Origin of the sequence: Janthinobacterium agaricidamnosum NBRC 102515 = DSM 9628, assembly GCF_000723165.1 — a bacterium.
Lineage (GTDB): Bacteria > Pseudomonadota > Gammaproteobacteria > Burkholderiales > Burkholderiaceae_D > Janthinobacterium > Janthinobacterium agaricidamnosum.
The window spans coordinates 5,168,616-5,223,936 of the sequence record NZ_HG322949.1; the positions used below are offsets into that span (position 1 = coordinate 5,168,616).

58 protein-coding genes (1 of these 58 running past the window's edge) are annotated in these 55,321 nt (G+C 61.8%); 11 read left to right on the plus strand and 47 right to left on the minus strand.

Annotated elements, in window-relative coordinates; translation table 11 throughout:
* Positions 1 to 81: 81 nt before the first annotated feature.
* From GJA_RS22270 to pdxR, 5 genes are all read right to left on the minus strand, one after another.
* A complete protein-coding gene (locus GJA_RS22270) occupies positions 82 to 306 on the minus strand; it encodes a helix-turn-helix domain-containing protein (protein WP_038496746.1) in 225 nt (74 codons plus the stop codon).
* Between the two features lie 10 nt (positions 307 to 316).
* The gene (epsC, locus tag GJA_RS22275) at positions 317 to 1,270 is read right to left on the minus strand and encodes a serine O-acetyltransferase EpsC (protein WP_242404687.1); all 954 of its coding nucleotides are present in this window, start codon (positions 1,268 to 1,270) and stop codon (positions 317 to 319) included.
* Positions 1,271 to 1,442: 172 nt separating this feature from the next.
* Positions 1,443 to 3,128: an FAD-dependent 5-carboxymethylaminomethyl-2-thiouridine(34) oxidoreductase MnmC1 gene (mnmC1, locus tag GJA_RS22280; RefSeq protein ID WP_051781247.1), complete on the minus strand. Its 1,686-nt coding sequence runs from the start codon at positions 3,126 to 3,128 to the stop codon at positions 1,443 to 1,445.
* Positions 3,125 to 3,685, minus strand: coding sequence for a DNA-3-methyladenine glycosylase I (locus GJA_RS22285; protein ID WP_038496749.1), 561 nt, complete (start codon positions 3,683 to 3,685; stop codon positions 3,125 to 3,127). The genes mnmC1 and GJA_RS22285 overlap by 4 nt, the downstream gene beginning before the upstream one ends.
* Positions 3,686 to 3,751: 66 nt before the next feature.
* On the minus strand, positions 3,752 to 5,224 hold the full coding sequence (gene pdxR / locus GJA_RS22290; RefSeq protein ID WP_051781248.1) for a MocR-like pyridoxine biosynthesis transcription factor PdxR: 1,473 nt from the start codon (positions 5,222 to 5,224) through the stop codon (positions 3,752 to 3,754).
* Positions 5,225 to 5,330: 106 nt separating this feature from the next.
* Between pdxR and GJA_RS22295 the strand changes: the two genes are divergently transcribed.
* From GJA_RS22295 to GJA_RS22310, 4 genes are all read left to right on the plus strand, one after another.
* Positions 5,331 to 5,738: a GNAT family N-acetyltransferase gene (locus GJA_RS22295; protein WP_174525988.1), complete on the plus strand. Its 408-nt coding sequence runs from the start codon at positions 5,331 to 5,333 to the stop codon at positions 5,736 to 5,738.
* A 73-nt stretch (positions 5,739 to 5,811) separates the two neighbouring features.
* On the plus strand, positions 5,812 to 6,429 hold the full coding sequence (locus tag GJA_RS22300) for an FMN-binding negative transcriptional regulator (RefSeq protein ID WP_038496752.1): 618 nt from the start codon (positions 5,812 to 5,814) through the stop codon (positions 6,427 to 6,429).
* A 246-nt stretch (positions 6,430 to 6,675) separates the two neighbouring features.
* Positions 6,676 to 7,047, plus strand: a complete 372-nt coding sequence (locus GJA_RS22305; RefSeq protein ID WP_038496755.1) for a COG4315 family predicted lipoprotein — start codon at positions 6,676 to 6,678, stop codon at positions 7,045 to 7,047.
* Between the two features lie 96 nt (positions 7,048 to 7,143).
* Positions 7,144 to 7,512, plus strand: a complete 369-nt coding sequence (locus GJA_RS22310) for an anti-sigma factor family protein (protein WP_051781249.1) — start codon at positions 7,144 to 7,146, stop codon at positions 7,510 to 7,512.
* 18 nt (positions 7,513 to 7,530) lie between these two features.
* Here GJA_RS22310 and GJA_RS22315 read toward each other — a convergent pair whose 3' ends face one another.
* The 3 genes from GJA_RS22315 to GJA_RS22325 form a co-directional block, all read right to left on the minus strand.
* Positions 7,531 to 8,286 carry a DUF4142 domain-containing protein gene (locus tag GJA_RS22315; RefSeq protein ID WP_242404603.1) on the minus strand — a complete coding sequence of 252 codons (756 nt, stop codon included), beginning with the start codon at positions 8,284 to 8,286 and terminating at the stop codon, positions 7,531 to 7,533.
* 154 nt (positions 8,287 to 8,440) lie between these two features.
* Entirely contained in the window at positions 8,441 to 8,869 is a 429-nt protein-coding gene (locus tag GJA_RS27895; protein WP_167541142.1) for a CHRD domain-containing protein, read from the minus strand.
* 181 nt (positions 8,870 to 9,050) lie between these two features.
* Entirely contained in the window at positions 9,051 to 9,614 is a 564-nt protein-coding gene (locus GJA_RS22325; protein ID WP_038496757.1) for a winged helix-turn-helix transcriptional regulator, read from the minus strand.
* A gap of 476 nt (positions 9,615 to 10,090) precedes the next feature.
* Here GJA_RS22325 and GJA_RS22330 point away from each other — a divergent pair, with 476 nt between their 5' ends.
* Complete coding sequence (locus tag GJA_RS22330; protein WP_038496759.1) at positions 10,091 to 10,378, plus strand: Csu type fimbrial protein; 288 nt, start codon at positions 10,091 to 10,093, stop codon at positions 10,376 to 10,378.
* 12 nt (positions 10,379 to 10,390) lie between these two features.
* Here GJA_RS22330 and GJA_RS22335 read toward each other — a convergent pair whose 3' ends face one another.
* Genes GJA_RS22335 through GJA_RS22350 form a run of 4 tightly spaced genes read right to left on the minus strand, consistent with a single transcriptional unit; the run spans position 10,391 to position 15,012 of the window.
* Complete coding sequence (locus GJA_RS22335) at positions 10,391 to 11,404, minus strand: Csu type fimbrial protein (RefSeq protein ID WP_038496762.1); 1,014 nt, start codon at positions 11,402 to 11,404, stop codon at positions 10,391 to 10,393.
* On the minus strand, positions 11,401 to 13,764 hold the full coding sequence (locus GJA_RS22340) for a fimbria/pilus outer membrane usher protein (RefSeq protein ID WP_038496765.1): 2,364 nt from the start codon (positions 13,762 to 13,764) through the stop codon (positions 11,401 to 11,403). The genes GJA_RS22335 and GJA_RS22340 overlap by 4 nt, the downstream gene beginning before the upstream one ends.
* A 31-nt stretch (positions 13,765 to 13,795) precedes the next feature.
* The gene (locus GJA_RS22345) at positions 13,796 to 14,536 is read right to left on the minus strand and encodes a fimbrial biogenesis chaperone (RefSeq protein ID WP_081905534.1); all 741 of its coding nucleotides are present in this window, start codon (positions 14,534 to 14,536) and stop codon (positions 13,796 to 13,798) included.
* Between the two features lie 11 nt (positions 14,537 to 14,547).
* A complete protein-coding gene (locus tag GJA_RS22350) occupies positions 14,548 to 15,012 on the minus strand; it encodes a Csu type fimbrial protein (RefSeq protein ID WP_439951402.1) in 465 nt (154 codons plus the stop codon).
* A gap of 417 nt (positions 15,013 to 15,429) precedes the next feature.
* Here GJA_RS22350 and GJA_RS22355 point away from each other — a divergent pair, with 417 nt between their 5' ends.
* Positions 15,430 to 16,293, plus strand: a complete 864-nt coding sequence (locus GJA_RS22355; protein ID WP_081905535.1) for a response regulator transcription factor — start codon at positions 15,430 to 15,432, stop codon at positions 16,291 to 16,293.
* On the opposite strand, the gene GJA_RS22360 is transcribed toward GJA_RS22355, so the two are convergent.
* From GJA_RS22360 to GJA_RS22385, 6 genes are all read right to left on the minus strand, one after another.
* Positions 16,290 to 18,851: a TonB-dependent receptor plug domain-containing protein gene (locus tag GJA_RS22360; RefSeq protein WP_038496770.1), complete on the minus strand. Its 2,562-nt coding sequence runs from the start codon at positions 18,849 to 18,851 to the stop codon at positions 16,290 to 16,292. The two genes, GJA_RS22355 and GJA_RS22360, sit on opposite strands and share 4 nt — an antisense overlap.
* Before the next feature lie 320 nt (positions 18,852 to 19,171).
* A complete protein-coding gene (gene pnuC / locus GJA_RS22365) occupies positions 19,172 to 19,735 on the minus strand; it encodes a nicotinamide riboside transporter PnuC (protein WP_038496773.1) in 564 nt (187 codons plus the stop codon).
* An 86-nt stretch (positions 19,736 to 19,821) separates the two neighbouring features.
* Complete coding sequence (locus GJA_RS22370; protein ID WP_038496776.1) at positions 19,822 to 20,751, minus strand: SAM hydrolase/SAM-dependent halogenase family protein; 930 nt, start codon at positions 20,749 to 20,751, stop codon at positions 19,822 to 19,824.
* A 54-nt stretch (positions 20,752 to 20,805) separates the two neighbouring features.
* Entirely contained in the window at positions 20,806 to 23,274 is a 2,469-nt protein-coding gene (locus GJA_RS22375; RefSeq protein WP_242404604.1) for a TonB-dependent receptor plug domain-containing protein, read from the minus strand.
* A 157-nt stretch (positions 23,275 to 23,431) separates the two neighbouring features.
* Positions 23,432 to 23,719, minus strand: coding sequence for a HigA family addiction module antitoxin (locus GJA_RS22380; protein WP_038496778.1), 288 nt, complete (start codon positions 23,717 to 23,719; stop codon positions 23,432 to 23,434).
* A gap of 45 nt (positions 23,720 to 23,764) precedes the next feature.
* Positions 23,765 to 24,037: a type II toxin-antitoxin system RelE/ParE family toxin gene (locus GJA_RS22385; RefSeq protein ID WP_051781252.1), complete on the minus strand. Its 273-nt coding sequence runs from the start codon at positions 24,035 to 24,037 to the stop codon at positions 23,765 to 23,767.
* A gap of 11 nt (positions 24,038 to 24,048) precedes the next feature.
* On the opposite strand from GJA_RS22385, the gene GJA_RS22390 reads away from it, so the two are divergent.
* Positions 24,049 to 24,336 carry a metallophosphoesterase family protein gene (locus GJA_RS22390; RefSeq protein WP_051781253.1) on the plus strand — a complete coding sequence of 96 codons (288 nt, stop codon included), beginning with the start codon at positions 24,049 to 24,051 and terminating at the stop codon, positions 24,334 to 24,336.
* An 18-nt stretch (positions 24,337 to 24,354) separates the two neighbouring features.
* Positions 24,355 to 24,480 carry a hypothetical protein gene (locus GJA_RS28545; RefSeq protein WP_277914408.1) on the plus strand — a complete coding sequence of 42 codons (126 nt, stop codon included), beginning with the start codon at positions 24,355 to 24,357 and terminating at the stop codon, positions 24,478 to 24,480.
* A 20-nt stretch (positions 24,481 to 24,500) separates the two neighbouring features.
* Here GJA_RS28545 and GJA_RS22395 read toward each other — a convergent pair whose 3' ends face one another.
* From GJA_RS22395 to GJA_RS22420, 6 genes are all read right to left on the minus strand, one after another.
* The gene (locus GJA_RS22395; RefSeq protein ID WP_038496781.1) at positions 24,501 to 25,214 is read right to left on the minus strand and encodes an anti-sigma factor; all 714 of its coding nucleotides are present in this window, start codon (positions 25,212 to 25,214) and stop codon (positions 24,501 to 24,503) included.
* Positions 25,211 to 25,768: a sigma-70 family RNA polymerase sigma factor gene (locus tag GJA_RS22400; RefSeq protein ID WP_038500805.1), complete on the minus strand. Its 558-nt coding sequence runs from the start codon at positions 25,766 to 25,768 to the stop codon at positions 25,211 to 25,213. Before GJA_RS22400 ends, GJA_RS22395 begins: the two co-directional genes overlap by 4 nt.
* Before the next feature lie 92 nt (positions 25,769 to 25,860).
* Positions 25,861 to 26,412: a DUF3455 domain-containing protein gene (locus GJA_RS22405; protein ID WP_038496784.1), complete on the minus strand. Its 552-nt coding sequence runs from the start codon at positions 26,410 to 26,412 to the stop codon at positions 25,861 to 25,863.
* Positions 26,413 to 26,585: 173 nt separating this feature from the next.
* A complete protein-coding gene (locus GJA_RS22410; RefSeq protein ID WP_038496787.1) occupies positions 26,586 to 27,230 on the minus strand; it encodes a metallophosphoesterase family protein in 645 nt (214 codons plus the stop codon).
* A gap of 75 nt (positions 27,231 to 27,305) precedes the next feature.
* Positions 27,306 to 27,581 carry a hypothetical protein gene (locus tag GJA_RS22415; RefSeq protein WP_038496790.1) on the minus strand — a complete coding sequence of 92 codons (276 nt, stop codon included), beginning with the start codon at positions 27,579 to 27,581 and terminating at the stop codon, positions 27,306 to 27,308.
* A gap of 96 nt (positions 27,582 to 27,677) precedes the next feature.
* Positions 27,678 to 28,040 carry a translation initiation factor Sui1 gene (locus GJA_RS22420; RefSeq protein WP_038496793.1) on the minus strand — a complete coding sequence of 121 codons (363 nt, stop codon included), beginning with the start codon at positions 28,038 to 28,040 and terminating at the stop codon, positions 27,678 to 27,680.
* Positions 28,041 to 28,231: 191 nt separating this feature from the next.
* On the opposite strand from GJA_RS22420, the gene GJA_RS22425 reads away from it, so the two are divergent.
* Complete coding sequence (locus GJA_RS22425) at positions 28,232 to 28,561, plus strand: nuclear transport factor 2 family protein (protein ID WP_038496796.1); 330 nt, start codon at positions 28,232 to 28,234, stop codon at positions 28,559 to 28,561.
* On the plus strand, positions 28,558 to 29,358 hold the full coding sequence (locus GJA_RS22430) for an SDR family oxidoreductase (protein ID WP_038496799.1): 801 nt from the start codon (positions 28,558 to 28,560) through the stop codon (positions 29,356 to 29,358). Before GJA_RS22425 ends, GJA_RS22430 begins: the two co-directional genes overlap by 4 nt.
* A 43-nt stretch (positions 29,359 to 29,401) precedes the next feature.
* Here GJA_RS22430 and GJA_RS22435 read toward each other — a convergent pair whose 3' ends face one another.
* The 15 genes from GJA_RS22435 to GJA_RS22505 all read right to left on the minus strand — a co-directional run bounded on the left by GJA_RS22435 (position 29,402) and on the right by GJA_RS22505 (position 47,221).
* Complete coding sequence (locus GJA_RS22435) at positions 29,402 to 30,181, minus strand: enoyl-CoA hydratase (RefSeq protein ID WP_038496802.1); 780 nt, start codon at positions 30,179 to 30,181, stop codon at positions 29,402 to 29,404.
* A 79-nt stretch (positions 30,182 to 30,260) separates the two neighbouring features.
* Positions 30,261 to 31,457 carry an acetyl-CoA C-acyltransferase gene (locus GJA_RS22440; protein WP_038496805.1) on the minus strand — a complete coding sequence of 399 codons (1,197 nt, stop codon included), beginning with the start codon at positions 31,455 to 31,457 and terminating at the stop codon, positions 30,261 to 30,263.
* Between the two features lie 13 nt (positions 31,458 to 31,470).
* Entirely contained in the window at positions 31,471 to 33,870 is a 2,400-nt protein-coding gene (locus tag GJA_RS22445) for a 3-hydroxyacyl-CoA dehydrogenase/enoyl-CoA hydratase family protein (protein WP_038496808.1), read from the minus strand.
* Between the two features lie 14 nt (positions 33,871 to 33,884).
* Complete coding sequence (locus GJA_RS22450) at positions 33,885 to 35,687, minus strand: acyl-CoA dehydrogenase C-terminal domain-containing protein (protein ID WP_038496812.1); 1,803 nt, start codon at positions 35,685 to 35,687, stop codon at positions 33,885 to 33,887.
* A gap of 70 nt (positions 35,688 to 35,757) precedes the next feature.
* Complete coding sequence (locus GJA_RS22455) at positions 35,758 to 36,384, minus strand: TetR/AcrR family transcriptional regulator (RefSeq protein ID WP_038496815.1); 627 nt, start codon at positions 36,382 to 36,384, stop codon at positions 35,758 to 35,760.
* Between the two features lie 191 nt (positions 36,385 to 36,575).
* Positions 36,576 to 36,959: an RNA-binding S4 domain-containing protein gene (locus GJA_RS22460; protein ID WP_038496818.1), complete on the minus strand. Its 384-nt coding sequence runs from the start codon at positions 36,957 to 36,959 to the stop codon at positions 36,576 to 36,578.
* Positions 36,956 to 38,119 carry a phospholipase D-like domain-containing protein gene (locus tag GJA_RS22465; protein WP_038496821.1) on the minus strand — a complete coding sequence of 388 codons (1,164 nt, stop codon included), beginning with the start codon at positions 38,117 to 38,119 and terminating at the stop codon, positions 36,956 to 36,958. Before GJA_RS22465 ends, GJA_RS22460 begins: the two co-directional genes overlap by 4 nt.
* Positions 38,120 to 38,128: 9 nt before the next feature.
* Positions 38,129 to 38,953 (minus strand): endonuclease/exonuclease/phosphatase family protein, encoded by an 825-nt coding sequence (locus GJA_RS22470; protein ID WP_038496824.1) that lies wholly within the window; start codon positions 38,951 to 38,953, stop codon positions 38,129 to 38,131.
* Positions 38,954 to 39,017: 64 nt separating this feature from the next.
* Positions 39,018 to 40,397, minus strand: coding sequence for a M48 family metallopeptidase (locus tag GJA_RS26350; RefSeq protein WP_051781254.1), 1,380 nt, complete (start codon positions 40,395 to 40,397; stop codon positions 39,018 to 39,020).
* A gap of 107 nt (positions 40,398 to 40,504) precedes the next feature.
* Complete coding sequence (locus tag GJA_RS22480; RefSeq protein ID WP_051781255.1) at positions 40,505 to 41,365, minus strand: substrate-binding domain-containing protein; 861 nt, start codon at positions 41,363 to 41,365, stop codon at positions 40,505 to 40,507.
* 9 nt (positions 41,366 to 41,374) lie between these two features.
* Entirely contained in the window at positions 41,375 to 43,492 is a 2,118-nt protein-coding gene (locus tag GJA_RS22485; protein WP_038496827.1) for a TonB-dependent receptor, read from the minus strand.
* A 199-nt stretch (positions 43,493 to 43,691) separates the two neighbouring features.
* Positions 43,692 to 44,150, minus strand: coding sequence for a dihydroneopterin triphosphate diphosphatase (gene nudB / locus GJA_RS22490; RefSeq protein ID WP_038496830.1), 459 nt, complete (start codon positions 44,148 to 44,150; stop codon positions 43,692 to 43,694).
* Positions 44,151 to 44,391: 241 nt separating this feature from the next.
* Positions 44,392 to 46,188, minus strand: a complete 1,797-nt coding sequence (aspS, locus tag GJA_RS22495; protein ID WP_038496833.1) for an aspartate--tRNA ligase — start codon at positions 46,186 to 46,188, stop codon at positions 44,392 to 44,394.
* 82 nt (positions 46,189 to 46,270) lie between these two features.
* The gene (locus GJA_RS22500) at positions 46,271 to 46,879 is read right to left on the minus strand and encodes a DUF502 domain-containing protein (RefSeq protein WP_038496837.1); all 609 of its coding nucleotides are present in this window, start codon (positions 46,877 to 46,879) and stop codon (positions 46,271 to 46,273) included.
* Between the two features lie 42 nt (positions 46,880 to 46,921).
* On the minus strand, positions 46,922 to 47,221 hold the full coding sequence (locus tag GJA_RS22505) for an FmdB family zinc ribbon protein (RefSeq protein WP_038496839.1): 300 nt from the start codon (positions 47,219 to 47,221) through the stop codon (positions 46,922 to 46,924).
* 261 nt (positions 47,222 to 47,482) lie between these two features.
* Here GJA_RS22505 and GJA_RS28015 point away from each other — a divergent pair, with 261 nt between their 5' ends.
* Positions 47,483 to 48,097 carry a PEPxxWA-CTERM sorting domain-containing protein gene (locus tag GJA_RS28015; protein ID WP_038496842.1) on the plus strand — a complete coding sequence of 205 codons (615 nt, stop codon included), beginning with the start codon at positions 47,483 to 47,485 and terminating at the stop codon, positions 48,095 to 48,097.
* Here GJA_RS28015 and GJA_RS22515 read toward each other — a convergent pair.
* The 8 genes from GJA_RS22515 to GJA_RS22550 all read right to left on the minus strand — a co-directional run.
* Positions 48,063 to 48,701: a methyltransferase gene (locus GJA_RS22515; protein ID WP_051781256.1), complete on the minus strand. Its 639-nt coding sequence runs from the start codon at positions 48,699 to 48,701 to the stop codon at positions 48,063 to 48,065. The genes GJA_RS28015 and GJA_RS22515 overlap by 35 nt on opposite strands.
* Positions 48,702 to 48,716: 15 nt before the next feature.
* Positions 48,717 to 50,285 (minus strand): ubiquinone biosynthesis regulatory protein kinase UbiB, encoded by a 1,569-nt coding sequence (ubiB, locus tag GJA_RS22520; protein ID WP_038496844.1) that lies wholly within the window; start codon positions 50,283 to 50,285, stop codon positions 48,717 to 48,719.
* Positions 50,282 to 50,935 (minus strand): ubiquinone biosynthesis accessory factor UbiJ, encoded by a 654-nt coding sequence (locus GJA_RS22525; RefSeq protein ID WP_242404605.1) that lies wholly within the window; start codon positions 50,933 to 50,935, stop codon positions 50,282 to 50,284. Before GJA_RS22525 ends, ubiB begins: the two co-directional genes overlap by 4 nt.
* Before the next feature lie 143 nt (positions 50,936 to 51,078).
* Positions 51,079 to 52,041, minus strand: a complete 963-nt coding sequence (locus GJA_RS22530; protein WP_038496850.1) for a Tim44 domain-containing protein — start codon at positions 52,039 to 52,041, stop codon at positions 51,079 to 51,081.
* A gap of 8 nt (positions 52,042 to 52,049) precedes the next feature.
* Positions 52,050 to 52,784, minus strand: coding sequence for a bifunctional demethylmenaquinone methyltransferase/2-methoxy-6-polyprenyl-1,4-benzoquinol methylase UbiE (gene ubiE / locus GJA_RS22535; RefSeq protein ID WP_038496853.1), 735 nt, complete (start codon positions 52,782 to 52,784; stop codon positions 52,050 to 52,052).
* Positions 52,785 to 53,024: 240 nt separating this feature from the next.
* Positions 53,025 to 53,462, minus strand: coding sequence for a gamma-butyrobetaine hydroxylase family protein (locus GJA_RS22540; RefSeq protein ID WP_038496856.1), 438 nt, complete (start codon positions 53,460 to 53,462; stop codon positions 53,025 to 53,027).
* 12 nt (positions 53,463 to 53,474) lie between these two features.
* Positions 53,475 to 53,918, minus strand: a complete 444-nt coding sequence (locus GJA_RS22545) for an HIT family protein (protein ID WP_038496859.1) — start codon at positions 53,916 to 53,918, stop codon at positions 53,475 to 53,477.
* On the minus strand, positions 53,915 to 55,321 hold the 3' portion of the coding sequence (locus tag GJA_RS22550; protein ID WP_038496861.1) for a DUF3683 domain-containing protein. It continues 2,637 nt past the right edge of the window; the window shows 1,407 of its 4,044 coding nt (coding positions 2,638–4,044); the start codon falls outside the window, past its right edge; it ends in the stop codon at positions 53,915 to 53,917. Before GJA_RS22550 ends, GJA_RS22545 begins: the two co-directional genes overlap by 4 nt.

The window sequence follows — 55,321 nt, forward strand, 5'->3', positions numbered from 1 at the left end:
GCCTCGTACAACACTTCCTTGGCTGAGCCGTGATATTGGTGCCAACAGCGGCCGCGCCTCACTGCATGTGTCGCCGGCGCCCTATTCCGCCAGCGCCAGCTCGCAGCGCTCCATCAGCCCGGCCAGGCCGATGCCGAGCGCACCGGCCAGTTTCTCGATCGTCAGCAGCGACGGCGTGGCCACGCCGCGTTCGATCTCGCCGATGAAGGAGCGGTTCAGGTCGGCCGCCTCGGCCAGCCGCTCCTGCGACCAGCCCCGCCCCTCGCGCAACTGGCGCACGGCCAGTCCGAATTGTTTGATCAGCATGGGATCTTTCTCATTGTTGTACGGAGGCGGTGTCGAAGCCTTCGTTCTGGTTGTGGGCCTGGGTGACATTGGTATGCGGCGCAACGCTGCGGGTCAGCCAGACATTGCCGCCGATGACAGAACCCTGGCCTATCGTCACCCTTCCCAAAATCGTCGCGCCGGCATAAATCACCACGTCGTCCTGCACGATGGGATGACGGGCCCAGCCCTTTTTGAGCACCCCGTCCTGGTCGGCCGGAAAGCGCTTGGCGCCCAGCGTGACGGCCTGGTAAATCCGCACCCGCTCGCCGATGATGGCGGTTTCGCCGATCACCACGCCGGTGCCGTGATCGATGAAAAAACTGCTGCCGATGACCGCGCCGGGATGGATGTCGACCCCGGTTTCCGAATGCGCCACCTCGGCGACGATGCGCGCCACCAGCGGCGCGCCGAACTTGTGCAGCGTATGCGCCAGGCGGTAATGGATGATCGCCAGGATGCCCGGATAACACAGCAGCACCTCGTCCACGCTGAGCGCCGCCGGGTCGCCGTGATAGGCCGCCTCGACGTCGGTATCGAGCTGCGCGCGGATCCGCGGCAAGGTCAAGGCAAAGCGCTTGACGATGGCCAGCGCGCGCTGCTCGATGGCCGCCGGCGAATCCTCGGTGCCGTTTTGACTGGCGTAATAACTGAGTTCGCGGCGCACCTGTTCATGCAAGCCGGTCAAGGTAGTATCGAGCGTGTGGCCGACGAAAAAATCCTCGCTTTCCGGGTGCAGGTCGAGCGGTCCGAGACGCATCGGAAACAGCGCCGCGCACAGCAGGCCGACGATTTCGCGCAGCCGCTGGCGCGACGGGAATTCGCGCGCGCCGCATTCCTGGTGGCGCGGCAAACCGCCGCGCCAGCGCTGGCGCACCTGGCGCAATTCATCGACGATCAAATGCAAATCCCAATGCGGCGCGGGCGGAATGGCGGAGGCGGACAGCACTAGCTCCGTCTCGGAGGCGCGATGGTTCATGGCGGTTCCCGGGGTTGGTGTGGCGTGTGGTGGCGATGACGTCATTACGTCCGCAGTCAACCTACTGTAGCGAACTTATGTTGTTCGTAAAACAAATAAAAAAGAGAATGCAAAGCCGAAAAACGTATATGGGGACCATTCAGGGGCCGTGGCGGCGCCGTTCCTTCAATAAAAACCGGCCCGGATCGAGCGCGGCCGCCAGGCTGCTTTCCAGCGGCAGCGGCTCGCCTTCCAGTTGCGCGGCCAACAGTTCGGCCGCCAGCGGCGCCCAGATCAGGCCGCGCGAGGCGTAGCCCAGCAAGCCGAACAGACCGGGCCAGCGCGGCACGTCGCGCAAGCGCTCGCAGCGCCCTGCAATGGCCGGATTCGGCAGCGCGCCGGCCAGCGGCAAGCGGTCCGTCGCGACGCAGCGGAAACCGACGCGGCCGGCCAGCGGCGCATCGGGCGCCGCAATATCCAGTATCGCGGCGATCTTGTGCAGATTTTCTTGCTGGCTCGATGTCCGCAAAGCGCGCTCATGATCCAGGTCGTAGGTGGCGCCGGCGCAGACCACGCCGTGCGCGGCCGGCGTCAGGTACGCTTCGCGGCACACCACCAGCGGCGGCGCCGGCAAGCTGCCCTCGGCCAGGTGCGTCACCTGGCCGCGCACGGCCGATAGCGGCAAACTGCCGGCCTGTTGAATCCGCACCGCGCCATTGCCGTTGGCCAGGATCACGCTCGGCGCCTGGGCGATCAGGCGGCCATCCGCATCCAGCGCGCGCCACTCGCCGGCGCCGTATTCGAGCGCCGCCACGCCGCTGGCAAAGATGCGCGTCAGGCGCGGGCCGCAAGCGTCCAGCATCATGCGGCACACCGACGCCGGATAGGCCCAGCCGCCCTGCCCGAACAGCCAGCCGCCATGCGGCGCCGGCGCGCCCAGCAAGGCGCCCGCTTCAGCGGCATCCAGCCAGCGGGCGAAGTCGCGCGGATAAGCGCCGCTGGCGGCGATCTGGCGCTGCACCTCGGCGTGCCGCGCATCGCGCGCCAGTTGCAGCACGCCGCACTGCTGGCCTTCAAAACCGTTGCCCAGGTTGCGCCAGTGGCGCAGCGCGAACAGGTAGGCGGCGCGGCTCAGGCGGGTGGCCGGATTGTCGTCCTTCGACAGCACCGGCATGAAGATGCCGGCCAGGTTGCCGGACGCTTCCTGCGCCGGCTGGCCATGCCGTTCGATCAGCGTCACGTCCCAGCCGCGCGCGCACAGCCGTTCGCAAGCGGCCGCGCCCGACAGGCCGGCGCCGATGACGATGGCGCGGCGCTCGATGGCGCGGCGCTCCAGCGCCGGCCGCACGGCTGGCGGCCGGCGGCTGTGGAACACGGCCGATAGGCCATCCGCGCCGAACACAAAACCGGCCTTGATCAAGGCTAGCCGCTGCGCATCGTCCAATTGCGCTGCATGCAGGCTGGCGCCGGGAGACATCAGGCGCGCCAGCACGGTGCTGGAACGCAGCGGGGCCGGCAGCCATGCCGCATCCAGCGACGCATCGATCTGGACCAGGCTGGCTTCCGCATCGCCGATCAGCAAGTCCAGTATCACGCGGCCCTGCCGCAGCGCCATGCGGTGAAAACCCGGCACGAACGGCGGCCACTGCGCCCGCAATTCCTGCGGCAGCGCAGCGATGGCCACCGGCTGCGGCGACATGGCCAGGTAATGCAAAATCACAGGCCGGCGCGGATGGTCTTGCCACGCCTGCAGCGCCGATAAAAATCGCGCGCCATCGCCAAAGTCGCTGTCGAGTATCACGCAGCGCGGCTGGCCGTGCCAGCGCTGAAGCAAATCCTGGATCATCGGCTGCGGCAGAAACAGTGGGGCGCATGGTCGTCGATCACGCCGATGCCCTGCAAATAAGCGTAGACGATGGTCGAGCCGACAAACTTGAAACCGCGTTTCAGCAAGTCTTTCGAGATCCGGTCGGACAGTTCGGTCCTGGCCGGGAACTGCCCCGGCTGCCAATTATTGACGATCGGTTGGCCGCCTACATACGACCACAATAACTGGTCCAGGCTGCCGCCCTCGGCGCGCAGCCGCAAGTACGCCCGGGCGTTGCCGATGGCCGCCGCGACTTTCAATTTATTGCGCACGATGCCGGGATTGGCCAGCAATTCGGCGACCTTGTCCGGGCCGTAGGCGGCGATCTTTGCCGCGTCCCATTGGTCGAAGGCGGTCCGGTACGTATCGCGTTTATTGAGGATGGTTTCCCAGCTCAGTCCCGCTTGCGCGCCTTCCAGGTTCAGCATTTCGAACAAACGCAATTCGTCATGGCATGGCACGCCCCACTCGGTATCGTGGTACGCGATATAACGCGGGTTGGCCAGGTTGGCCCAGACGCAGCGGAGGGTGGTCATGGCAATATCCATTCAGGGCAGAGATTGTCAGTATAGAGGATCGGTTGCGAGTATCAGTGGCGAGGATCAGCGGCCGCGCAAGACGCTGGAGAGAACTGCCAGGCCATGGTTCATCTCGGCCTCGTCCAGCATCGCGAAACCGAGCAGCAAACCCGGCGCGGCGCGGCACTCGGCCGGTGCGCCGGGGCCGACGTAATTCGACAGCGGACGCAATTCGATGCCGCGCTCCAGTCCTTGTGCCGCGACGCGCTGTTCGTCACGGCCCTGGCGGAAAAAGACGCTCAATTCCAGGCCGCTGTCGGCCGGGCCGCAGCGCAATTGATCGTCCAGCTCGCGCGCGATGCCACGCAGCAGCAGGTCGCGCCGGCTGGCGTTGAGGTCGCGGGTGCGCTTGATGTGGCGGCCGAAATGGCCTTCGGCGATGAAGTCGGCCAGCGCCATTTGCGGCACGATGGCGGTATGCCGGTCGATCACCGCCTTGGCCTGCACCAGCGCGCCGGCCAGCGCCGGCGGCGCCACCATGTAGCCCAGCCGCAAACCGGGAAACAGCACCTTCGACAGCGTGCCGACATAGATCACGCAGCCGTTCCGGTCCAGGCTTTGCAGCGACGCCAGCGGCGCGCCGGTATAGCGGTATTCGCTGTCGTAATCGTCTTCGATCACCCACGCTTTCGCCTGCGCCGCCCAGGCCAGCAATTCCAGCCGGCGCTGCAAGCTCATCGTCACGCCCAGCGGCAACTGGTGCGACGGCGTCACGTAGGCCAGCTTGGCGTGCGGACAAAACGCCGCGCCATACGCCACGTTCAAGCCTTGTTCGTCGACCGGCACCGGGAACACGTGCGCGCCGCACGCGTGCAGCGGCGCGCTGGCGCCGCGGTAACCGGGCGACTCCATCCACGCCGCATCGCCCGGCCCGAGCAAGATCGTCGACAGCAAGAACAGCGCCTGTTGCGAACCGGAGGTGATGATGATTTGCTGCGCCGTGCAATCGACGCCGCGCGCCGCCTTCAGGTACACGCACAGCAGTTCGCGCAGCGGCAGATAACCGGCCGGATCGCTGTAACCCATCAGATGGGCCGGCGAACGGCGCCGCCGGCGCGTCTCCAGCCGGCTCCACACGTCGAACGGAAAATGCTCGATGGCCGGCATGCCGACGCGGAAGGCGCGCAGCTTGCTGCCGTGGTACGCCACTTGCGACATGGCCGCCGCGACCTCCTCGCCGCGCCGCGACAAGGGACGCAGCAAGCCCGGCGCGGCCGGCGTTTTTTCAGCCAGCGGCAAGTCGCCGCTGACAAACGTGCCCTTGCCGACGCTGCCCGTCAAATACCCCTCCGCCATCAATTGGGCATAGGCGTTCAGCACGGTCTGGCGCGAGATCGACAGCAGCCGGCAAAACTCGCGCGTCGGCGGCAATTGCATGCCGGGGCCGATGGCGCCGGCCAGGATCGCCTCCTTCAGCGCCGTGTACAACTGGCGAAACAGCGGCGCAGGATGATGGCGATCGATGGTGAGCGTGCTCAGGAATTGCTTGGCTTGCATGATGATGATCCATAAATTGGTATTCTTAAAATAGCAGTTATTGGCTATTTTAAAAAGCCAAATTGAATTTTAAGATGGCGTTACCTCCACCCATCCGGATTAAACCATGCAAGACATCGTGATACATACCGACCGCGCACTGAGCGGCCCGCAACTGGCGTCGATCTTCGCGCGCGCCGGCTTGAACCGGCGCACCCAGGACGCCGGACTGATGCAGAAAATGGCCGACACGGCCGACTTGCTCATCACCGCCTGGGACGGCGACAAGCTGGTCGGCGTGGCCCGCTCGCTGAGCGATTTCTGCGCGGTCTGCTACCTGGCCGACCTGGCGGTGGACCGCGATTATCAACAGCGCGGCATCGGCGCGGCGCTGACCGAACGCACCCGCGGCATGAACAGCCCGGCCACGCTGCTGCTGTTGCTGGCCGCGCCGAGCGCGATGAATTATTATCCGAAGATCGGTTTTGCGGCGGTCGACAACGGCTGGATCATCCGTCCGCCGCAGCCACAATAAAGGAGCACCGCATGCACTCTGACGCAGGTACTGCGGCGCCGCACCCTGCAATGCCGCACGGCTGATATCCGCTATGTACACGCCCTCCCATTTCAATGAAACCCGGCTCGATGTGCTGCATGCGCTGATCGCGGCGCATCCGCTCGGTGCGCTGGTCAGGCTCGACGGCGGCGAACTGTGCGCCGACCATGTCCCGTTCGACATCGCCGCGCCGACCCCGGATGCGCCGTTCGGCACGCTGCGCGCCCATGTGGCGCGGGCCAATCCGCTGTGGCGCGCGGCCGCACCGGCCATGGTGCTGTTCCAGGGGCCGCAAGCCTACATCAGCCCGGCCTGGTATGAAGAGAAGGCGCGCAGCGGCAAGGTCGTGCCGACCTTTAATTATGCGGTGGTGCATGCGCACGGCACGCTGCGCGCGATCCATGATCCGGAATGGCTGCTGGCCCTGCTGGAACGGCTGACCGACCGGCACGAAGCAAGGCAGGCGGCGCCGTGGCGGGTCGCCGACGCGCCGCCCGATTACATCGCCAGGATGCTGGCGGCGATCGTCGGCATCGAGATTCCACTGCGCCGCATCGACGGCAAATGGAAAGCCAGCCAAAACCGTTCGCAAGCGGACCGCAGCGGCATCGCGGCCGGCCTGGCGGCTGGCGAACCGCCGATGTCGGCGCTGATGCAAAAATATTTTTGAAAAAGGCGGATTTTTTTGCGGCTAACTTACGTATATGTCTAAGAGACTATCCCAGTAGTGAGCGTCTTGTTCTGGCCGCGCATCAAGAGCGCGGACCAGGCGTGAGGAGGACGCGTGGCGGGCCACGCGACGACGATCAACGCAGTCCCCGTTCCTGAGGAGCGCCAGAACAGGGCGTATTCATCTACTGGGATAGGCTCTAAGTATCCCCCATTTACCCTGTTCATATCACTCAAGGAAGCTCACATGAAACCAATCTTCGCCTGTCTGCCAGTGCTGTTCGCCTCCCTGCTGGGCGGTGCTTCCGCCATGGCCGCCGATGGACTCGTCAAGACCGACGGCATCCTCGTCAATAGCGCCGGCATGACCGTCTACACCTTCGACAAGGACGTCGCCAACAGCGGCAAGAGCGTCTGCAACGGCGCTTGCCTGACCGCCTGGCCGGCGGTCGCGGCGCCGCAAGATGTCAAGCCGCCGTACTCGGTGGTCACACGCGACGACGGCAGCAAGCAACTGGCCTACCACGGCAAGCCGCTGTATCTGTTCGTGCAAGACCAGAAAGCCGGCGACCGCAACGGCGACAATGCCAAACAGCTGTGGCACGTCGTTAGCGACTGATGCCGCCGCCAATCGACAAATCGACGATCATGGCGTCCGCCTGCCGCGGCCTGCATCTTGCGCCTGCGCCTGCGTCGCCATGATGAAGGAGAATGCATGACACCCATCATTGTCACCGAAACCGAGCTGCACGCCTATGTTGATGGCGTGCTGCCGCCGGCGCGGCATGCCGAAGTCGAGGCTTACCTCGCGCAACACCCGGACCAGGCGCGGCGCATGTCGGACTATGCCCGGCAAAACAGGAATTTGCGCATCTTCTTCAACCGGTTGCCCGATGAAACAGCGCCGCCAAGGCTGACAGCCCGTCCCGACCGCGCGCCGATACCATGGCAGCGCTACGGCGCGACCCTGCTGATCGCGCTGGCCGGCGCCGCCGGCGGCTGGATCGCCCATGGCCGGAGCGGCCCGCCCGTAGCTGCGTCTCCGGCCGGCGTCATGCAGAGCAATCGGCCTGCCACTAAATGACCGGACCAGGCACCCGGCTCATGTTCCCGGCTTGACCGGTGCGGCGGGCGGGAGGTTCGGTTGAACGCCAGGATACACACCAGGCTGGGTACCGGGTTGATTGCCGCGTGGCACTGGCGCCATGCCGGGCGCTCCCGGCGCGCTGGTGTCGGGATTGGCGGCAGGCGTGGCCGGATGAGCCGAGCCGCCAGTATTGCCGGCCGTGCCGGACGTGCCGCTGGCAGTGTTGCCCTTGATCGCCGCATTCAATTGCTGCACCGACGTCAGGTGCTGGTCGACGGCCGGCATCAGCCTGGCGGCCAGCGCCTTCAGGTCGGGATCCTTGGCGCGCGCCTGTACTCTTTGCAGCAAGGCATGGGCCTTTTGATGGTCGTCGACCCCGCTGTGCGCCGCATACTGGCGGTCGAAGGCGTCGCCCGACAGGCCGGCCAGCTTTTGCGCCATTTGCTTGTGCTTGCTGTCGGTTTCGGCCGGCAGCGCCACGCCCTTCGCTTGCGCCAGTTGCTGTACTTCCTGCAAGGCCCTGGTGTGGTCGTCGACCATTTGCTGCCCGAAGGCTTTTAGTTGCGGATTCTGCGCCTTGCTGGCGGCCAATTTACCGGCGTCGATTTCCGCCATATTCGCTTGCGCCAGCTCGACCACCAGTTTCTGGTCGGCCCGGCTCAACGTCGCCGTACCCTGGGCTTGCGCGACCAGCGCGCCGCACAACATCGTCATCAGCGATATGCCGAAAAACCGCCGCCAGATTCTTCTTGCTGCGAGCATCTTATGCATTTTATTTCCCTCGATCGGTGAATTTCACGCATGGGGGCAAGTGCCGCCACGCTCTGTTGCACAGAAGTTGGACACTACCGGCGAACACAAGTTCAGCGAGCGGTATGCCGGGCCGGATAAGGCATGCCCGCCACGCCGTTATCGGCAACGTCAGTTATCGGGGATGCAGCTGGGCGCGGATTTCGCCGTTCGGGAAGGCCGTGCTATGCAGGTTGACGTACAGCTTGCCGGCCAGGTAGGCGGCATATTGCGCATCGTTCAGCGTGATGCCGGGCGGCACCGCGAACGCGGTGTCCGAGATCCTGATCAGCGGCACGATCACCGGCCCGGCGACACCCGCCGGCGCTTGATGGATATGGGCGACGCTGGCAACCATGCCGGAAAACCTCACTTCGCCGTAGACCGACTTGTCGCTGCCGATCTTGATCATGCTGTTGCCGGTGGCCCGGCTGTCGTTGGGCGGCGCTTCCTGCGCCCCGCTCAGGATCACGCCGTCGGCATGGTGGTGGTTGCTGCAAGCGGCGCCGAACAGCAGCGCGCCGGTGATGGCTGCCAGGCTGGCAAGCCGGATACTTCGCATCATGGTTTTCATCGCACTATCTCCTGTGGCCATCAACCTGCGCCACCGGACACACGCGGACCGGCATGGCGCCTGCATGACATTTCTACCATGCCCGCAGCGCCAATATACCGCCGGGACACGTCCCCGCTCTGCTCTGCAGCAAACTTCAAGCGGGGCCGGCCCTTGACGGCGGCAATACCGGCTATGAAGGACGCCGCTCGGCCGGCCACACCATGCTCGAAAAACTGGATACCTTGGCTGGCGGCGGCGCATTATGGGTGCCTTTCTCGGCATCGGAAATAATCGTCCGCATGCTGTCGCTGGCTGCCGGTCCCGGCGCAAAACCGTAATACTCGTCGTTGATCGGCAAGCCGGTCATCGCATCGACCAGTACCGGATCGGCGGCCAAACCGGTATCGCGGCTGGCGATCACCAGGCTGGCGCCTTCCGGGGCAAAGTTTTCATTGCCCCAGGCGATGAACGCCAACAACACCGGCTTGAAGGCGCGGCCGGACTTGGTCAATACATAGTCGTAGCGGGGCGGTTTGGCGCAATACAGGCGGCGGGTCATCAAACCGCCCTCGACCAGGTCGGCAAGTCGCCGGGTCAGGATGGTCGGCGCGATCTTCAAGCTCTTTTCGAACTCGTCGAAGCGCGACTTGCCATAAAACGCCTCGCGCAAAATCAGGATGCTCCACCACTCGCCTACCTTGCCCAGGCTACGTGCGATAGGGCATGGCATGTTGTTGAAATTAGTATGTTTCATTATTACCTCCAAACATCAACGTATCGCCCCGAAGGGAAAAAATCGCTCAATCAGAATTTACTGTCTTGCCGATAAACTATTACCCAGCTTGGAATCGCTCCCGGCTACCCAGTGACTATCGAAATGAAATCCTGATATGCCCTTTTTTGCCGTTTTCACGGTTTATTCATCAAAAACCACCGAAAAAGTGCATTTTTCGGTCTGCTGCCCAGTGAGAATCAGTGATAATTACCATGAAGAAATATCACCAAAAATCACTCTTTTTGTTGTTTTGAACTGCCCAGCCTGACAAAAAAACTTATGAATGTTTACGCAGAGTAAAATTACATCTGTCCAAACGTTCATCACACGACGTTGTTGCCCCAACAAATAAGAGGAAGTCAGCAGCGATACCTGCGCTACATCAAAATGGCCACATGCCTTCCAGATACGCTTGCAATGCCGCACTTCTCACTACGTTCCAGACTGCATACGACATGACCTTTTTGAAGTTTTCCCTGCTGCCAGTAATGCTGTGCCTGTGCCAACTTGCCAACGCCGGCACCAGCGGCGCCACGTTCCAGGTCTCCTTCGTGGTGCGCGAAAGCTGCGCCATCGCCTCCGGCACCCCTCTGCCGGCGGGACCTGCCGTCAATTGCCAGTTCGCCAGTCCCTACCATGTGCAAGCGCCGCAGGCCGCCGCCAGCACCGATGCACCGCGCAAAGTCGAGGCCGAAGCCGCACCGCTTACTCGCCCGTCGCCCATCTGGACCATCACCTTCTAAAGCACCACCACGTCAGAAATACACCGTCGCCGTCACCGTATCCTTGTAATCGCCCGGAATCGGCGTGCCTTGCGCCGGTACCCGGCCATACACCGTGATCGGCAGCGCCACCCCGGTGCCGGTGCCGCTGACCATGCTGGTGCCGGCCGTGCCGTCGCCCCACAGCGGGCCGTCCAGCATGGCGGACAACTGGTAAGCCACGGTATCGGCGGTACTGACATTCTTCATTTGCCGGTTGGCCACGCTGGCCGTCACCAGGCCGCCATTGAGCGCGATCTGGTAAGCATTGTTATTAACGCAGCGCACCGACAAGGTCGCGGTACTGCGCACATTGCCGGTCAACACGCTGTTGGTGCCGAACGCCAGCGGCGTGGCGGTGATGGTGCAGTTATTCACCGCCGTCGCATTGACCTGGAACGCAAACGTATTGCTGCTGCCGGGGGTGCAGGCCGGCTTGATCAGGTTATAAAACGCGTAGGTGATAGTGGCCGCGCCAGTGAAGCTGGAGTTGTACACGGTGTCGCTGTTGGCCACCGTCGGCACCGCCGCCAGGGTAGTGCCGACTGGAATTTTTGCGTACACCGTGAACGCTTGCACCAGCGTGCCGCCGATCAGGATATTGGGCGATGTCATGCTGAACGAGATCGGCGTGGTCGCGCCGACTACGCCGGGGCCGCCCCAGATCGACGCCGCCGCGTAGCTGGCGTCGCGGTACAGGTTGTACTCCATGCGGTTGCTGCCATTGCCGAGCGTGCGTGGCGTCGCCGTCAGCGAATTGCTGCCGAGCCCTGCATTCAGGCACACCACCACATTCGGGAACAGCAGGATGAATGGAAAGGTCGGCGACAGCAGCGACCAGGTGCACGACACGCTGCCGGTGCCGGTGGCGGTATAGTCGGTGGCGCCGATCGGACTGACCTGGCCGAAATTAATGTCCGACATCGTGACGGTACAGACATCGGCGCGCGCCGCGCCGGCGCACAGCAGCAGCAGGGTCAGCAGCAGCAGACGGGCGCGACGGATCATTTGCCCTCCTTCGGTATCAACGGCAGGCAGGTCAGCGGACCGATCACCGGCAAGCCGCTGCTGTCGCTGCGCCGGTAGCTGAAACGCACTTCGCACAGATCGTCGCCGTCGCCGATGCGGACATGGTTATCGGCCTGCAAATCGTCGATGAAGATCATGCCGTCATAACCGAGCAAGGTGCGGTTGCCGCTTTCGACATGCAGCACCGGCAGGCCGGACGGCAAGTCCTTGCCGTCGCGGCCATGCACGATGATGGTCGCGGCGCTGTAGCGCTCGACGCGGAATTCAGCCAGCACGCCGGACAGCATTTTCGGCACCACGTTCATGCTCGAACTGCTGAGCCGCGCATCGACCGGCAAGTCATCCATGCTGACCGCGACCTGGTTATTACCATAGGGATTCAAATTCGGGATCAGCATGTAGCCGCTGCCGCCGGTCACGCCGATCTGGCGGTTTTCATTCAGCACCGGCACGCCGGCGATGCCGCCGGTGGACACCATCGCAAAACCGCTGCCGACCTGGCGCGCGGCAGCCAGGTGGCCATCCATCAACACCAGCGCGCCCGAAGCGCCCAGCGAAGAATCGTTATTGCCGCCGGCACTTTGCAGCATGCCCGACAGCCGCCCGTCGCTGCCCAGGTATTCGAGGCGCGCCTGGCGGTAGCGGGTATCGCCGGAAGTGCCCGATTGCAAGCCCCAGCCGAAACCGCCGCCGAAATCCGGCGTGCTGAGCAGGCTGAACGTACTGTTCGCCTGCCCCGACTGGCGGCCCAGGTTGGCGCTGGCCGACATGCGCTCGCCGAAAGCCATGCTGAGTCCGGCAAAAAAGCCCCGTTTCTCGCGTGCGTTCAAATCCTGGAAGGCACTCAGGCTGAGGAACAGGTCCTTGGCCAGCGTCACGGAATACGACAGCGAGGCGATGCGCGCGGACGGCGTTTGCGGCGCCCGGTAGCCTATATAACTGAAGCTCAGGCTCTGGCTGCCGGCCAGCGCCAGGTTCAGCGACAAGCGGTCGGCCGCCAGGATGGTCAGGCTGCCGTCGCGCGACGCCAGGTCGCCGAAACCGGGCGTGGCGCGCAGCGTTTGCGCATCGATGCTGAAACGCTGCCCCAGGTATTGATAACCGGCGCCCAGCTGTGCGCCGCGACGCGTGCCGCCGCTGGCCGACAGCGACGTATTGAACACGCCGGACTGGCCGGCGCGCCACAGCAGGCCGGCGCCGCCGTTATACACGCCGCTGGCCAGCTCGGCGTGCCCTTCGACGGTCAGCGCATCGCTGACGCCATGGCGGCCGGACGCGCTGGCCACCGGCGATTTTTCATAACTGAACGACTTGCTGCCGTAATCGCGCCGCAGCGCGCCCAGCTCGACCGAATAATCGCTCAGGCCCTTGGCCAGCATGCGCGTATCGACATACAGCGGCAACGTGGTGCTGACGTCGCGGCCCAGCGCATCGCGGGTGATCACGGTGGCCTGGCCGGCGCCGTTGAGCCCGGCGACCTGGTTCAATACAAACGGCCCGCTCGGCACATTCGCGGAGTATTGCTGGATGCCATTGACATACAGGCTCAGCGACGATGGCACCAGCGCCGAGCCACCGACCGAGGCGACCGGGAAAGTCAGCAAGTCCGGCCGCAACTGGAAATTTTTGCGCCATTGCACGCCTCCCATGCGCACCGAACGGCTCCATGACAAGGACGAGGAAATCACGTCGCCGACCTGGAACGATTCCAGCGTCTCCGGATTGGAATGATTCCAGAAAGTGTCGAAACGCAGGTACTGATTGCCGAGCGGCGACCAGTTGGCGGTGCCGCTGTTGCTGAACACGCCCTCGGCATTGAAATAGCGCAGCTCGTTGAACAGCGCCAGCCGGCGCTGCCGGCCGAATTCGCCATAGGCTTCGTAATTGAGCACCGCGCCCGGCGTCACCGTGGCCGCCGGTGCGCGCTGGCTGCCGCGCGCGCTGACTTGATACGGCATGCGCAAGGCGTCGCTGACGCGCAGCGCCAGGCTCTGGCGGGCCGCGTCGTATTCATAGCTGAGGCCGGGGATCGCATCCAGCTCGACTTCTTCCGCTACGGACAGGCCGAAGCGCTGCGGGTCCAGCCCGAGCTGACGCAGATTGTCCACGCTGCTGCGCAAGCCTTTGCCGGCTGGCGTAAAGCGCATGATCAAGCCGGTTGCTTCAGCGTTCAACGTGACCTCCAGATATAAATCGTTTTGTGTTCCCGACGCTCCCGCTGCGGCGGACAAGGTGGCCAGCGCGGCATTCTGGGCCCGCGCCAGCGGCACCGCCGCCACCGCGCCCGCCACGGCGAAGCACACTACATAAGCATTTGCGTAGCGCCGTGCACCTGTCATCGAGCAGCCTCATCAAGAGCTACGCTCAAACTCATTCTTGCGTCGTATTTTTTGCAATCAGCGCCTTGGCATTCACATTCACCGTCAATGTCAGTGCGCCGTTCAGGTCGGCATCCCTGGCCACCGGCAAACGCCATTCGCGCATGCGGCCGGCCAGCACATAACCGAACAAACCCTCGCTGAGCACATATTTCTTGCCGGCCTGGTTGGCCACGCTGAAGGCGCCGATCTGGGCATGGTAGTTGCCGCTGTTTTGCAAGCGCAGCATCCAGTCGCCGTCCTTCCTGAAAAAAGTCCAGCTCAGGTTTTCCTTGCCCGGCCCGCCCGGCGCCGCGACAAACACCGGCACCGAATAACGCAGCCGGATATCGACCCCGCTTTTGCCGCTGCCATCCTCGCGCGCCAATTCATCGATCAGTACGCGGTAAGTGCGCTCCCCGCCACCGGCTTTCTGCGTGCGCACCAGGCGGATGGTTTGCCGGCTGCTCGGCGCGACCTCGACGATGGGCGGACTGGCCACCACTTCCTGGGTCGGCGTCAGCACGTCGTCGCCGTTTTGCTGTTCCCACAGGAATACCCGCACTTGCCCGACCATCGGCTCGACGCCGAGGTTCTGCAAATTGATGCCCGCCGAATTCTGTTCGGCGAGGAAATTGATCATCACCGGCGAAATCTGCAGGTTCGCCGCGCCGCCCGGCACCGGCCAGAGGCAGGCCAGCACCGCCAGCAGCGGCAGGCGCGGCAAATGAAAAAACGGCAGGCGCTCTTTCATGAACCGCGGGATCAAAAGTACACAGTCGCGGTGATGGTCGACTTGTACGAGTCCGGGATCGGCGTCGTCTGCACCGGCACCTGGCCATACACGGTGATCGGCTGGGCCAGTCCGGTACCGGTGCCGGAACGCGTATCGGTGCCCTGGGTATTGCCCCAGACGGTGGTGCCGGCGGCCTGGTACAGGTTGAACTGCACCGTCGCGGTATTGCCGCCGGTGCCGTTCATGAAGCGCGTGGTGCCGCTGGAACCGGTGCCGGTGCCGGCGTTCAAGCCGATGTTGTACGGCGTGGTGGCGGTGCACGTGACGTTCAGCGTCGTATTGACGTTAACGGCAGTAGTGAGTACACCCTGACTTTGGCCGAAGTCGAGCGGTGCGGCCGCGATGATGCAGTTGGCGATAATTTTCAACGTCACATCGAATGTCGCGGTACTCGTGCCGTTCGAATACACGGCGGCGCCGGTTACGCCGGGCATCAATCCGGCAACAGTGGAAATCAAAGCGATGGCAGACAATTTGGCGCGTAACATGGAACCTCCTGATGATGTAGCATCAATGGAACCCGATCCAGTCGGACCGGGCGGATAGTCACAGTATTGCCGGCGGTTTTTAGGGCACGCAAACCAGGACGAACGATAAAAAAACGTATCAGAATGACGCGGCCGGAGACGTGGATGCGGTAGTCCGGCGGCAAAATTTATTCAATTGCAAGACAGATTTTTTTGCAAGTGACATTGCTTTAGATCAATGCTTGAATGAATTATTATCGATCTAAAAAAAACCGGCTTTTGCTCACGGCGAAATTTCTTTTGAATTCAGAGAAAAGCAGAAAAAAATTTACAACCGAGGCATAATAAGCCACACACTTGCTTTTTGGCCAATGGCCCGCTGCTATGCATCTACCCAGCCAAGTCACCGAAAAAAGTATCCTGATCGTCGACGATTCGCCGTTCGAGCAGCGCTTACTGATGGAATTGCTGAGCGAGCAGCCGTACCGTTTCAGCGTCGCCTTTAATGGTTTCCAAGGCTACCAATTGGCGCTGGCCACCCATCCCGACCTGATCCTGCTCGATGTGCGCATGCCGCAAATGGATGGCTACACGGCGTGCCGGCTGTTGAAGGCGAATCCGGAAACCGACGATATCCCGGTGATCTTCCTCAGCGGCGCCGACGCCGTCGACGAACGCATCATGGGCTTGCAGGTCGGCGGCGTCGATTATGTGTCGAAACCGTTTACACCGGGCGAACTGGCGGCGCGCATCGAAGTGCACCTGAACCTGGTGCCGCGCGGCAGCGGCAAGGCGCATGCGCCGGACGCGGCCGGGACGGCGCCGGGCGCGCTGCCGCATCCCGACGCGGTGTTCGTCAACGCGGTCAAGCGCCTGATCCTGGATAACCTGGCGACGCTGCCGCAACTGTCCGAGATCGCCCGCAGCGTCGGCACCTACCGCGAAAAATTGACGCACATGTTTCGCGAGCAAACCGGCATGACGGTGTTTGCCTTCATCCGCGAAGCGCGCATCGCACGCGGCGTCGAACTGTTGAGCAATACCGACATCGACGTGCAGGATATCGCGCTGCTGATCGGCTTTCACAACGCCGGCAACTTCGCCACCGCGTTCCGCGAACGGATGGGCATCACGCCCAGCGCCTACCGCATCAGCCTGGCTGAAAACGGCACGGGGCGCATCGAGCGCCCCGTGGGTTTTACCATCTCTGGCGAACACGGCCAGGCCGTGCCGCACAAGTCACATTAAAACTTGTAATGCAGTTTTACCGCGGCAAAACGGCCGCGCGGATCGGCTTGGGTAAAGTCGAAGGAACTGGTCGACGAATAATCCCAGGACGCGCGCTTGTTGGCCAGGTTTTGCACGATGAAACTGACGCTGGCCGCCTGCGTCACCTTCCACGACGCGTTCAGGTCCAGCGTGCTGAATGCCGCCACGCTTTCATCCAGGTGGGTGCTCTGGGCGTAGCTGCCGACATAGGTCCAGGTCAGCGTGTTCGACCAGTGGCCGATATCCCACGTCGCCGAACTGACGCCGCGCCATTTCGGGATCGAGCCGAAATAATTGGTGCCAGCGCCATTGGTCAGCGGCGCGCCGTCCGACAGCGGTTCGGCAAAGCGGAATACCCGGCTCAACTGGCCATTCAAGGTCAGGTTGCCCCACTCCTTGCCGAGCAAGCGGTGACGCGCATCGATATCGATGCCGGACACTTCGCGGTCGCCCTGGTTGCGGTACTGGCGGAACAGCGTGGTGATGCGACCTTGCGCATCGCGCGCGACTTTCGCCGGGAACGCCGCTTCATTGGCGATGATGGTGTCGGCGCTTTCGGTGCCGATCACGCCCTTTTGCTTGATCCGGTAATAATCGACGCCCAGGCTGCTGTTACTGGTCGGCGCGATGACGAAGCCCAGGTTCAGGTTGTTCGAGCGCTCCGGCTGCAAAGCGGGATTGGCCACCGTGAGATAGGTCACGCCGCGCTTCTGGTTCGGCGTCACCGGATCGCGCGGGTCGATCACGTTGTCGTAGCTGACCGAGGTACTGTTGGTGATTTCCGGCAACGACGGCGCGCGGAAACCGCGCGACAATGTGCCGCGCAGCAACAGCCAATCGGCAGCCTGGTAACGCACGCTGGCCTTCGGCGAAAAAGCGCTGCCGAAATCGCTGTAGCGGTCGTTGCGGCCGGCCAGGTTCAGGTTCAAGTCCTTGATCACCGGAATATTGAATTCGGCGAACAGCGCCGACACATCGCGCGAACCGTCGATGATATTGATGGCCGGACGCAATTCAGTGCCGGACAAGACGGCGCTCGAGGTGTGCGAATTCATTTTCTCGCGGCGCCATTGCGCACCGGCCGCGAAGCCGACCGTGCCGGCCGGCAATTGCCATAATTCGCGGGCCGCCGAGAAGTCGACGGTGTCGAGCGTCGACTCGGCCGGACGCAGCGTCGACAGGCGCAAACGATTGCGCACCGCCTCACTATTTTTCGACTGGTCGACAAAGTTGTAGCTTCCTTCGGCCAGGACTTTCTCGAATTCGTAGCGGTTGACGAAATTCTGTACCGTTTCCTCCAGCTTGCTGGCCGAGTGGCCGTACGACGCATCCCAGTCCCAGCCCGCCAGCGTGCCCTTGGCGCCGGCCAGCGCGCGGTAAAACTCGACTTTGTCCGACTTCATGCGCGGTCCCAGGTCGAACAGCGTGGCGGTGAATGGCAGCGGCGTATTGCCCGGGTTGTTCGGATGACCGACCGGCAATACCACCGGGATGCTATCGAGGGCTTGCTTGCCATTGTTCCAGGCGCGTAAGTTGCTGCTGACGGTCAGCGGCGCGCTGAAGGTCTGGTCGGCGCGCGAATAGCTGTTCAGGATTTCAGCGTAGGCTTCAGTATCCTGGTTCAGGCGCACGGTGGCGCGCGCCGACGTATGCACCCGCTGGATGCCGGGAATCAAGGTGCGGTACGGCGCCGGATTATAGGCCAGCACATTGCCACTCTTGCCTGGCGTAATGCTGTTGTACGGCGTCAATTGCAGCGGTCCGCCCGCGCCGCCCAGTATATTGGTCGGATCGGTGCCGGCGTAGCTGGTCGGCACCCACGCCAGCGCGCCGCGCTGCTGGTTGCGGAAATCGGCGTCGCGCAGCCACGACACATCGCTTTGCTGCAATTTGTCGCGCTGTTGCGCATCGACCGACAACACCAGGCTGTAGCCATCTTTTTCCAGTTGGCCAAAGCCGGTCTGCAGCGCCGCGCTCTTCTCTTTCTGGCCGGTGCCTTCGGTCGAACCGCCCACCTGGGCCGTCAATTCGGTGCCGGTGAATTCCTTGTACAAAATGATGTTGACCACGCCGGCCACCGCATCGGAACCGTACACCGACGAGGCGCCATCCTTCAGCACTTCGATGCGCTGCACCGCCGCCATCGGCAAGCTGTTCAGGTCGACGAAGGTTTCGCGCAAATCCTGCGCCGTCGCATAGCTGCTGACGCGCTTGCCATTGACCAGGATCAGCGTATTTTTCTGGCCCAGGCCGCGCAGCGACAGGCCGGCGGTGCCGGCTGAAAAACTGCCGGTATATTGTTCGTTGTAGCTATTGCCGCTATTGGCGGAAATCGAGCGCAGCACGTCGGCGATGCTGGACTTGCCGCTGGCCTGCAGCTCCTTGGCAGTGATCACTTGCACCGCGCTGGCGCCCTCTTTTTGCGTGACGCGGATATTCGAACCGGTGACGACGACGCGTTCCAGTTCTTGCGCCGCGGCGAACGACGGGAAGGCGGCGGCGATCGCCAGGGTAATACTGAGTGGCTTGATCAACATGGGTTCCTCTTATTGGGATTGGGATGGATTGCTATCTTTTTCGGGGGAAAAAGGAGTTCTTACCGCGCCGTTGTTGACAACGGCGTGGTGGCAATGGGACGCGGACTAGCGGGAAAAACTAGGGAATCGACCGCGAACGCCGCGCCATGCATCGCATGGGCAGCATCGGGCTAATGACGTCGGACAGAGGGGTAGTGAAAGACAACATGACATGAACCGGTGAATCTTGAGAACTTGCACTATAACTGTGCAATTTCATTAGGCGAACGAATTTAAAATCGCTTGCATATGCATTTTATGTCTAAAGCGCGAAGATACATTCATGCTGTGCGGCGCATCTGCACCCGCCACCAGCCCCACGACACGACGGCGTTGATCCAGTAAGCGCCATACAGCACGGCAGTCAGATACAGTCCGCGGCTGGCGTACAGCGGCACGGCGACGGTATTGACCAGCAGCCAGAAAGCCCAGGTTTCCAGGCGCCGCCCCATCAGCAGCAATTGCGCGATGATGCTAAATACCAACACCGTGGAATCGATGAACGGCGCATACGCGCTGGTGAAGGTATGCAACAGCAAGCCGTAGACCACCGTCGCGGCCATGCCGGCGGCGACCATGGCCCCCAGCGCCCGCAGGTTGACGCGGGTGATCGGCAACGGTTTGCCCTTGGCGCCGCGCAGCCATTGCACCCAGCCAATGGCGCAGGTGGCGATGAAAAAGAGTTGCAGGACGACATCGGCGTACAGCCTGACGTCGTAAAACAGGATTGCGAACAGGCTGCAGCCAATGATGCCCAGCCACCAGGAATGGACGATATTGCGACCAGCCAACACAATGGACACGGTCATGACCGCGTTGGCGGCTATTTCTAACGGAGAAATCAAGAAAATTCCTTGGCGATCGACAAAATGACCGGCATGCGGGCCGCACAGCCCGGCACACCGGTTTATGCGCCACTATAGCCGAAGACTTATTTCGCTGCGGCAGTCGGGCCCGCTTTCGTCACTTCGACTTCCCAATCGACGCCCGACTGGATGTGGTGCTTGGCGGCAAAGTTGCCCTGGCTGATCGCCACCGCCACGTCCAGCAAGCTGTTCAGGTAGACCAGCGGCTTGCCCTTGGCCACGCCGCCGAACGTGTGTTCGAACGGCGCGGTCACTTGCGCCACTTGCTTGCCGCCGTGCAGCAAACGCACTTGCAACAAGTCGCCGGCCTTGACGTTCAATTCATCGAGCAGCGCTTTCGGGATATTGGTCCAGACGTTGCCGTATTTTTCATCCAAGACCGGGATGATGCCGCGAAGCACATTACCGTTGCGCACCGGTTGCTGGTAAGCGATCTTGACCACCGCATCGTCAGGCAACTTCGGGCCGACTTGTTCATAGGTGATCTTGCCGGACGCCAGGCGCGCGCCGACATAGGCGTACACGTCGCGGCCATGGAAGGTGTAGGACTCGGCCGAGCCGGCCAGGCGATTGACCGACTCGTCGATTTCGCGCAATTCCGCCACGCCGTCGCGTTCCGCGATCAGCGTGAACAAGCCATTGTCGGGACCGACGAAATAACGGCCGCCTTTGGTTTTCAGCACCACCGACTTGCGGCTGGTGCCGACGCCCGGATCGACCACCGCGACAAACACGCTGCCTTGCGGCCAGTAATTGGCGGTCTGGTACAAGCGGTAGGCGCCCAGCCAGATATTGTAGTCGGGAATCTGGTGCGTCAGGTCGGACACGGCCAGCGTCGGATCGACGCCGTAAGCGACGCCGTGCATGGCCGAGACCGCGCCGTCGGCAGTGCCGAAATCGGTCAGCAGGACCAGCGCCGAACCGGCCTGGGCTTTTGCCATCAGCAGGGTGCTGAAGACGGCCAGTGCGATGAATTTGGAAAAACGGGATGCCATAGTGTGCCTGATAAAGAAGTGGTGAAAGAGGGGGTGACGATTTAAAAAAGAGCGTTAAAAAGTGTAATTCAGGCGCGCATAATAATAGGCGCCGTTGACGCCGATCGGGTTGATGAAGTTATACGGCAAGGCGCCGCCGTAGGTGGCGTTATTGGTCTGGCGCACGCGCTGCGGATAACGGTCGAAAATATTGTTGCCGCCGAGCGCCAGCGTCAATTGCTTGCTCAACTTCCATTGCGCTTCCAGGTCGACCGACCACACGGCAGCAAAACGCTGCGCATGCACGCCATCGATCAGCGGTGCTTCGTCGTCATAGACAAAATCCTGTAGCGCGCCGAAGCGCGTGGTGCGCAGTTGCAATCCCCACGCCTGGCCCTGCCAATCGGCGCCGAGGATCAGCTTGCTCGACGGCGAAGCGTGCTTGATGCGGAACAGCGTGGTATCGCTCAGCAAGGTCAGCGCGGGATCGATCTTCGACAGCGCGTCGGAACTTTGTCGCACCTGGTCGAGCCTGGTCCGGTTCAGGTTCAGCGCGGCATTCAGATTCAGCTTGCCGCCGGCCAGGCTCACATCGTGGTTCAACACCGCATCGTAACCCTGGGTGGTGGTGTCGAGCAGGTTGGCCAGGAACGCCACCGACTGGATATCGGCGCGGCCGATGCTGGCCAGATAGCTGGTCACGGCATCGCTTTGCACATCGCTGCTGCGCGTGATGCGGTCCTTGATCTTGATACGGTAAGCGTCCAGCGTCAGGCTGGTGGCCGGCGTGGCGCGCCACGCGAAGCCCAGCGAAATATTGTTCGACTTTTCCGGTTTTAAAGACTGGGCGCCGAATGCCTGCGCCAGCGCATCGCTGGCCGGCAGCAGCGCCGCGGTTTGCAAGGCGCTGCCGTCGGCATTGAAATTGAGCGTGGAAAAACGGAAACCGGTTTGCACCAGTGCCGGCGCGCGGAAACTGTTCGACACCGAACCCCGCAACAGGAAAGTGTCGGCCAGCTTGTAGCGTGCTGACAACTTGCCGGTCGAGGCGCTGCCGAAATCGCTGTAATCGGAATAACGCGCCGCCAGGCCAAGCAACAATTTCCTGGTCAGCTCGCTTTCCAGGTCGGCATACACCGAACGGATGTTGCGGCTGCCGTCGAAGACATCGGCCGGCCGCAAGCCCGGCCCGGCCTGCGCGCCCGGAGGCGCGTCCGGCACCGGACCGGCCGCATACGAGGCCGCATCGCCCGCTCTGCTCTTGTAGGTTTCGCGCATGAATTCGGCGCCCAGCGCCAGGTTGACCGGCGCCGCCAGGCCCAGGTCGAGTTCGCGCGTGCCATCCAGGTTCAATGCATCTTGCTGGAAGTCGAAGGTGGCCAGGTGAAAACTGGTCGGACTGGCAGCGCCCAGCGAGGCGTTGGCGCTATGCGTCACGTCGTAGCGGAACTTGTCGCTGCCATGACGGGCCGACAAATCGAGATTCCACGCCCCCTGCGCCAGCCGCGCGCCGCCGACCAGACTGAAGTCGGTCTTGTCGCCCTGCGTCACCGGCCGGTAGCCGTTCGGATACAGGCCGGGTACATTCGACGGGTCGCCCGGATAGCGGAAATAGGCGCTGCCGTCGGACTTGCGCTGGTTCAGCGTGGCAAACGAGTACAGGTCGACCGCGCCGCTCAAGGGCAGCAAGGTGTTATAGAACAGGTAATTATTGTCTTGCTTCGAATCGCCGGACTTGAACAACACCTTGCCGTCCAGCGCCAGGTCGGCCGGGGTCGCATTCGACGAGGTCCAGCCGGCGTCGCTAGTCCCGGCGCGCTCGGTCGGCGAACGGCGCCGGTTTTCCGCGCCAAAGCGGAAAAAGCCCGCGTCGCCCAGCGGCACGCCGTAATCGAAGTTGACGATCCTGGTCTGGCCATCCGTCAGGCGCTGATTGGTCGGCTTGAAATCGGTATGGTTGGCGCCGTAGCCGAGCGACGCCGAACCGCCGCTCCTGGCGTTTTTCAGCACGATATTGATCACGCCCGCCACCGCGTCGCTGCCGTATTGGGCGCCGGCGCCGTCGCGCAGGATTTCGATATGGTCGATCGCGCCGGGCGGTATCGCATTGACGTCGACCGGCACCGTGCCGCTGAAACTGCTTTCGGTGTCGAGCACCGCATTGGTGTGGCGCCGCTTGCCGTTGATCAGCACCAGCACCTGGTCCGGCGCCAAGCCGCGCAACTGGATGCCGCGCACCGAATCGGACGCGCCGCTCGATTCGATACGCGGGAAATTGATCGACGGCGACAAGTTTTGCAGCGCCGCGCCCAGCTCGCCGGTCGACAAGGCATTCGCCACGTCGCGCGTGCTGAAACGGTCGATCGGCACCGTGCTGTCGAACACCGTGCGGTTTTTCGCGCGCGAACCGACCACCGTGACTTGATCGACAGCCGCATCATCGTCGGCCAGCGCGGGCGGGCTCAGCGCCAGCAAGACCGAACTGGCCAGCATCAAACGGCGCAGCGGCAGGGAGTGGCGGGTGTGGCGGTGGCGGACTGTCAAGACTGTTTCCCCAAAATAGGCGTGGATAAATGCCGATGATGGATAGATGCATCGGCAAACCCGGCAATCTTAACGTTCGCCAAGATAGTCGATAAAGAATCTTTTGAGATATCCTTATATCAAGTTTCAACAGTTGTAAATTTGCACAGGGGAAGGTTCAGGAAAACGATGCAAAGCGTTCGATGGGCGGCTGCTTCCTGTGTTCGGCTTGCCACAAATCATAGTCAGCCTGTACCAGCAGCCAGGTGCGGGCACGGCCGATTCCGGCACGCTCAAGGCGCACCGCCAGGTCAGGGCTGACCGGAGCACGGCCATGCATAATGCGGGACAATGTTTCGCGCGCCAGCCCGAGGCGCCGTGCCAGTTCGGTAACGCTGATATTCAGCGCAGACATCACATCTTCCAGCAACGTTTCACCGGGATGCGGGGGATTGAACAGCGCCATTACTTACCTCTTTCAAGACGATCCAAGTCTGCGATCCAAGTTTGTTTAATGATAGTCCAGATAATCCAGCATCTCGACGTCAGCGCCGCTAAAGCGAAAAATGATGCGCCAGTTTCCACTGACCGTCAGCGACCAGAATCCCGCCAGCTCACCATGTAAGGGATGTAATCGCCAGCCGGGGATATCCAGCTCGGCGGGAGTCGATGCACGATCCAAAAAGGCGAGCATACGTGCAAGCCGCTTGGCGTGGTCCGCGTTCACTCCACGGCTGGAGCCCGTTGAAGAAGCGCGCCAAGGCGCGATGGATGCGGCGCTCACCTCTCACCTGTATGCCGGACTATAAACGCCTCGGCCTGGCCAGCGAAGGGGGCCGCAAGCTGGCGCCGCACGACACGGCGCAACTGCATGCGCTGCACGCGGCGTGGCTGACGGAAAAGCTGGCGCAGCCATTCGACGGCCGCAGCGTAGTCATCACGCACATGGCGCCGTCGATCTTGTCGGTGGCGCGGAAATACGCCACCGATCCCTGCTCCGCCGCGTTCGCGTCGCAGCTCGACGGCCTGGTCGCGCAAGCCGATTTATGGGTGCATGGCCACATGCACGATACGCTCGATTAGCGCATCGGCGCGTGCCGCGTGGTGTGCAATCCCTGCGGCTATATCAACCGGGCCGGCAAACCGGAGAACGCCGCTTTCGATCAAAACTTTATCGTCGAGCTGGTCAAGCCGGTCGATATTGTCGAGCTGCAAAAAATCCTGTAGCCGCCGGCCTCGCACAATACTTACATGACCTTGACGGCGCGGCCGATAAACAACACCGGCCCGCTCGGCTTGCCGGTCGGGGAACCGGCCTCCGGCTCCAGCGTGATTTCAAATAATTGATCCGCCTGCACCGGCGGCAATTGATCCATGACGAGCCGCTTGCTCTGGCCCGGATTGACCAGCCCCAGCGAACGCGGACCGTTCCAGTCATTGCCCTTGGTCCAGAATTGCAGCGCCTTTTGCTTCGGCAGCGCGACCTGCCCCAGCGGCGTCAGGCTCAATTGATTGCGGCTGCCGGTTTGCACCACCCAGCCGGGCGCCCTGTCTTGCGGCTGCACCAGCACCACCATATACCCGGGCTGTGGCGCCGGCTCGGCCAGCTTGCCGGCCACCAGCAGCGCCAGCACTGCGGCGACGGCGACACCGCCGGCCGTCAAGCCGCGCCACAGCCACAGGCTGTCCCACCAGGCGCGCCAGCCGCCGGACTGGCCTACCCGCCCCCGCCGCGGCATCGGCAAGCTGCGCTCGATACGCGGCCACAACTGCGCCGACGGCTGCTGCGCCTCGGCCAGCGCCGTCAACGGCAGCAAACGGCGCTCCCAGTCATCCACCGCATGCCGCAACGCGGGTTCGTGCGGCATGCGCCGCTCGACTTGCCTACGCTGGGCCAGGCTCAGCGTGCCAAGCACATATTCGCCCGCCAGTTGCATCACATCGTCGGCCAATTCGGTCATCCCATACACTCCCGCAATGCGCCCAGGCCGCGCTTGATCCACGCCTTGACCGAGCCGAGCGGCGCCTTCAGGCGTTGCGCGATCTCGCTGTGCGAACAACCGTCGACGTAGGCGTACACAATGCTGCTGCGCTTGGGCGGGTCCAGATGCCCCAGGCAATCGTTCAGCTTGCCCATGCTGGCATGCAGTTCAAACGCCTCCGGCGCATCGGGCGCAGCGCCGGCATCCAGCAGCGCCTGCACCTCCTCCTCGCCGGCCGATACCTCATGGTCGCGCGCGCGCACCAGGTTCAGCGCCTGGTGGCGCACCACGCTGTAGATCCAGCCGCGCCCGGCGCCGCGCCGCGGATCGAAACTGGCGGCGCGGTTCCAGATGCTGATGAAGGCGTCGTGCAGCACGTCTTCCGCCAGTTGGCGCTCGCGCACGATGCGCAGCGCCACGCCCAGCAGATAGCGGCTTTCCTGCTGATACAGCCGTTGCAGCGCGCGGCGCTCGCCAGCCGCGCAGGCGCGCAGCGCGGCGTCGTAATCGAAGGAAGAAGAGTCGGCAGTCAAGGTGGTCGCCAATCAGAAGGAGTGGATGGGCCAGATAAAGCTCATGCATTATAGACAATATCGGCGCGCCATCCCGTCCTGCTGAACCGGCCTTACGCCGCCTTCCAGAAAATGTAATCGGCCTGGTAGCCGACTGTTTGTCTGCTGCCCGGATTAGCGGCGCCGCACACGCTGGCCGGCGCCACGCCGCCGATGGTGGCGACGCGCTGGATATAAGTCACGCCGCTCATGACGCCGCTGCCGCTGGCCGGATTCGCCTTCACCAGCTGGTGCGGAATATTGCCGGCGCCGGCGGGCGATACGGCCAGCTGGGTAGCCGTCACTTTCGAGCCGTCCACGCTTTCCCAGGTCGCTGGCGGACCGTAATATTTGCCGACCCTGGTGCCGCTGCGGTCGTTCAACGCCGCATCGGGACCGGCAAACGCCCATTCGAACTGCCCCGGCGCATCTTTTTTAGCCCGGCACTCATAGGTAATCTGGCCGACACCGACGGTGTGCAGCGCGACCCGGTGACCGGCCGGCACCTTGACGGCGTCGGCCAGCGCATCTTGCGTATAGTTCGGCGACAACGGCGCGCAGCCGGACAGCAAGGCGATGGCGGCAACGGCGGACAAGGCGGCGCAAGCGTGGACGGTAGCTTTCATGAGGTTCTCCTGGTGGGTGTGGTGATATCGGCTTTCGGCACCGATACCTGTACTACCCGCCAGCCTGCCATTTGGATGCAGCCAGCAAAAAATAAATTCGTCGCAGCGCAATCCGCCATGCTCCGGACCTGATGTCGCAGTTCAAGCGCCTGCTGGTTGGCGATACCAGCGGGTCAGAATCTGTAGCGAAAAATCTCGCGCAGCGCGACTCCGCGCCAGACGCCATCCGGATACACGATGGTTGCGTGATGATGGCCATGGAACGCGGCGCGCACGCCCATGCTGCGGGCCAGCGCCGACAACGGCGCAAAGCCGTGCGGATGCAGGTCGGGCGCCTCATGCGTGACCAGGATGTCGGCCTGCAGGTGTTGCAGGCCGGCGATATCGGACGGGAAAATACTGGAGCGGTGACGCAGCGGCAGCCCGCCGCGCCAGTCATTACCCTTGCCATGCACCCGCAAATAACTTTGCTGGCTATCGAAGCGGGGATGCTGGCCATCCCATATCTTGCCCCGGAATACGCCGCCGATGCCGGCGACGCGCAAGCCGGCCACCTCCACGACCCGGCCATGCAAGCCCCGATCGGCCAGGCGCGAGCCGAACAGATGATCGTAATGCAGCTCGGAATCCGTTTCATGGTTGCCGTGGATCCAGCGGATATCGGTGACGCCGATAATCGGCGCCAGCTCCTCGTGCAGCGGGCGCTGCAAGTCCAGGTCGCCCAGCAAGATCACGGCGGCGGGACGCTCCTCCAGCACGGCATCGACGATGTGGCTGAAACGGCCGTGCGGATCGCCGCACATGAAAATGGTGCTCATGCCGCTGGCCGGCGCGGACGGATGGACGGGATGGATGGTCGGACATGGGAATCTGGAAAATAATTTTTCCGATGATCATACCATTCCAGCAATAATGCCAACTTGAAAAATCAGCGCCGCCAACCAGGGCGTCACAATTAAAAACCGCTCGGCGGACAGGATGGCCTGGATCTGCGTCGTCATCGCCGGTCCGAAAGGCGTACAGCCGAATTCATCGGCACGCATCCATTGCACCTTGACCGGATGGCCGGCGACGGCGCGCGCCAGCAAGGCGGCGTCGAGCGCCACATCGCCGCGCAGCGGAAAGGCACCCTGGGTATGCGACCAGGCCGTCAAATGCCCGTCGTTCATGTGCGCCACCGCGCAAGACGGACCGATCGACGCATGCGACAAATAAGGCCGCTAAAGCCAGATTTCACGGCGTCGCGGCGCGCCCGCCAGCCGGGGCTACTGGCCGCTGCGCCTGGCCTGGTGGCCGAGCTTTATCAATGTCTCCAGCACCAGCTCGCAATGGTCGCCCTGCACTTCGATCACGCCATCCTTGACCGTGCCGCCGCTGCCGCAGGCGGTGCGCAACTGCTTGCCCAGCGCGGCCAGCGCCAGTCCATCGAGCGCCACGCCCTTGACCAGCGTCACGCACTTGCCGCTGCGGCCCTTGGTCTGGCGCGACACGCGCACCTGGCCGTCGCCGGCCGGCGCCGCCTTGGCGCTCGTCTTGCAGCTGCAGACCGCCAACGCCTGGCGGCAGCCGGGACAGGTGCGGCCCACTTCGGTGGAATACACCAGGCCGCCTTTGGAACTGCTTTTCATGATGGTCTTGTCGGGGAATTGTCGAGGCGTGGATTATCCCAAAAAGTCAGCCTGGCGGCATTATTTAGTGGGTGGACACTGGCCCCCGTTATGAACTTCTTGTTCAAAGTTCATATACCAGCATGGGATATCTCGCCGCAATCGCAGCACCTATCATGGCTGCACCCTCAACTCCCGCACAAGGATGCAGCATGTCACTGACATTACCCCAAGTCGTCGCCGACTATTTCCACGCCGAAAACACCAAGGATATCGGCGGTATTGCCCGCTGCTTCGCCAGCGATGGCGTGGTGCGCGACAATAACAAAGTTCATCAGGGCCACGACGCCATCAAGGCCTGGAAAGAAGATAGCAGCAAAAAATACAGCGCCATCATCGTCCCGGACGCCGCACAGACGCATGACGAGCGCTGCACGGTCAGCACCACCGTCAGCGGGAATTTCCCCGGCAGTCCCTTGCAAATGGCGTTTGCCTTCACGCTGGCCGGCGACGGCATCGCCATGCTGGAGATCACGGCATGAATGGCATGCATAACACCATCGGCGCTGCCGACTTCGAGGATAAACGTGTCCTGATCACCGGCGGCACCAAGGGCATGGGCGCCGCGACGCTGAAGCTGATGCTGGAGCGCGGCGCCAGCATCGTCACCACGGCGCGCAACGCAGTCGATGACTTGCCGCAAGGCGTGCACTTCATCGCCGCCGATATCGGCACCCGGGCCGGCATCGACAGCGTGATCCGCGAGACCAATACCAGGCTGGGCGGCATCGACATCCTGATCAACAACGTCGGCGGCTCGACCAGCTCCGGCGGCGGTGCGCTGGCGCTGACCGACGCCATATGGGAAGACGCGCTGCAAGGCAACCTGCTGACGGCGGTACGGCTGGACCGCGCCTTCCTGCCGGGAATGGTCGAGCGCCAATACGGCGTCATCATCCATATCGCCTCGATCCAGCGCAGCCTGCCGCTATACGATTCCACGCTGGCCTACGCCGCCGCCAAGGCCGCGCTGGTCAACTACAGCAAGGGGCTCTCCAAGGAATTCGGTCCCAAGGGCATCCGCGTCAATAGCGTATCGCCCGGCTTCATCGAAACCACCGCCGCGCAAGCGATGATACGGCGCTGGGCGCAGCACGACGGCATCACCGAGGAGCAGGCGCTGCAGAAACTGATGGCGGTATTGGGCGGCATTCCGATCGGCCGGCCGGGCAAGCCGGAAGAAGTCGCGGAACTGGTGGCCTTCCTCGCCTCCGATCGCGCGGCGTCGATACACGGCGCCGACTACGTCATCGACGGCGGCACCATCCCGACGGTCTGATGCCACAGCGTGCAGCAAGCCGCGCAGCGGCTTGCTGCGTTCATCAGCCAAACTTCGAGAAATCCGGCTTGCGCTTCTCAAAGAATGCGGTAAACGCTTCCTTCGCTTCCGGCGCGCCCAGCATGTCGCTGAATTGCTGGTTTTCCTCGGCGATCGCGGCCTGCATCGGCGCCAGCCGGCTCTGCTTCATCAGCCGTTTGGTGGCGCGGATCGACGCGGCCGGCAACGCCACCAGCTTGGCGGCCTGGCCGCGCGCGAACGGCATCAATTCCGCCAAAGGCAAGACCTTCGACACCAGCCCCATTTGCAGCGCTTCCTGGGCCGGGAAGGATTCGCCCAGCATCAGTTTTTCGGCGGCGCGCGGGTAGCCGGCGATTTGCGCCAGCAGCAGGCTGGACGCGAATTCCGGGCACAGGCCCAGCTGCGCGAACGGCATCGAGAACTTGGCGTTGTCGGCCGCGTAGATCAGGTCGCAATGCATCAGCAGCGTGGTGCCGATGCCGATGGCCGGGCCGGCAATCGCCGCCACCACCGGCTTGCTGCTGCCGTACAGCGCGCGCATGAACTGGAATACCGGACGCTGTTCGTCGAGTGTGCCGTCTTGCGGACGCGCGGTTTTCATGAAGTCGTCGAGGTCGTTGCCGGCCGTGAAAATCTCGGGTTTACCCGTGATCAGGATAGCGCGCACGCCGTCATCGGTTTCGGCCGCCACCAGCGCATCGGCCAGGGTTTGGTACATCGCCCCCGTGATGGCGTTCTTGCGTTCCAGGCGGTTGAATTCAAGCGTGAGGATGCCGTCGCTCTTGCTGCACAAAATATCCATATCGTCTCCAAAAAATAAAAGGCGCCGAGGTTGTCCACAGCGCCCTGTTTGTTATGTCAGCTGATATTCAGCCTGCCACTTATACGCGCTCAAAAATTCCTGCCGCGCCCATGCCGGCGCCGACGCACATGGTGACCATGCCGTATTTCTGCCTGGTGCGCTGCAGCGCATGGATCACGGTCGCGGCGCGGATCGCGCCGGTCGCGCCCAGCGGGTGGCCCAGCGCGATCGCGCCGCCCATCGGATTGACTTTCGCAGGATCCAGGCCCAGGTCGCCGATCACGGCCAGCGCTTGCGCCGCGAACGCTTCGTTCAGCTCGATCCAGTCCAGCTGGTCCTGGGTGATGCCGGCCGCCGCGCAGGCGGCGGGGATGGCGAATTTAGGGCCGATGCCCATGATTTCAGGCGGCACGCCGCGCACCGCGAACGACGAGAATTTCGCCAGCGGAGTCAGGTTGTGCTCGCGCAGGATTTTTTCGCTGACGATCAGCAGCGCGCCGGCGCCGTCCGACATTTGCGAGCTGTTGGCGGCGGTCACCGAACCTTTGGCGGCGAATACCGGTTTCAGCTTGGCCAGCGACTCCAGCGTCGAATCGGCGCGCGCGCCTTCGTCGGTGTCGACCGTGCGGCGTTTTACGTCGACCTGGCCGGTGGCCAGGTTAGGCGTGCGGGTGATGATTTCGACCGGCGTGGTTTCCGCCTTGAAGAAACCGGCTTGCTGCGCGGCGATGGCGCGGCGGTGCGACTCGACCGAGAACGCGTCCTGCTGCTCGCGCGACACTTTCCATTGCGCCGCCACTTTTTCGGCGGTCAAGCCCATGCCGTAGGCCATGCCGATGTTTTCGTCGCTGAACATGTCCAGGTTCATCGATGGGTGATGGCCCATCATCGGCACCATCGACATCGATTCGATGCCGCCGGCGATCATCACGTCGGCTTCGCCGACGCGGATGCGGTCGGCCGCCATGGCGATCGCGGTGATGCCCGATGCGCAGTAGCGGTTGACGGTGACGCCGCCGACGGTTTTCGGCAAGCCGGCCAGCAGCACCGAGTTGCGGGCGATGTTAAAACCCTGTTCCGCTTCCGGGAACGAGCAGCCGATGATGGCGTCGGTGATCAGCGCCGGATCCAGGCCAGGCGCTTGCGCCAATGCCGATTGCAGCACTTTGACCAGCAGATCGTCCGGGCGGGTGTTCTTGAACATGCCGCGCGGCGCCTTGCCGATCGGCGTGCGGGTTGCGGAGACGATGTATGCGTCTTGAAGTTGTTTGCTCATTATCTTCTTTCGATTAGTTGCGCACTGGCTTGCCGGTTTGCATCATGCCCATGATGCGTTCCTGGGTTTTAGGATGGTTCAGCAATTCCAGGAAGGCCTTGCGTTCCATGTCCAGCAACCACTGCTCGCTGACAAAGCTGCCCTGGTCCACGTCGCCGCCCGACACGATCTCGGCGATCATTTCGCCCAGCTTGAAGTCGTGCGCCGAGATGAAGCCGCCGTCGCGCATATTCACCAGTTGCGCCTTGATCGTGCCCCAGCCGTAGCGGCCGGTGACCTGGATCGGCGATGGCAGTTGCGGACGGAAGCCGGCGTCGAACAGCGCGCGCGCTTCGACCTTGGCGACGTGCAGCAATTCGTACGGGTTGAACACGATCACGTCGTCTTCTTTCAGGTAACCCATTTTTTGCGCTTCGAGCGCCGATTTCGACACGTTGGCGGTGGCCGCATTGGTGAAGCCGACTTTCAGGAATTGCAGGATGTCGTTGCCCTTGGCTTCCTTGCAGGCGCGCAGCGCCGCTTCCTTCAAGCCGCCGCCGGCCGGGATCAGGCCGACGCCCACTTCCACCAGGCCGATATAGGACTCGATCGAGGCCACGCGTTTCGACGCGTGCAGCGCCAGCTCGCAGCCGCCGCCCAGCGCCAGGCCCGCCACCGCGGCGATCACCGGCACGTTCGCGTATTTCAGCGACAGGAAGGTTTTTTGCAGCTCGGCGATGATCGGATCGACCGCCTTGACGCCGCCCTGCATGAACGCAGGCAGCGCCGATTGCAGGTCGGCGCCAGCCGAGAACGCACCGCCTTCGGCCGCATCAGCGTGCCAGATCACCAGGCCCTTGAAGTTCTTTTCGGCTTCCGCCAGCGCCAGTTTCAAGCCATTGATCACGCCTTCGCCGATCACGTGCATCTTGGTCTTGAACGAGATGATCAGTACTTCGTCGCCGGTATGCCAGACGCGCACGGAGTCGTCCTCGAATACCGTGGTGCCGGCGGTCTTGCCGTCGGCGGCGCCGCTGCCCAGCACTGGCGCGCGGAATGGCTGGCGCTCGTACACGGCCAGCGTCGAGCGCGGCACGAACGATTTCGAGATGGCGGAATAGGAACCTTCAGGCGTATGCACGCCGCCCTGTTCGGCGACCGGGCCTTCGAACACCCACGCTGGCAGCGGCGCGTCGCACAGCGCCTGGCCGGCGGCGATGTCTTCCCTGACCCAGTTCGCCACTTGCAGCCAGTTCGACGCTTGCCATGTTTCGAACGGGCCGACGTTCCAGCCGAAGCCCCAGCGCATCGCGAAATCGATGTCGCGCGCATTGTCGGCCACGGTGTCCAGGTGCACGGCGATGTAGTGGAACGCGTCGCGGAAGATCGCCCACAGGAACTGGCCTTGCGGATTGGTCGATTCGCGCAGCGCCTTCATTTTCTTGACCGGATCTTTTTCTTTCAAGATGCGGGCGATGATGTCGGCGGCCTTGCCGCCGCCGCTCACGTATTCGCCGCTGGCGAAGTCCAGGCGTTGAATCTCTTTACCGACTTTTTTGTAGAAGCCGGCGCCGCTCTTCTGGCCCAGCGCGCCTTTTTCAACCAGCGATGCCAGCACCGCCGGGGTTTGGTAGACGCCGAAGAATGGATCGCCGGCCAGGTTGTCCTGCATGGTCCTGATTACATGGCCCATGGTGTCCAGGCCGACCACGTCCGCGGTGCGGAAGGTGCCCGACTTGGCGCGGCCCAGCTTGGCACCGGTCAGGTCGTCGACCACGTCCACGGTCAGGCCGAATTTTTCAGCTTCGTGGATGATCGCCAGCATGCCGAAGATGCCGACCCGGTTGGCGATGAAGTTCGGGGTGTCCTTGGCGCGCACGACGCCCTTGCCCAGCGTGGTGGTCAGGAACACTTCCAGCTGGTCGAGGATGGCCGGCCTGGTCGACACGGTCGGGATCAATTCCACCAGGTGCATATAGCGCGGCGGGTTGAAGAAGTGCACGCCGCAAAAGCGCGCTTTCAGTTCTGCGTCGAAGCCGTCGGCCAGCTTGTTGATCGACAGGCCGGACGTGTTCGACGCGAAGATCGCGTTCGGTGCGATATGCGGCGCGACCTTTTTATACAGGTCGTGTTTCCAGTCCATGCGCTCGGCGATCGCTTCGATGATCAGGTCGCAGCCGGCCAGCAAGTCCAGGTTGTCTTCGTAGTTGGCGACCTGGATCAGCGATGCGTCATCCTTGTTGCCCAGCGGCGCAGGCGACAGCTTTTTCAGGTTGTCGATGGCGCGCAGCACGATGCCATTCTTAGGTCCTTCCTTCGCCGGCAGGTCGAACAGCACCACCGGCACTTTCGCGTTGATGCAATGGGCGGCGATCTGCGCGCCCATCACGCCGGCGCCGAGGACGGCTACTTTTTTAACGATGAAATTGGTCATATTTTCCTCAAGTCTTAGAACAGGTCTGCGTCGAGTGCCATCAGGTTGGCCGAACCGGAGCGCGCCTGGCGGATCAGGGTTGCCGTCTCAGGTTGCAGGCGGGCGAAATAGAAACGCGCGGTCGCCAGTTTGGCGGTGTAAAATTTATCACCCTGGGCCTCGGCGGCTCCATTTTTTTCCAGGGCGATCTTGGCCATCTGCGCGAACAGATAGCTGTAGATCATGTGGCCGACCACGCGCAGGTAAGGCACGCAGGCGGCGCCGACTTCGTCCGGATTCTGGAACGCCTTCATGCCGATTTCCATCGTCAGCTTGGTCACTTTGTCGCCCAGGTCGCCCAGCGGGGTGACGAATTCGCTCATCGCTTCATCGGTGCCGTTCTCTTCGACGAAGGTCTTGATTTTTTCGCCGAACTTGCGCAGCTTGGCGCCGTTGTCGCCGAGGATTTTACGGCCCAGCAAATCCAGCGACTGGATCGTGTTCGTGCCTTCGTAAATCATGTTGATGCGCGCATCGCGCACATATTGTTCCATGCCCCATTCGGCGATATAACCGTGGCCGCCGAACACTTGCATCGCTTCCGAGGTGGCGATCCACGCATTGTCGGTGATGAAGGCCTTGATGACCGGGGTCAGCAGCGCGACTTCGTCGGCCGCTTCCTTGCGCACTTCGGCGTCGGGGTGGTGCAGTTCGCGGTCGATCTGCAGCGCCACGTAGGACGTGAACGCGCGCGCGCCTTCGGCGTAAGCCTTGCCGGTCAACAGCATGCGGCGCACGTCCGGGTGCACGATGATCGGGTCGGCCGGCTGGCTTGGCGATTTGACGCCGGACAGGCTGCGCATCTGGATGCGGTCCTTGGCGTAGATCAGCGCGTTCTGGTAGGCCACTTCGGTCAGGCCCAGCGATTGCATGCCGACGCCGAGACGGGCCGCGTTCATGAACACGAACATCGCGTTCAAGCCCTTGTTCGGCTGGCCGATGATCCAGCCTTTCGCGCCGTCCAGGTTCATCTGGCAGGTCGAATTGCCGTGGATGCCCATTTTTTCTTCGATCGCGCCGCAGGTGATCGGGTTGCGCGCGCCGATGGAACCGTCGGCGTTCGGCAGGAATTTCGGCACCAGGAACAGCGAAATGCCTTTCGAGCCTTCCGGCGCGTCCGGCACGCGGGCCAGCACCAGGTGCAAGATGTTTTCCGACATGTCGTGTTCGCCGGCCGAGATGAAAATCTTGTTGCCGGTGATGGTCCAGGAACCGTCCGCCTCAGGCAGCGCTTTCGAGCGCAGCATGCCGAGGTCGGTGCCGCAATGCGGTTCGGTCAGGCACATGGTGCCGGTCCATTCGCCGGAGACCAGTTTCGGCAGGTAGACCGATTTTTGTTCCGGCGTGCCGTGTTCTTTCAGGCACTCATAGGCGCCGTGCGACAGGCCCGGATACATCGACCACGCCTGGTTGGTCGAATTCAGCATTTCATAGAAGGAATTGTTCAACACCACCGGCAAGCCCTGGCCGCCGTATTCCGGATCGCACGCCAGCGCGGCCCAGCCGCCTTCGACGTATTGCTTGTAGGCTTCTTTAAAACCTTTTGGGGTGGTGACGCTTTTCGTCACCGGATCGTGATGGCAGCCTTCGCGGTCGCCGGAGTGGTTCAGCGGAAACAACACTTCGGACGTGAATTTGCCGCCCTCTTCCAGCACCTGGTTGATGATGTCGGCGTCGACGTCCGCGTAATGCGGCATTTGTTTCAATTCTTCTTCGACTTGCAGGAATTCATGCAGCACGAATTGCATGTCCCGGATTGGCGCGACGTATTGACCCATAATATTCTCCTGACGGCTATTGAGCTCTAAAGTGTGTGTTTCCGATTGCCGGCGGCAAGACCGCCGGCGCTTATATCGCTTGCGGTGCTTGCGGCGTATGCGCCAACTGGGGACTCTGGTACGTTTCCAGCAGGCGGTCGAAGCCCAGCCTGGTGCGCTCGACGCTGCCCGGCATGCGCAAGAAACGCGCATCGTGGTGCAACGCCAGAATCAGGCCATACATCTCGTACACCATTTGCCGTGCGTCGGTATCCGGCTTCAAGTCGCCGGTTTCTATCGATTGCTGCACGCTGCGCAGCAACGCGCCCTGCCATGCGCGCACCATGGCCACCAATTCCTCGCGGATCGGTCCGGGACGGTCGTCATACTCGACCGCGCCGCTGATGTAGATGCAGCCGGAGGCGATTTCGACGCTGACGCGCTTGATCCAGCGCGCAAACATCGCTTTCAAGCGCATGATGCCGCGCGTTTCCTGCATGCTCGGGAAGAAAACCTCTTGCTCGAAACGGTGGTGGTACAACTTGAGCACTTCCAGCTGCAAGTCTTCGCGCGAACCGAAGTGCGCGAAGACCCCCGATTTGCTCATGTTCATCTTGTCTGCGAGCAAGCCAATGGTCAGTCCTTCCAGGCCGTCGCGGCTGGATAAGTCCAGTGCCACATCGAGGATGGCTGCCCGTGTCAATTCGCCTTTGCGCATGAATTTGGCTGAAGTATTAATAAGAGTACCGTATAAAAAAGTGAGGTGTAATCCGCAGCAACAGAAATCTTCGTTAAAAAATTCCGAACGCTCGTACTATTATCCAGTAAGGCTTAAAAGTCAAACGGGAAGTTTAGAGGTCGCGTTCTATTGGTGCGGCGCAGCATAAAAGCGCCGTGGGCCAGCCTGGATCAGCTGTCGCCGCTGGCCTTGCTGAGCTGGCGCCGGTCGCGTTTGGTGGGGCGTCCCTTGATGGCCGCGCCCGGTTCGCGAAACAGCTTGCGCTGTTCGCTGTCATGCGCGCGGCGCGCGATGCTGGCCGGCGTTTCGGCATATAAAGTGCGGGCCACCGGCGCGGCGGCACGCTGGTCGGACAGGCCGGCCACGATCAGTTCCCAGGTATCCGAACCATTGTCTACCAGCAACTCGTCGCCCAGGTGCACCGGCCGCGCCGGCTTGACCTTGTCGCCGTTGACTTTCACTTTGCCACTATCGACCGCATCGCTGGCCAGGGTACGGGTCTTGAAGAAGCGCGCCGCCCACAACCATTTGTCGATACGTACAGGACCGTTCATGCGTATTTCCCCACAGCAAAAATACGCATGATAATCTTATATCCGAGGAAGGCGGCCTCATATCCGAGCCGGCGCCAGCGCCCGACATGGGCAAAATCGTCCTGGTGCACCACCACCCCGTCGGCGATGGCCTGTTCGATCTGCTGGCGCAGGGTGCACGCGAAGCCGGCGTCCTTGATCACCACATTGGCTTCCTGGTTCAGGAACAGGCTCAGGCCGTCGACATTGCTCGACCCGACCGTGGCCCAGTCGTCGTCGATGACGGCGACCTTGGCGTGCAGCTGGGTCTTGTGGTATTCGACCACCTTGACGCCGGCCTCCAGCAACTTCGGATAAAACGAATGCGCCACCGCGTCTTGCAGCCAGATTTCGCCGACCCCGATCAGCAGCACCACGTCGACGCCGCGCCGCGCGGCCGACGCCAGCGCCTCGCGGAATTTGCGGCCCGGCGCAAAGTATGGATTGGCCAGCAGCACGCTCTTGCGGGCCCGGCCCAGCGCCTGCAGGTAGGCGCGCTGGATGGTGCGCCGGTTGCGCAAATTGTCGCGCACCACGAAGCCGGCCATGACCGGGTTGTGCGCCAGCGCTTTATTGACGGCGCGCATTTCGCGGTACAGATTGATACGCTTGATCAAGTTCATCTTGCCCAGGCGCGCCCATTGCACTTGCGCTTCCTTGTGGATCACGTCGACCAGCGGGCCGCGCACCTGCACCGCAAAATCCCAGCGCGGCGCGGACAGGCTGATGCGGTGGTCGTAATCGCAAAACATATCGTCGTTGATATTGATGCCGCCGACAAAGGCGAGCTCGCGGTCGACCACGCAAATCTTGCGGTGGGTGCGCGTGATGCCACGGCGAAACCAGGCGTTGAAGATACGGTGATGCACCTGCGCCGCTTCCAGCTGGGCATGCATGGCGTTGACGCGGCGGTTGCCGGTGCCATACCAGTCGGTAATCATGCATACCAGCAGACCACGACCGGCCGCGCGTATCAGCGCGTCGAGCACGCTGGCCCCGGTGGCATCGGCGGCAAAGATATAGGTCTCGAAATAAATCTCGGACCTGGCGCCGTCGATCGCCGCGATCAGCGCCGGAAAGTAGTCGGTGCCGCTACGCAGCAGCTTGATATCGTTGTGGGCTATGAAATTGACTGATCGCATAGGACCAGTCTACGCCAGTTTCAGCGACGCGACGATAGGGGCGTGGTCCGATAATTTGGCCCATAAAGTGCCGTGCATCACTTGCGCCGACTCGACCTGGAAACCGCGCACATAAATCCGGTCCAGGCGGAACCATGGCAAGGCGGCCGGAAAAGTGCGCGCCGGTATCGGCGACAGATTGGTCTTGCGCCGCGCCAAGGTGCGCACCAGGTCGCCCAGCGCCGATTTCGATGCATGCTGGTCGAACACTTCGACCACGCCGAGCTGCTTGCGCAGCTTGTCGCTCAGGGTATTGCGCCAGTCGTTGAAATCGCCGGCGATGATCACCGGTTCGCCATCGGGCGCCGACGCCATCACCGCCTCGATCAAGGCCTCGGTCTGGCGCGAACGGCCAGCCTCGAACAAGCCCAGGTGCACCACATAGCAATGCACGTCGGCGGCCGGCGTGCGCAACACGCAATGCAGGATGCCGCGTTGTTCGTATGCATGATCGGACACATCATGGTTATACATCGAGGCGATCGGATAGGCGCTCAGCAAGGCATTGCCGTGGTGGCCATGGTCATACACCGCATTCATGCCGTAGGCCGCATGCAGGTGGCGCGATTCGCCGGAAAAAAACTCGTGCTGAGCCGCTTGCGGCCAATGCTTGTGGCCATGTTTCTCGGCGCCGAAACGGGCAGCCTTGCGGTCGTGCTTGCCCTGCACCTCTTGCAAAAAGACCACTTCGGCGTCGAACAAGCCGATCGCTTGCTTCAGGGCATGTACCCTGGGCAGCCCGCGAACCGACGAGACGCCCTTGTGGATGTTATAAGTTGCTACGCGGATTTTCATGGGATGATTCTACCCCCAGTCGGCCGTTTGTGCGCTGCAACTCAATCGTGCGCTCAGCCTGGCGTCAGGTTTTTTTCGGCGCTGGCTCCAGCGCGGTGCCCTCGTCGCCGCCGTCCGCTTCCTGCTCCTCTTCGTCGTGAGCGGCGTAATGGCAAGCCGGCGGCAGCAGATTGGCCGGCAACGCCACATTCACATTGCAATTCCAGTGGCCGAGATGGGCGCTGCTGTTCGGCACCAGTTCGATTTCCACTCCCATCATCGGCGCCGCCAGGACGATCGTCAGTGCGCCGTTCTCGGGCGCGATGCCGATCTCGTAGACGGCCGGACTGGTGGCCGTAAAACCGGCCTCGTTCATGTCTTCCGGCAAGCGTTGATGCTTGCCGACAAAGGCCGTCACATATTCGCCGGCGGCCATGCCATGCGCATACGCGGCGGCGATCAATGCTTGCTGCTGCGCTTCCGGCATTTCTTCCTGATACGCGGTCGAGGTCGCTTCTTGGCTGGCGTTGCGGAAATGCTGGTAAGCGGGCAGCGCCAGCGCAAACAGCACCAGCGCCAGGTAGCTGTAGACGATCAGGCCGCCGAGCACGCCAAAGCCGGTGCGCGGCACCAGCGCGGCGAAGAACCAGGCCAGCGGATGACGCCGCGGGAACGTCGCGGCATCGCCGCTGCGCACGCGCGCGAAGCGCTTGCTGAGCCATGGATAGTCGCCGGTCAATTCATTGAGCGACATCCAGAAACCGCCGCTGGCGCCGCTTTGCGCGATGTACGCGTCGAAATTGATGGTCTTCCAGCGCTTGCCGCCGGCGGCCAATACCGCCAGCGCATGCAGCGCGCTGCGGCTGTCGTCGCAGCACGCCAGGCCATACTGGTCGCAAGTGTATTCACGGGCCCGCGAATAAGCCGAACCCAGCAATGGCGTCAGCATCATCGTGCCGATCCACCAGTGGCGCACCAGGTGCTTTTGCACGATATGGCCCAGTTCGTGGCCGATATAAAAATTCAGCGCTGGCGGGTCGTCTTGCAGCGCATCGACGACATCGCTCAGCAGCACCACATAATTGCGGCGCAGGAAACGGGTGGCAAAGGCGTTTAATACGCCATTGCCCGTCATCACATAAAACTCTGGCCGCTGCGGCAAGCCGACCGCATCGCAGCAGGCATTGAAACGCGCATGCAGGTCGGGAAATTGTTGCGCGCCGACCTTGACACCATGACCTTGCAGATGCGACATGAAATACGAATGGGCCGCCAGGCCGAACACATACAGCAGCGCCAGCAGCAGCCACACCAGCCCGACCGTGGCGACCGTCAAGGCCAGCCAGAACAGCGCCGACAGCACCAGCAAGATGGTGAACAGCTTCTGTTCCTTCGGATACACGCGGATCGCACCGGGCGCTGAAAACGGCGCCGGCTCGGCCGGCCTTACAAAACCTTCATCCATTATTACCTCGTCGACTCATCAAGAAGGGAAAGGCGGCGCCAGCCTTTGGCGCCATGGCCAATCCGCAAGAGTCCGCGAGTCTACAGCACAATGGTATTTTATGTGATTCATTTGACAATCAAATGAATCACCGTCTCCGATGAATCTGGCGACGCCAGGGCGACCGGCACAAAACCATAATCGGCCATGATGCGCTGCGCCCTGGCCGTCATCAGGTACAGCGCAAAACGCGATGCTTCCGGGCGCTGCTGCCCAGCCCGATTGACAACGGTAAGTCCGTAATCGGGCACGATGGCCAGTGATGGCGGCATGCCGACCTGGTCGCTGGCCGGATCGGGCAAACGCTGGGCGCTCGGCAAGCGCGAACTGCAATAACCGAGGAAGATATCGACCTGGCCGGTCTCGAAATAATATTTGACGGCGTTCTTGCCAGCCGGCACAGGCGGACTGGCCGGACCGCCGACCAGTTGCCGGGCCTTCGCTTCAAGGATGGCGCGGGCGCCCGGCTGCACCTGTTCCGCCTTGGCAAACAATTTCCACGCATAATCGCCACCCGGATCGGCTTTCGGCGTCGACGTGCCGAGCTTGACGGCCGGGTCCAGCAGCTTGGCCAGCAAGTTAGCCGGCGTCGCCTTCAGATCGGCACGAACCGTCGCGCAGACGCCGTTGCGCACAAACACCAGCGGCGCGGCAGCCTTGCCAAGGCTGAATAAACGCTGCGGACTGTCCATGTCGGCCGAGATGAAGACATCGGCCACGGCGCCCTGCTCTATGCGCTCGCGCAACAAGCCGGCCGGACCGAACACCGGCTCCACCACCACGCCGGTATCGGCCTGGTATTGCCGGATCACGGCCGTCAAGGCGCCGGTCAGGCTGCCGGCGGCATACAGTTTGACGGGCTCGGCCGCGATGGCGGCAGTCCCGATGGCGCCCAGCAAGACCGCCAGCAACGATTTTTGAATCGACATGGATGTTCCTTAGAAATTGACTTGCACTGAAGCGCGCACGGTGCGCGGTGCGCCCAGCGTGCCGGTACCGCTGCCGCTGCCGGTATAACCGTTTTGGCCGCCAGGCGTGATGTTGGCCCAGTACTGGCGGTCGCCGATGTTGCGCGCCGACAAGCTCCAGGTCGCAGCCTTGCCTATCAGCTTGCCGGCATAGCGCACACCGAGGTCGGCGATGGTGTAGCCCGGCACCCAGTCGGTATTGCTGTTGTTGCCTGGACGCTGGCCCAGGTAATTCAAGTTCAGGCTGACAGTCAGGCCCGGCACGAACGGCGCGCGGTATTCGGCCAGCAGGTTGGCGGCGCTGCGCGACAGGCCGAGGATTTGCGTCTCGCTGGTCGCCGCCGCACCGGTATTGCCGAGGCGCGGATCTAGCCAGGTGACACCGCCGTACAGGGTCACGTCGCGGCCGACGGCCGTGTTGAACATCAGTTCGATACCGCGGTTGACTTGCTCGCCTTGCACCTGGAATACATTGTTGGCGCCGGTATAAGCGAATGGCCGTTCGATGCGGAACAGCGCCGCCGACAGGTTGACCTTCGACCACTCGACCTTGTAGCCCAGCTCCCATTGCCTGCTGCGGTAAGGCGCCAGGCTGCTGCCGGCATTGAGCGTGCCGGCCGGCGCAAAATCGCCCTGCTGCAAGCTGCCGGCATAGGTGAGGTAGGCCGACATGTTGTGCCGTGGTTTGTACATCAGGCTGGCGCTCGGGCTGATACCGCTGTCGTCATAATCCGAGGTGGCCGCGCCCGTCTTGTTGTAGTTGCGCGACGAGATCCAGCTTTGGCTGGCCACCGCCTGCACCGACCACACATCGTTGACATGGATGGTGTCGCCCAGCGTCAGCGACTGCTGGCGGGTCACGGCGGCGCGGTAACGGTAACGGAAATCGGGCCAGGCCGCTTGTGCGAACACCAGCGGATTTTGCAGGCTGGCCTTGCCCAGCGTAATCGCGCCGGTCTGGAACGGCGTGTAACGTTCCCAGTCAAAACCGGTATTGGCCAGCACGATCTCGTGGCGCAAGCCCCCGGCTTGCACCCGGCCATTCAGCGCGATCGTATTGCTGACGATGCTATCGAGGCTGAAGGTGGTGGTGGCGGCGGTGGTGGTGTAAGCGCCGGCATTATTGGTCAGCGTATTGGTCGGCACCGTCGAGGCGCGGTCGCTGTTCTGGCGCAACATACCGGCCGTCAAATGCCAGTCCGGGCTGAAATCATGGCGCAGGCGCAAGCTGCCCATGTCCGTCACATTGTCGTCGCCGGCATACGGCTGGCCATAACCGACCGTGCTGGCCGACGGTGCGCTGGGGAACTTGACGTTGGGCGCCAGCGAAAACGTGCCGGGCAAGCCCATGCTGACGTAATGATAGGTGCTGGCGTTGGTTTCCAGTACCGTGCCCGGCGCCAATTGCACGTCGAACGCCAGGCTGATCAGTTTGCGGCGCTGATGGCTGAAATCGACATAACCGTCGCCCTGGTCGTCCAGCAAGTTGATCCGATAGCCGTAACGCCCATCGTCGCCGACGTGGCCGCTCAAGTCGGCGGCGGCCATGCCCTGCCCTTTGCTGGCATACCCCAGCGTGACCTGGCGCAAGGTGTCGGCGGTCGGACGTTTCAGCACATAGTTGAAGGTACCGGCAGGATTCGCCGGACCGTACAGCGCACCGGCCAGGCCGTTCAGCACTTCGATGCGCTCGAACTGCTCCACCGGAAAGTCGGTGGTGCTGGCCATGTTCAAGCCGTCGATGCGGGTATTCTGCACCACGCCCGCTTGCAGGCCGCGTGTTTGCGGACGGATATTCTCGCCCTGCACCGACGGCAAGTAACGGAATACTTCCTTGACGCTTTTTAGTTGCTGGCTGGCGATGAACTCGGACGAGATCGCATTGATCGAATACGGCGTATCGAGCATCGCCTGCTGGCCCAGCGGCCCCATGCTGGCGCTAGCGACGCGGTAGGCGTTTTCAGCCGTGCCGCTGACGATGATTTGGTCCGCTCCGGCGTCGGCGGCATGGACGGAACAACTGGCGGCGGCAATGGCGATGGCGGATAAACGGAGTATACGACGTGCAACAGACTGACGGCTGATCATGATTTCCTTGGTTGACAACGGGGAGATATGGGGAGGAGGTAGCGCTATATATCAAATTATATAGCGATCTTGAAACCCGCACAGGCAGCGGCTCTGACGCTATCAACTTGATATAACTTTCTTATAATGAAGTTCAAATCAAGTTCAAAAAACGTCTTGAACAGCCGTCCGGATGCCTCCGTTAAAGCACAGGAAAAATTTAAGACGGGGACGCCAATTGCCGCGGCAATTGCAAAATCGCTTCCGCGTTCGACGACGAGAAGCATTTGTCGGCCGCTTCCAGATAAGGCAGCCACACATATTGCAAATGTTCGCGCGGACTCAGCGTGACGCCGATGTCGCGCGGCACTTGCACGCTGAACACATGTTCGGTGTTGTGCATGACGCCCGGTGCATAGCGGTGGCGCCAGACCGGATAGATTTCATAGATATTCGACACTTGCCAATCGCGCAGGCGGATCTGCAGACCATCGGCGGCGATGCCGGTTTCCTCGAACAATTCGCGCACTGCGGTATCGCGCAGGGACTCGTTGGGCGCGTCGAGCGAACCGGTCACCGATTGCCAGAAGCCGGGCTGGCCGGCACGCTCGATCAGCAGCACCTGCAAGTCGGCGGTATGAATCACGACCAGCACGGAAACGGGAATTTTATGGGTCATATCAAGAATGAAAAAGGCGCCTCGTCAGCGCCTTGCATAGCATTCAGAAATCATGGCCGCCCCGGCGGCGGCCATCGTGCTTAGAGCCTATCCCAGTAGATGAATACGCCCTCTTCTGGCGCCCCTCAGGAACGGGGACTGCGTTGATCGTCGTCGCGTGGCTCGCCACGCTTCCTCCTCACGCCTGGTCCGCGCTCCTGATGCGCGGCCAGAACAAGACGCTCACTACTGGGATAGGCTCTTAAGCGACTTTCGGCTCGGCGCTGCGCAAGCGGATGTGCAATTCGCGCAGTTGCTTCTCATCCACTTCCGACGGCGCTTGTGTCAGCAAACACTGGGCGCGCTGGGTTTTCGGGAAGGCGATCACGTCGCGGATCGAATCGGAACCGGTCATCATGGTCACGATACGGTCCAGGCCGAATGCCAGGCCGCCATGCGGAGGCGCACCGTATTGCAGCGCGTCGAGCAAGAAGCCGAATTTCAATTGCGCTTCTTCGGCGTCGATCTTCAAGGCGCGGAACACTTTGCTTTGCACTTCGGCGCGGTGGATACGGATCGAACCGCCGCCCAGTTCCCAGCCGTTCAAGACCATGTCGTAGGCCTTGGCGATGCAGGCGCCCGGATTGGTTTCCAGCATGTCTTCATGGCCGTCTTTCGGCGCCGTGAATGGATGGTGGGTCGCGGTCCAGCGGTCCGACTCTTCGTCGTAGTCGAACATCGGGAAGTCGACCACCCACAGTGGTTTCCAGGTGTCTTCGAACAGGCCGGCTTTCTTGCCGAAATCGCTGTGGCCGATCTTGACGCGCAGCGCGCCGATCGCGTCGTTGACGACCTTGGCCTTGTCGGCGCCAAAGAAGATCAAGTCGCCGTCCTGGGCGTTGGTCAGTTCGATGATTTGCGCCAGGGCGGCATCGTGCAAGTTCTTGACGATAGGCGATTGCAAGCCGTCGCGGCCTTTCGCTTTTTCATTGACCTTGATGTAGGCCAGGCCCTTGGCGCCGTAAATCGCGACGAATTGGGTGTATGCATCGATTTCCGAACGTGGCATCGCGCCGCCGCCCGGTACCAGCAAGCCGACCACGCGGCCGTTCGGCAGGTTCGCCGCGCCGGAGAAGACCTTGAAGTCGACATCTTTCATGACCTCGGTCAAGTCGGTGAACGCCATCTTGACGCGCATGTCCGGCTTGTCGGAACCGTATTTGCCCATCGCGGTCGCGTAATCCATCACCGGGAATGGGTTCGGCAGGCTGATGTCCAGCGTGTTCTTGAACACTTTGCGTATCATGTCTTCGAACAGGTCGCGGATTTCCTGTTCCGACAGGAACGAGGTTTCGCAATCGATCTGGGTGAATTCAGGCTGGCGGTCGGCGCGCAAGTCTTCGTCGCGGAAGCACTTGGTGATTTGGTAATAACGGTCGAAGTTGGCGACCATCAGCAATTGCTTGAACAATTGCGGCGATTGCGGCAGAGCAAAGAAGTTGCCCGCGTTCACGCGCGACGGCACCAGGTAATCGCGTGCGCCTTCCGGGGTCGACTTGGTCAGCATCGGGGTTTCGATGTCGATGAAGCCCAGTTCGTCCAGGTACTTGCGCACTTCCATCGTCACCTTGTAACGCAGGCGCAGGTTGTTTTGCATTTGCGGACGGCGCAGGTCCAGCACGCGGTGCGTCAAGCGGGTGGTTTCCGACAGGTTGTCGTCGTCCAGCTGGAACGGCGGGGTGACCGATGCGTTCAGCACTTCGAGCTGGCTGCACACGACTTCGATCTTGCCCGATTTCAAGTTGTTATTGATGGTGCCGTCGATACGGTTAGTCACCACGCCGGTGACGCGCAGGCAGAATTCATTGCGCACGATTTCGGCGACTTTGAAGACTTCGGCTTGTTCCGGATTGCAAACGATCTGGACCAGGCCTTCGCGGTCGCGCAAGTCGATGAAAATCACACCGCCATGGTCGCGGCGGCGATGTACCCAGCCGCACAGGCTGACGGTTTGTCCGAGCATGGCTTCAGTGACGAGGCCGCAGTATTGAGTACGCATTGACATAAATTTCTCAGTCCAGGTTAAATTAGCTAACTATTGTTCAATCCGGCCACGCCCCTGTCGCCAGGGGCGCGCGCCCTTATTCTTTGGCGGCCGGCGCCAGTTCGGGCGCCACCACGCCCATCGAGACGATGTACTTCAGCGCCGCGTCGACGCTCATGTCGAGCTCGACGACATCGCTGCGCGCCATCATCAGGAAGAACCCCGACGTCGGGTTCGGCGTGGTCGGCACATACACACTGACAAACTCGCCGACCAGGTGGTTCTTCACATCGCCGCCCGGCACGCCGGTCAAAAACGCGATGGTCCAGGAATTCTGGTGCGGATACGGCACCAGCACTGCCTTACGAAAAGCATTTCCGGACGATGAAAACAAGGTGTCCGACACTTGCTTGACGCTGGAATACAGCGAATTCACCACCGGTATGCGCTGCAACAACTTTTCCCACAGCTTCACAATGTAATTGCCGACCAGGTTATTGGTCAGCAAACCGGTCACGAACACAATCACTACCGTCAGTATCGTGCCCAGGCCGGGAATGTCAAAACCGAATAGCGTCTTCGGCTGCCAGCGTTGCGGCACAAACAGCAGCGACTGGTCCATGATGCTGATCACCAGGTTCAACACCCACAGCGTGATGGCCAGGGGAACCAGAATCAGCAAGCCGGTAATGAAATATTTACGCATTGATCTCTTTGTTATGGGCGTCGGAAAATGCCGGCGCCTTCCTCAGTCGGCCTTCGCTGGCACGGCCGGCGCGCTGGCAGGCGCGCTGTCGGCGGCCGGCGCGGCAGGCTTGGCGGCCGTGTCGGCAGGCCCGCTCGGCACCACCGTGGACGGCGCGGTACCGCCGCGGAAATCGGTGGCGTACCAGCCGGTACCCTTCAACTGGAAACCGGCAGCGGTCAATTGTTTCTTGAAAGTCGGTTTGCCGCAGGACAGGCACACCGTCAGCACTGGATCGGAAATCTTTTGCAAGACATCCTTGGCAAAACCACAATCATCACAGCGGTAAGCGTAAATCGGCATCACAACTCCGCAAAAATCATCAAAAACCCTGAATTATAAAGCTTTTTACGCGGGCTTACGGATTTCAGTGCCGCCGCCAGCCGGCAGCGCGACAAAAATCTGCGCCGCGACACGGCCGGCCCGCCCCCTTCCCCTGACTTTAATAAATAAATATGATTTCCCATATTGAAAATTGCTATTTTAAATATATTTAATTACAATATAATTTAATAACAAAATGCAATGCAAACAATGTAAGCCATCTACATCATCGAGGATCCCATGAAAAAAATCGCACTCGCAGCCCTGTTTTGCACCGTTTTCCATCCGGCAGTCGCGGCCACCGTCAGCCTGACGGAAAATTTTGACGACCTGAACGGCTGGACCCCGGCCAGCCATGGATCGTATGCCCATGTCATCGCCGACCCTACCGGCGGCAGCGGCAACGTGCTCGCCTTTGCAAGCGGTAATTCAGCCGGCGATATCTTCAGCCTGGGTACTTTTACTAGCGGTTATATCAATTTCGATTACTTTGGCGCAGCGGCGCTGGGCAGCAGCGGCGGCGGTTTTGTCGGCATCAGCGCCGGATTGCCCGGCACCCATCAATGGCTGGCGGGCAGCAGCCCTCACAACGGCACGCCCATGTCGCTGGTTAATAATGGCACATGGAATCACTATAGCATCGCCTTCAATGCCGCCAATGTCGGTGCCGGCGCAGCGCACCTGATGCTGGAACAATTCAGCACCAACATTCCCAACCAGGCGTATTTCAGGAACTTGACGGTGTCGGACACGCCGCTGGCCGCCGTGCCGGAACCTGAAACTTATGCGATGCTGCTGGCAGGTTTGGGCTTGATCGGTTTTAGCCTGCGCCGCCGTCAAGCAGCCGCGCGCTAACGGCATGCTGGCGGCGGCGCCAGATCATCCAGCGCTCCTTGCCGGCGAACACCGGGATCGAATCGTCGGCCGGCTGGTCGGCGATACACTCGAAGTCAGTCTGCAATAAACTGTCGAGTTGCGCGCGCTCGATGCCGAATGGCGGCCCTTTGATTGCCTGATCGAAAAAGAAATAACCGGCCAACAAGGCGCCGGGGGCCAGCAATTGCGCCCAGCGCGCCGCCACCTTGGGCCACATGGCGCGCGGCATGGCGCACAGGAACGCCCGCTCGTAAATCAGGTCCAGCGGCCGGGCCGGCTCAAAGGCGAAGAAGTCCGCTTCCAGCACCCGCCCGCCCCACTGGCCGGCGGCCGCGCGCGCGGCACTGACCGCCGCCGGCGCAAAATCGATGGCGGTGGCATCCCAGCCGGCATTCGACATGAAAGCCAGCTCGTACGCCGAACCGCAGCCGGGAATCAGGCAACGCTGCGCTGTGCCGGACGCTTGCACAAACCGGCGCAACGCAGCCGGTACGCCGCCATGGTCCCACGGCATGAAATGGCGCTTAAAACGCTCATCCCAAAAACCGGGAGACAAGGGATCGCGCTGTTCGAACTTGCCCATGTGACCGGTCCCAGTTTACAACAGGCTATGCCAGCGCATCAGCAATTGGAAACCCAGCGCGCCTATCGTGAACGCGCCGACAAAATATACGACAAAGCTGAGCAGGCGATTGGTATGCTGCTGTTCCGCAATCAAGCTTTTCAGCAATTCGGCGTCGTTGCCGAGCGCTTCGCCGGACACGCTCAAGGCGCGGTGCACCAGCCGCGGCAATTGCGGGAAGATGTGCGCATACCGCGGCGCTTCCGCCTTCAGCCGTTCCATCAAGCCTTGAAAACCAACCTGGTCGGACATCCAGTTTTCCAGGTAGGGCTTGGCGGTTTTCCACAAATCCAGGTCGGGATCGAGCTGGCGCCCCAGCCCTTCGATATTGAGCAAGGTTTTTTGCAGCAATACCAGTTGCGGCTGGACTTCGACATTAAAGCGGCGCGAGGTCTGGAACAGCCGCAGCAGGATCTGGCCGAACGAAATATCTTTCAGCGGCCGGTCGAAAATCGGTTCGCAGCAGGCGCGCACCGCCGCTTCCAGTTCATCGACGCGGGTTTCCTTCGGCGCCCAGCCCGATTCGATGTGCGCCTCGGCAACGCGTTTGTAATCGCGGCGGAAGAACGCCAGGAAGTTTTGCGACAGATAATCCTTGTCGAAATCGTTCAGCGTGCCGACGATGCCGAAATCGAGGGCGATATAACGGCCAAACGATTCCGGCGCGACCGATACCAGGATATTGCCCGGATGCATATCCGCATGGAAAAAACCATCGCGGAACACTTGGGTAAAGAAAATCTCCACGCCATCGCTGGACAGTTTTTTCAAGTCCACGCCAGCCGCTTCCAGGCGGTCGATTTGCGACACCGGGATGCCATACATGCGTTCCATCACGATCACGCTGCTGGAGCAATAATCCCAATGCATTTCCGGTACCAGCAGCAATTTGGAATGGGCGAAATTGCGCCGCAACTGGCTGGCGTTGGCCGCCTCGCGCATCAGATCTAATTCGTCGTGCAAGTATTTATCGAACTCGCCGACCACTTCCTTCGGCTTCAAGCGCTTGCTGTCGGCCCAGATGCGGCCGATCCACTCAGCCGCGATATGCATCAGCGCAACGTCTTCATCGATCAGCTTTTTCATGCCGGGGCGTAACACCTTGACGGCGACTTCCTTGCCATTTTTTAAGGTCGCAAAATGCACCTGGGCAATCGACGCCGACGCCACCGGCACCCGCTCGAAGTTGGCAAACAGTTGGTCGGGATGGGCGCCCAGCGACCTGGTGATTTGCGCCACCGCCAGGTCGGAATCGAAGGGCGGCACGCGGTCTTGCAGGCGCGCCAGTTCATCGGCCAGGTCGGGCGGCATCAAGTCGCGGCGGGTCGACAGCACCTGGCCGAACTTGACGAAAATCGGGCCCAGCTCTTCCAGCGCCATGCGCATCCGTTCGCCGCGCGGCGCGGACAGGTCGCGCCAGAAAATCATGGTATCGATCAGCTTGGCGGTACGCGGCACTTTCAAGCCGGAAATGGCAATTTCATCGAGGCCGTACTTGATCGACACCCGCAGGATTTTGAGCAGCCGTAAGAATTTCAATATCATTTATGATCCAGTGAGGGTGTCTGCCCTTGCGGCGCGGCGCCCGCTGCCGCTTGTAACGCCAGGTTTTTTTCCAGCTTTTCGATGCGCTTGCTGATCCGCTCGACATCGTCGCGCAAGCGCACCACGTCGCTTGATAAGGCATCGACGGCGGCCGGACGCACCAGCAATGGTTGTTCTTCCAGGAAATATTCGGCGACGTTTTCCGCCAGTTTTTGCTGGCCGGTGCGCACCGCCGCGACGGCGGCCCTGGCGCCGGACACCATGCGCGTCGCGGCAATCGGCCCGAACAGCTTTTCCAGGTCGTACTCGGCTTCCCAGCGCAAGCTTTTGCTCAATTGCGAAATCGTATTGGCGAATTCGGCGTCGCCTTCAATCTTGACGTAGGAAAAGGCCCGCTCGCGGTTGTGCAGAATCAGCGGCAAGTCGGACCATTTGACCCGTATCGTCACTTGCGCCGGCGCATCGGCCGGGCCAGCCTCGACATAACCGTCGGCGCCGACGCGCAGACGCAGCACCAGCGCGCCGGTATCGATGCAGGCCAGCTTGCCGCCATGTAAGGCGAGTTGTTGCCGCGCCCACGGCTCTTGTCCCAGCAAATGGTTGATGGAAGCAATAGCCGGCGTCATATACGATGGAAGGGAGATAGGCATAAAAAGCATTCAATCTGCGCAAAACGGCGCCCTACAAAATAAAACCGCCCGGAAAAAGCGCGGGCGGTTTCGATCTTACCAGCTTGCCGGGCAATCGCGCGGCAAGCTCATGAAATTAGTGCGCTGGCACTCTGCACTCTTCATCAAGCCAGTTGCTGTATCCCCGCCAGCACCCAGCCGGTATTGCCGGAAAGCGGCTTCGACATATTCCACACTTCCGAGAACGGTTCCGGCGCCGCGTTCGGCGCGGAACGGATCTGGCCGGTGAACTTGACGCTGGCCAGGTAGTCGGTGGCGCCCGTTTCGATGCCCAGCAATTCGGCGTCGATCGTCACGACATCGGTGAAATCGGTGTTGGCGCCGCGTTCCTGGATTTGCATTTTCAGCTCGGCATACACTTCCGGCGTCGTAAATTCGCGGATATCGTTGACGTCGGCCTTGTCCCACGCCGCTTGCAGGCGGATGAAGTTGGACTTGGCATGGCGCAAGAACGCCACGCTATCGAAGTCGGCCGGCACGCCCCACTGGGCGTTCGCGGCAGGCTTGTCCAAAGTCACGCCGGAAGTTGACGCGGCCGGCTGGAACGCCTGTGGCTGCAGGCGCGAACCGATTTCCGGAACATTGCTGGAATTGCCATAATTTCCTGCGCCTTGCGGCTGCGGGTTATTGCCGCCAAAACCGGAAAATGGCGTGCTATTGCCACTATTAGCAGCCGCTTTGCCGCGCACCAGGCGATAGATGAAGAAAGCGGCCAGCGCCAGCAAGGCGATCATCAGCAGCGAGCCGATCATGCTGGCAAAGGCGCCGCCCAGACCGAAATGCGACAGCAGCGCGCCCAGGCCCAGGCCCAGCAAGGCGCCGCCAAGGATGCCTTTCCAGCGGCTAGGCGCTTTGGGCGCGGCAGCCGGCGCAGGCGCCGGTGCTGGAGCGGGTTGGGCCTGGCGTGGCGCCGGCGCGGGCGCCGGCGCGTGTGGCTGGCGGCTGACGTTTTGCGACTGGCGGCCGAACGAACCGCCGCCGCCGACGCGCCGCGCGGATGCCTCGCTCAACATGGACATGGTCGTCACCGCCAGCATCAGGCACACCAAAAATTTCTTCATCTTCATTTCGTCTCCTACATTTTGATGCCAGTATGCAAAGCGGCCACACCAGCGGTCAAATTAAAATACTGGACCCTTTCGAGGCCCGCGTCTTGCATCATCGATTTCAGGGTTTCCTGATCGGGGTGCATACGGATCGACTCGGCCAGATAGCGGTAACTATCGGCATCGCCGGCGACTTTCTGGCCCAGCCACGGCAATACCGAGAACGAATACAAATCGTACGGTTTTTGCAGCGGCTTGGCCACTTTCGAGAATTCCAGTACCAGCAACTTGCCGCCGGGTTTCAGCACGCGGCGCATTTCCGCCAGCGCCTGGTCCTTGTGCGTCATATTACGCAAGCCGAACGCCACGCTGACACGGTCGAAATAGTTATCAGGAAAAGGTAATTTTTCAGCATCACACAGCAAGGTTGGGGTCAATAAGCCACGATTCAAGAGGCGATCGCGGCCAACGCGCAACATCGACTCGTTAATATCGGTCAACCAGACCTCGCCGGTCGGGCCGGCCTGCCTGGCGAATACCTTGGCCAGGTCGCCGGTGCCGCCGGCGATATCGAGCACCTTGAAGCCCGGACGCACCGCGGCGTTGGCGATGGTGAAGGTTTTCCACAGACGGTGCAAACCGGCCGACATGAAGTCGTTCATCACGTCGTACTTGGCGGCGACGGAGTGAAACACCTTGGCGACTTCGCGCACTTTGTCGTCTTCTGAAACTGTTTTGTAACCGAAATGAGTGGTATTGGTCATGATAAGCAGCCTGATTGATCTGGCTGCATTATACAAGCGGGCCGGTTCTTTTGAGCGTCTTGTTCTGGCCGCGCATCAGGAGCGCGGACCAGGCGTGAGGAGGAAGCGTGGCGAGCCACGCGACGACGATCAACGCAGTCCCCGTTCCTGAGGAGCGCCAGAACAGGGCGTATTCATCTACTGGGATAGGCTCTTAGCCGAACCGGAGCAAATAACTAGCCTGTTTTCAGGCAGCTTTGATCAATGCTGATGCCCGCAGCCATGCCCGGAAGACGCCGCCACCTGCACCGCCGCGCTGCTTTCGCGGCCGCTATCGCCAGGGTAGCCGGCCGCGTGCAGGCTGTGCACGTAGTCCAGCCACAGCTGGTCTTGCTCGGCGCCCAGCCGGTACAGGTATTCCCAGGTGTACAAGCCGGTATTGTGGCCATCGCTGAAGGTCGGCTGCACCGCGTAGTTGCCGACCGGCTCCAGGCCGGCCAGGCCGACTTCGCGCTTGCCTAATTGCAGCACTTCCTGGCCCTTGCCATGGCCGCGCACTTCGGCCGATGGCGAATACACGCGCAGCAGTTCGAACGGCAGCGAAAAAGTCGCGCCATCGTCGAACGCCACTTCCAGCACGCGTGATTTGTTGTGGATCGTCAAGCCGGTCGGCTGGGGAGTTGGTTTGCTTGCAGTCATGATTTTTTCTTTTCAGGCAGACAGACGCTGGCGGATCGCGGCCCGCAATTGCGGCACCAGCGCGCGGCGCGCGGCCAGCACGTCTGGCGGCGTTGCACGCTGCACCGGCGCCCAGCTTGGATACGGGAAATGCGCATCGTCACGATAACGCGGTATCACATGCCAATGCACGTGTGGCGTCATGTTACCAAAACTGGCGAGATTGATTTTTTCCGGCAGCATGATGTCGCGCTGGGCCAGTTCGACTTGCCACACCACGTCCATCACGTAGTTGCGTTCGCCAGCCGTCAAGTCGGTCATTTCCTTGACGTGCTTATTCCACACCACCCGGCAAAAACCGGGATAGGCGGCATCGTCGACCAGCACCACCGACAATTTTTCGCTGCGCCAGATCAAGGCCGGGCCATCTTTCGCCAGGCCGGCCAGCAGCGTGCACAAATCACAAGAGTCGCTCATACCAGCACCCGTTCGATGCCGCCGTCATTGGCGCGCTTGACGTAATCCGGCAACCAGTTCTCGCCCAGCAAGTGCTTGGCGATCTCGACCACGATGTAGTCGGCGCTGGTGCCCGAATCGTCGTTGTAGCGCGACAAGCCTTGCAGGCACGACGGGCAGCTGGTCAGGATCTTGACGTCGCCGCCAAAACCGTCGGCGCGCAGCTTGTCCGCGCCCTTGACCATTTCCTCTTCCTTGCGGAAGCGCACTTGCGTCGAAATATCCGGCCGCGTCACCGCCAGCGAACCCGATTCGCCGCAGCAGCGATCGTTTTTCTCGATCTTGATATTGTCTACCGTGCTGATCAGCGAGTTGATGGTCTTGCCCGATTCTTGCAACTTCATCGGGTTATGGCAAGGCTCGTGGTACATATAGCGGGTGCCGTTGACGCCTTCCAGCTTGACGTTTTTCTCCAGCAGATATTCATGGATATCCATGATGCGGCAGCCCGGGAAAATCTTTTCAAACTGGTAAGTCGCCAATTGGTCGTAGCAGGTGCCGCACGACACCAGCACGGTCTTGATGTCGAGGTAATTGAGCGTATTGGCCATGCGGTGGAACAGCACGCGGTTATCCGTCATCATCTTTTCTGCCTTGTCGAACTCGCCGGCGCCGCGCTGCGGATAACCGCAGCACAGATAGCCAGGCGGCAACACGGTTTGCACGCCGACTTCCCACAACATCGCTTGCGTGGCCAGCCCGACTTGCGAGAACAGCCGCTCCGAGCCGCAACCGGGGAAATAGAACACGGCTTCGGTATCGGCGGTGGTCTTGGCCGGATTGCGGATGATCGGGATCACCTTGTCGTCTTCGATATCGAGCAAGGCGCGCGCGGTTTTCTTCGGCAAGTTACCCGGCATTTTCTTGTTGATGAAATGAATCACCTGGGCCTTGACGGGTGGCTTGCCGGTCGATGGCGGCGGCGCCTTGGTCTGTTTCTTGGCGAATTTCTTCAGCAAGTCATTCCCCAGCCGCTGCGCCTTGTAACCCCAGCCGATCATGACCTTGCGGGTGGCGTTGATGGTCACCGGATCGGTGGCGTTCAAGAACAGCATGGTCGCCTTGGTGCCGGGATTAAAGCTTTTCTTGTCCATCTTGCGCAGCAAGTTGCGCATATTCATCGACACATCGCCGAAATCGATATTCACCGGGCACGGCGTCACGCATTTGTGGCACACGGTGCAATGGTCGGCGACGTCCTCGAACTCTTCCCAGTGCTTGATCGAAATGCCGCGCCGGGTTTGTTCTTCATACAGGAAGGCTTCGATCAGCGACGAGGTCGCCAAAATCTTGTCGCGCGGCGAATACAGCAAGTTGGCGCGCGGCACGTGGGTCGAACATACCGGTTTGCATTTACCGCAACG

What these genes read in the sequence shown, in the direction of transcription:
- GJA_RS27895 (WP_167541142.1), bottom strand. Translation starts at nt 8,869, where the DNA reads ATGATGCGAAGTATCCGGCTTGCCAGCCTGGCAGCCATCACCGGCGCG.
- GJA_RS22345 (WP_081905534.1), bottom strand. Translation starts at nt 14,536, where the DNA reads ATGAAAGAGCGCCTGCCGTTTTTTCATTTGCCGCGCCTGCCGCTGCTG.
- GJA_RS22455 (WP_038496815.1), bottom strand. Translation starts at nt 36,384, where the DNA reads ATGCGCAAAGGCGAATTGACACGGGCAGCCATCCTCGATGTGGCACTG.
- GJA_RS22355 (WP_081905535.1), top strand. Translation starts at nt 15,430, where the DNA reads ATGCATCTACCCAGCCAAGTCACCGAAAAAAGTATCCTGATCGTCGAC.
- GJA_RS22430 (WP_038496799.1), top strand. Translation starts at nt 28,558, where the DNA reads ATGAATGGCATGCATAACACCATCGGCGCTGCCGACTTCGAGGATAAA.
- GJA_RS22350 (WP_439951402.1), bottom strand. Translation starts at nt 15,012, where the DNA reads ATGCCCGGCGTAACCGGCGCCGCCGTGTATTCGAACGGCACGAGTACC.
- mnmC1 (WP_051781247.1), bottom strand. Translation starts at nt 3,128, where the DNA reads ATGATCCAGGATTTGCTTCAGCGCTGGCACGGCCAGCCGCGCTGCGTG.
- GJA_RS22470 (WP_038496824.1), bottom strand. Translation starts at nt 38,953, where the DNA reads ATGAAAATCCGCGTAGCAACTTATAACATCCACAAGGGCGTCTCGTCG.
- GJA_RS22295 (WP_174525988.1), top strand. Translation starts at nt 5,331, where the DNA reads ATGCAAGACATCGTGATACATACCGACCGCGCACTGAGCGGCCCGCAA.
- GJA_RS22435 (WP_038496802.1), bottom strand. Translation starts at nt 30,181, where the DNA reads ATGGATATTTTGTGCAGCAAGAGCGACGGCATCCTCACGCTTGAATTC.
- GJA_RS22335 (WP_038496762.1), bottom strand. Translation starts at nt 11,404, where the DNA reads ATGATCCGTCGCGCCCGTCTGCTGCTGCTGACCCTGCTGCTGCTGTGC.
- ubiB (WP_038496844.1), bottom strand. Translation starts at nt 50,285, where the DNA reads ATGATATTGAAATTCTTACGGCTGCTCAAAATCCTGCGGGTGTCGATC.
- GJA_RS22305 (WP_038496755.1), top strand. Translation starts at nt 6,676, where the DNA reads ATGAAACCAATCTTCGCCTGTCTGCCAGTGCTGTTCGCCTCCCTGCTG.
- GJA_RS22380 (WP_038496778.1), bottom strand. Translation starts at nt 23,719, where the DNA reads ATGGCGCTGTTCAATCCCCCGCATCCCGGTGAAACGTTGCTGGAAGAT.
- GJA_RS22300 (WP_038496752.1), top strand. Translation starts at nt 5,812, where the DNA reads ATGTACACGCCCTCCCATTTCAATGAAACCCGGCTCGATGTGCTGCAT.
- aspS (WP_038496833.1), bottom strand. Translation starts at nt 46,188, where the DNA reads ATGCGTACTCAATACTGCGGCCTCGTCACTGAAGCCATGCTCGGACAA.
- GJA_RS22330 (WP_038496759.1), top strand. Translation starts at nt 10,091, where the DNA reads ATGACCTTTTTGAAGTTTTCCCTGCTGCCAGTAATGCTGTGCCTGTGC.
- ubiE (WP_038496853.1), bottom strand. Translation starts at nt 52,784, where the DNA reads ATGACCAATACCACTCATTTCGGTTACAAAACAGTTTCAGAAGACGAC.
- GJA_RS22390 (WP_051781253.1), top strand. Translation starts at nt 24,049, where the DNA reads ATGCCGGACTATAAACGCCTCGGCCTGGCCAGCGAAGGGGGCCGCAAG.
- GJA_RS22540 (WP_038496856.1), bottom strand. Translation starts at nt 53,462, where the DNA reads ATGACTGCAAGCAAACCAACTCCCCAGCCGACCGGCTTGACGATCCAC.
- GJA_RS22425 (WP_038496796.1), top strand. Translation starts at nt 28,232, where the DNA reads ATGTCACTGACATTACCCCAAGTCGTCGCCGACTATTTCCACGCCGAA.
- GJA_RS22370 (WP_038496776.1), bottom strand. Translation starts at nt 20,751, where the DNA reads ATGGCATCCCGTTTTTCCAAATTCATCGCACTGGCCGTCTTCAGCACC.
- GJA_RS22530 (WP_038496850.1), bottom strand. Translation starts at nt 52,041, where the DNA reads ATGAAGATGAAGAAATTTTTGGTGTGCCTGATGCTGGCGGTGACGACC.
- GJA_RS22270 (WP_038496746.1), bottom strand. Translation starts at nt 306, where the DNA reads ATGCTGATCAAACAATTCGGACTGGCCGTGCGCCAGTTGCGCGAGGGG.
- GJA_RS22360 (WP_038496770.1), bottom strand. Translation starts at nt 18,851, where the DNA reads ATGTTGATCAAGCCACTCAGTATTACCCTGGCGATCGCCGCCGCCTTC.
- GJA_RS22410 (WP_038496787.1), bottom strand. Translation starts at nt 27,230, where the DNA reads ATGAGCACCATTTTCATGTGCGGCGATCCGCACGGCCGTTTCAGCCAC.
- GJA_RS22415 (WP_038496790.1), bottom strand. Translation starts at nt 27,581, where the DNA reads ATGAACGACGGGCATTTGACGGCCTGGTCGCATACCCAGGGTGCCTTT.
- GJA_RS22445 (WP_038496808.1), bottom strand. Translation starts at nt 33,870, where the DNA reads ATGACCAATTTCATCGTTAAAAAAGTAGCCGTCCTCGGCGCCGGCGTG.
- GJA_RS22500 (WP_038496837.1), bottom strand. Translation starts at nt 46,879, where the DNA reads ATGCGTAAATATTTCATTACCGGCTTGCTGATTCTGGTTCCCCTGGCC.
- GJA_RS22315 (WP_242404603.1), bottom strand. Translation starts at nt 8,286, where the DNA reads ATGCATAAGATGCTCGCAGCAAGAAGAATCTGGCGGCGGTTTTTCGGC.
- GJA_RS22395 (WP_038496781.1), bottom strand. Translation starts at nt 25,214, where the DNA reads ATGACCGAATTGGCCGACGATGTGATGCAACTGGCGGGCGAATATGTG.
- GJA_RS22515 (WP_051781256.1), bottom strand. Translation starts at nt 48,701, where the DNA reads ATGGGCAAGTTCGAACAGCGCGATCCCTTGTCTCCCGGTTTTTGGGAT.
- GJA_RS22325 (WP_038496757.1), bottom strand. Translation starts at nt 9,614, where the DNA reads ATGAAACATACTAATTTCAACAACATGCCATGCCCTATCGCACGTAGC.
- GJA_RS22310 (WP_051781249.1), top strand. Translation starts at nt 7,144, where the DNA reads ATGACACCCATCATTGTCACCGAAACCGAGCTGCACGCCTATGTTGAT.
- GJA_RS22405 (WP_038496784.1), bottom strand. Translation starts at nt 26,412, where the DNA reads ATGAAAGCTACCGTCCACGCTTGCGCCGCCTTGTCCGCCGTTGCCGCC.
- GJA_RS22440 (WP_038496805.1), bottom strand. Translation starts at nt 31,457, where the DNA reads ATGAGCAAACAACTTCAAGACGCATACATCGTCTCCGCAACCCGCACG.
- GJA_RS26350 (WP_051781254.1), bottom strand. Translation starts at nt 40,397, where the DNA reads ATGGATGAAGGTTTTGTAAGGCCGGCCGAGCCGGCGCCGTTTTCAGCG.
- GJA_RS22460 (WP_038496818.1), bottom strand. Translation starts at nt 36,959, where the DNA reads ATGAACGGTCCTGTACGTATCGACAAATGGTTGTGGGCGGCGCGCTTC.
- pdxR (WP_051781248.1), bottom strand. Translation starts at nt 5,224, where the DNA reads ATGCAAGCCAAGCAATTCCTGAGCACGCTCACCATCGATCGCCATCAT.
- GJA_RS22420 (WP_038496793.1), bottom strand. Translation starts at nt 28,040, where the DNA reads ATGAAAAGCAGTTCCAAAGGCGGCCTGGTGTATTCCACCGAAGTGGGC.
- GJA_RS22465 (WP_038496821.1), bottom strand. Translation starts at nt 38,119, where the DNA reads ATGCGATCAGTCAATTTCATAGCCCACAACGATATCAAGCTGCTGCGT.
- GJA_RS22545 (WP_038496859.1), bottom strand. Translation starts at nt 53,918, where the DNA reads ATGAGCGACTCTTGTGATTTGTGCACGCTGCTGGCCGGCCTGGCGAAA.
- GJA_RS28015 (WP_038496842.1), top strand. Translation starts at nt 47,483, where the DNA reads ATGAAAAAAATCGCACTCGCAGCCCTGTTTTGCACCGTTTTCCATCCG.
- GJA_RS22450 (WP_038496812.1), bottom strand. Translation starts at nt 35,687, where the DNA reads ATGGGTCAATACGTCGCGCCAATCCGGGACATGCAATTCGTGCTGCAT.
- nudB (WP_038496830.1), bottom strand. Translation starts at nt 44,150, where the DNA reads ATGACCCATAAAATTCCCGTTTCCGTGCTGGTCGTGATTCATACCGCC.
- GJA_RS22480 (WP_051781255.1), bottom strand. Translation starts at nt 41,365, where the DNA reads ATGTCGATTCAAAAATCGTTGCTGGCGGTCTTGCTGGGCGCCATCGGG.
- GJA_RS22505 (WP_038496839.1), bottom strand. Translation starts at nt 47,221, where the DNA reads ATGCCGATTTACGCTTACCGCTGTGATGATTGTGGTTTTGCCAAGGAT.
- GJA_RS22485 (WP_038496827.1), bottom strand. Translation starts at nt 43,492, where the DNA reads ATGATCAGCCGTCAGTCTGTTGCACGTCGTATACTCCGTTTATCCGCC.
- GJA_RS22285 (WP_038496749.1), bottom strand. Translation starts at nt 3,685, where the DNA reads ATGACCACCCTCCGCTGCGTCTGGGCCAACCTGGCCAACCCGCGTTAT.
- GJA_RS22340 (WP_038496765.1), bottom strand. Translation starts at nt 13,764, where the DNA reads ATGACAGGTGCACGGCGCTACGCAAATGCTTATGTAGTGTGCTTCGCC.
- GJA_RS22525 (WP_242404605.1), bottom strand. Translation starts at nt 50,935, where the DNA reads ATGCCTATCTCCCTTCCATCGTATATGACGCCGGCTATTGCTTCCATC.